This is a genomic window from Streptomyces sp. CB02261 (genome assembly GCF_001905665.1).
In the GTDB taxonomy this organism is placed as follows: domain Bacteria; phylum Actinomycetota; class Actinomycetes; order Streptomycetales; family Streptomycetaceae; genus Streptomyces.
The window spans coordinates 625,066-682,328 of sequence record NZ_LIVX01000001.1 but is presented as its reverse complement, the minus strand read 5'-3'; the positions used below and the strand labels follow the sequence as shown (position 1 = coordinate 682,328).

Sequence of the window (57,263 nt, the reverse complement as noted above, 5' to 3'; positions counted from 1 at the left end):
GGCCCGCCTCAAGGACGCCACCAGCCAGCTCATCGGCCGCTTCTGCCTCGCCGCCGAGGGCGCCACCCGCCAGGGGTACGGCTCCGGCCGCCTCACCCGGTACGCGGCCGCGTTGATCGTCCCCCGCGCCGCCCGGAACGAGTGCGCCGTCCTCAAGGCCGTCGCCGACCGGTACGTGATGCAGCGCGCCGAACAGGAGGCCCTCCGCGCCGACCAGCGCGTCGTCGTCGCCGAACTCGCCGAGGCCCTCGTCGCCCGCGCCCCCGACGGCCTCGAACCGCAGTTCCGGTCCCTGTTCGACGCCGCCCGCGACGACCGCGCCCGCAAGCGCGTGATCGTCGACCAGATCGCCTCCCTCACCGACGCCTCCGCCCGCGCCCTCCACTCCCGCCTCCGCCCCCACCACGCCTGAGGGCCCTCTTCCGCCCCACCCCTCCGTGCGGGACGCTCGCATGCACGCCCCGGGGCGGTACGGCCGGACGGTCGCCCGGGGGCGTAGGTTGGAAACGGTCGCAACGAGGAGGAAACGACGTGGTCGACGCGGATCAGACCTTTGTCATCGTCGGAGGGGGCCTGGCCGGGGCCAAGGCGGCGGAGACACTCCGCTCCGAGGGGTTCAACGGCCGGGTGATCCTCATCGGCGACGAGCGCGACCACCCCTACGAGCGCCCACCCCTCTCCAAGGGCTACCTCACGGGCGCCAAGGAACGCGACAGCGCCTTCGTGCACGACGCCGCCTGGTACGCGGCGAACGACATCGAGCTGCACCTCGGGCAGCCCGTCACCGCAGTCGACCGCGAGGCCCGCACGGTCCTCCTCGGCGACAACACGGTCATCCGCTACGACAAGCTGCTCCTGGCCACCGGCTCCGAGCCGCGCCGCCTCGACGTCCCCGGCACCGAACTCGCCGGCGTCCACCACCTGCGCCGGCTCGCCCACGCCGACCGGCTCCGCCAGGTCCTCTCCGGCCTCGGCCGCGACAACGGCCACCTGGTGATCGCGGGCGCCGGCTGGATCGGCCTCGAAGTCGCCGCCGCCGCCCGCGGCTACGGCGCCGAAGTCACCGTCGTCGAATCCGACCCCACCCCGCTCCACCGGGTCCTCGGCCCCGAGCTCGGCCAGCTCTTCGCCGACCTCCACACCGACCACGGCGTCCGCTTCCACTTCGGCGTCCGGCTCACCGAGATCGTCGGCCAGGACGGCATGGTCCTCGCCGTCCGCACCGACGACGGCGAGGAGCACCCCGCGCACGCCGTGCTCGCCGCGATCGGCGCCGCCCCCCGTACCGCCCTCGCCGAGAACTCCGGGCTCGCCCTCGTCGACCGCGCCGACGGCGGCGGCGTCGCCGTCGACGAGTCACTGCGCACCTCCGACCCCGACATCTACGCCGCCGGGGACATCGCCGCCGCCCACCACCCGCTGCTCCACACCCGGCTCCGCGTCGAGCACTGGGCCAACGCCCTCAACGGCGGCCCCGCCGCCGCCCGCGCCATGCTCGGACAGCCCGTCTCCTACGACCGCGTCCCCTACTTCTTCTCCGACCAGTACGACCTGGGCATGGAGTACTCCGGCTGGGCGCCCCCGGGCACGTACGACCAGGTCGTCGTCCGCGGCGACACCGGCAAGCGCGAGTTCATCGCCTTCTGGCTCAAGGAGGGCCGGGTCCTCGCCGGGATGAACGTGAACGTGTGGGACGTCACAGACCCCATCCAGCGGATCATCCGTTCCAAGGCGGCCGTCCACCCCGACGCCCTCGCCGACCCGTCCGTCCCGCTGGACAGCCTGATCCCGTAGGGTCCGCGTCCCCGTAGACTTCACGCGTGGCAGGCAGGATCAACGATGACGACGTGAAGGCGGTCCGGGACGCGGTCCCGATCGACGCCGTCGTGTCCGAGTACCTCCAGCTCCGCAACGCGGGCGGCGGGAACCTCAAGGGCCTCTGTCCCTTCCACGACGAGAAGTCGCCCTCCTTCCAGGTCAGCCCCAGCAAGGGACTCTTCCACTGCTTCGGCTGCCAGGAGGGCGGCGACACCATCGCCTTCGTGATGAAGATCGACCACCTCTCCTTCTCGGAGACGGTCGAGCGCCTCGCCGCCAAGGCGGGCATCACGCTGCGGTACGAGGAAGGAGGCTACAACCCCGGCCACCAGCGCGGAGAGCGCATCCGCCTGGTCGAGGCGCACAAGGTCGCCGCCCAGTTCTACATCGACCAACTGGACTCGCCCGAGGCCGAGATCGGCCGGAAGTTCCTCGCCGAGCGCGGCTTCGACCAGGCCGCCGCCGGCCACTTCGGCGTCGGCTACTCACCGGCCGGCTGGGACCACCTCACCCGCTACCTGCGCGGCAAGGGCTTCTCCGACAAGGAACTGATCCTCTCCGGCCTCTCCCAGGACGGCCGCCGCGGCCCCATCGACCGCTTCCGCGGCCGCCTCATGTGGCCGATCAAGGACGTCGGCGGCGAGATCGTCGGCTTCGGCGCGCGCAAGCTCCGCGACGACGACAACGGGCCCAAGTACCTCAACACCCCCGAGACCCCGATCTACAAGAAGTCCCAGGTCCTGTACGGCATCGACCTGGCCAAGAAGGACATCGCCAAGGTCAGCCGGGCCGTCGTCGTCGAGGGCTACACCGACGTCATGGCCTGCCACCTCGCCGGGGTCACCACCGCCATCGCCACCTGCGGCACCGCGTTCGGCGGCGACCACATCAAGATCCTCCGCCGCCTCCTCATGGACAACGGCTCGGCCCGGGTCATCTTCACCTTCGACGGCGACGCCGCCGGCCAGAAGGCCGCCCTGCGGGCCTTCGAGGACGACCAGAAGTTCGCCGCCGAGACGTACATCGCCATCGCCCCCGACGGCATGGACCCCTGCGAACTGCGCCTCGCCAAGGGCGACGAGGCCGTCGCCGACCTCGTCCAGCCCCGCACCCCGCTCTTCGAGTTCGCGCTCCGCCAGATCGTGAAGCGCTACGACCTGGAGACCCCCGCCGGCCGGGCCGCCGCCCTCGACGAGGCCGCCCCCGTCGTCGCCCGCATCAAGAACATCGGCGCCCAGCACGAGGTCGCCGTCCAGCTCGCCGGCATGCTCGGCATCCTCGACACCCAGTTCGTCGTCAAGCGGGTCGCCCAGCTCGCCCGCTGGGCCCGCGACCGCGGCGGCAAGGGCCCCGCGCAGCAGAACCCCCAGCGCGGCTACGACACCCCCGCCCCGGCCACGGTGGCCTCGGGCCCCGCGCTCAACCTGCGCAGCCCCGCCCACCGCACCGAGCGCGAACTCCTCAAGCTCGCCCTCCAGCGGCCCGAGCTCGTCTCCCCGGCCTTCGACGCGTACGGGGCCGACGAGTTCACCGCCCCGCCGTACGCGGCCGTCCGCCAGTGCGTCCAGGACGCGGGCGGCGCCACCGGAGCCCCCTCCGACTACCTCGACGCCGTCCGCGAGGCCGCTCCCAACGACACCGTCCGCGCCCTCGTCACCGAACTCGCCGTCGAGACGATCTTCGCCAAGACCGTCGACGAGGCCTACGCCGGCGACCAGCTCGTCACCGTCCGGCTCCGCGCCGTCGACCGGCGCATCCGCGACGTGCAGGGCACCCTCGCCCGGCTCGGCCCGAATGGCGACCCGGAGCGGCTCGCGGCCGTCCAGAACGAACTGTGGGTCCTCACCCAGTACGGGCAGTCCCTGCGGAACAACGGCGCCGCCGCGCTCTGACGTACGTTCCGTCACGCCCCGGTCTCAAAAAGTCACCGCACGCCCCTCGTGGCCGCGATGTGTCGTACCCCACACTGGAGGACGGTGTCGTTCCGTCCCGCCTGGAGGTCGCCCGTCGTGCAGACCGAGACCCGGACCGTGTCGCAGGAGCAATCCCTCGACGCACCGAACGAACCGAACGAACCGAACGAACCGAACGAGCCGGATGAAGCGGACGAGCCGGCGGATCCCCCCGTGCAGCGCCGCCCCGACCCCGGCGGCAACGGACCCTCCTCCGACCTCTTCCGCCAGTACCTCCGCGAGATCGGCCGCATCCCACTGCTCACCGCCGAGGAGGAGGTCGAACTCGCCCGCCGCGTCGAGGCCGGGCTCTTCGCCGAGGAGAAACTCGCCCGCACCCCCGACCTGGACTCCCGGCTCGCGGGCGACCTGGACCGGATCGTCGTCCAGGGCCGGATCGCCAAGCGCAGGCTCATCGAGGCCAACCTCCGCCTCGTCGTCTCCGTCGCCAAGCGGTACGTGGGCCGTGGCCTCACCATGCTGGACCTCGTCCAGGAGGGGAACCTCGGCCTCATCCGCGCCGTCGAGAAGTTCGACTACGCGCGCGGCTACAAGTTCTCCACGTACGCCACCTGGTGGATCCGCCAGGCGATGTCCCGGGCCCTCGCCGACCAGGCCCGGACCATCCGCGTCCCCGTACACGTCGTCGAACTCATCAACCGGGTCATCCGCGTCCAGCGCCGCATGCTCCAGGAACGCGGTTACGAACCCACCGCGGAGGAGGTCGCCGCCGAACTGGACCTGGCCCCCGAGCGGGTGGGCGAGGTCCTCCGCCTCGCCCAGGAACCGGTCTCCCTGCACACCCCCGTCGGCGAGGAGGACGACGTCGCCCTCGGCGACCTGATCGAGGACGGCGACGCCGCCTCACCCGTCGAGTCCGCCGCCTTCCTGCTGCTCCGCCGCCACCTGGAGGACGTGCTCTCCACCCTGGGTGAACGCGAACGCAAGGTCGTCCAGCTCCGCTACGGCCTCGACGACGGCAGGCCCCGCACCCTGGAGGAGATAGGACGTCTCTTCGGCGTGACACGCGAGCGCATCCGCCAGATCGAGTCCAAGACCCTCTCCAAACTGCGGGACCACGCCTACGCGGACCAGCTCAGGGGATACCTGGACTGAACCGCGCCGACCGGGGTCAGTCGACCTCCGCCACCGCCTGCGCGAACTGCGCCGCGTACAGCCGGGCGTACGCCCCGGCGGACGCCAGCAGCTCCTCGTGGGTGCCCTGCTCGACGATCGACCCGTTCTCCATCACCAGGATCACGTCCGCGTCCCGGATCGTGGAGAGCCGGTGCGCGATCACGAACGAGGTGCGCCCGTGGGCCAGCCGCGCCATCGCCTTCTGGATCAGGACCTCCGTGCGGGTGTCGACCGAGCTGGTGGCCTCGTCGAGGACGAGGATCACCGGGTCGGACAGGAACGCCCGCGCGATGGTGATCAGCTGCTTCTCGCCCGCGCTGACCCCCGCCCCGTCGTCGTCGATGACCGTGTCGTACCCCTCGGGCAGGGTGCGGACGAACCGGTCGGCGTGCGCGGCCCGCGCCGCCTCCTCGATCTCCGCCCGGGTCACCTCGCGGGTCGCGCCGTACGCGATGTTGTCCGCGATGGTGCCGCCGAACAGCCACGTGTCCTGGAGGACCATGCCGACCCCGGCCCGCAGGTCCTCGCGGGGCATCTTCGCGATGTCCGCCCCGTCCAGGGTGATCCGGCCGCCCGTCACCTCGTAGAAGCGCATGAGCAGGTTCACCAGGGTCGTCTTGCCGGCGCCCGTCGGGCCGACGATCGCGACCGTCTGACCCGGCTCCACCGTGAGCGACAGGTCCTCGATCAGCGGCTTGTCCGCCTCGTAGCGGAAGGACACACCCTCCAGGGCCACCCTGCCCTTGAGGTCGGCCGGCGTCTCGCTCTCGCTCTTCGGGGCGTCCGGCCCCTGCTCCTCGGCGTCGAGCAGCTCGAAGATCCGCTCGGCCGAGGCGACACCCGACTGCACCAGGTTCGCCATCGACGCGACCTGCGTCAGCGGCATGGAGAACTGGCGCGAGTACTGGATGAAGGCCTGCACGTCACCGATGGACAGCGTGCCGCTCGCGACCCGCAGACCACCGACCACGGCCACCAGGACGTAGTTGATGTTCGACAGGAAGAACATCACCGGCTGCATCACACCGCTGTTGAACTGCGCTTTGAACCCGGCCTCGTAGAGGGCCTCGTTCTGCTCGCGGAAGTCCGCCGCGGACTCCGCCTGCCGGCCGAAGACCTTCACCAGGGCGTGCCCGCTGTACATCTCCTCCACGTGCGCGTTGAGCGTGCCCGTGGACTTCCACTGCTGGACGAAGTGCGGCTGCGAGCGCTTGCCGATCCTCGCCGCGACGAAGACCGACACCGGCACGGTGATCAGCGCCACGAGCGCGAGCAGCGGCGAGATCCAGAACATCATCGCGAGCACGCCGACGATCGTGAGCAGCGAGTTGATCAGCTGCCCCATCGACTGCTGGAGCGTCTGCGAGATGTTGTCGATGTCGTTGGTCGCCCGGGAGAGCACCTCGCCGCGCTTCGCCCGGTCGAAGTACGACAGGGGGAGCCGCGCCAGCTTCGTCTGGACGTCCTCCCGCATCCGGTAGACCGTCCGGTTGATCACCCTGATCGACATGCGGGTGGAGACCAGCATGAGCAGGCCCGCCGCCACGTAGACGCCGAGGACCACCAGCAGCACCTCGCCGACGGCGGAGAAGTCGATCCCCTGCCCCGGTGTGAAGTCGACGCCGGTCAGCATGTCCGCCATGCCGGAGTCACCCGCGGCGCGCAGCCCCGCGATCGCCTCCGCCTTCGTCCCGCCCTCGATCTGGTTCCCGATCACGCCCGCGAAGACGAGGTCGGTCGCCTTGCCGAGGATCTTCGGGCCGACCACGGAGGCCGCCACCGACAGCACACCGGCGATCAGCATCACCCAGAGCGCGCCACGCTCGGGAGTCAGCTGCTTCAGCAGCCGCTTTCCCGAGCCCTTGAAGTCCATCGACCGCTGGTCGGGGCCGCCACCGGCCATCATGCGTCCGCCAGGACCGGCCATCAGGCTGCCTCCGCCTCGGTGAGCTGGGAGAGGACGATCTCCCGGTACGTCTCGTTGTCCTCCATCAGGTCCCGGTGCCGTCCGGTGCCGACGACCCGGCCCGCGTCGAGGACGATGATCCGGTCGGCCTCCCGGATGGTGGAGACCCGCTGGGCGACGATGACGACGGTCGAGTCGGCCGTCTCCCGGGCGAGCGCGGCCCGGAGCAGGGCGTCCGTCTCGTAGTCGAGGGCGGAGAACGAATCGTCGAAGAGATAGATCTCCGGCCGCTGCACCAGCGTCCGCGCGATGGCGAGCCGCTGCCGCTGCCCACCGGAGACATTGGTGCCGCCCTGCGCGATGGGCGCGTTCAGACCGGCTTCCAGCTTCCGTACGAAGTCGGCGGCCTGGGCGACCTCCAGGGCGTGCCAGAGTTCCTCGTCGGTGGCGTCGGGCTTGCCGTAGCGGAGGTTGGTGGCGACGGTCCCGGAGAAGAGGTAGGGCTTCTGGGGGACGAGTCCGACGGTCTTCGCCATGAGGTCCGGGTCGAGTCGGCGGACGTCGACGCCGTCCACGAGGACCTCGCCGCCGGTGGCGTCGAAGAGCCGGGGCACGAGTCCTAGGAGGGTCGACTTGCCGCTGCCGGTGGAGCCGATGATCGCGGTGGTCTCACCGGGCCGTGCGACGAGCCCGACGTCCTTGAGCACGGACTCCTCCGCACCGGGGTAACGGAATTCGGCGGCGCGTACCTCCAGATGTCCGCGCCGGGACAGTGTCCGCACCGGGTCCACCGGCGGCACCACGCTCGACTCGGTCGCCAGGACCTCCTCGATGCGCTCCGCGCATACCTCGGCCCGCGGCACCATCATGAACATGAAGGTGGCCATCATGACCGCCATCACGATCTGCATCAGATAGGCGAGGAACGCGGTCAGCGCGCCGATCTGCATCTCGCCGCTGTCGATCCGGTGCGCCCCGAACCAGACGACGGCGACGCTGGAGACGTTCACGACCGTCATCACCGTCGGGAACATCAGCGCCATCAGCCGGCCGGTCGCCATCGACACGTCGGTCAGCTCGGCGTTGGCCCCGCGGAACCGCTCCTCCTCGTAGGAGTCCTTCACGAACGCCCGGATCACCCGGTTGCCGGTGATCTGCTCGCGCAGCACCCGGTTCACCGTGTCGAGACGTTCCTGCATCGTCCGGAAGAGCGGCCGCATCCTCCGCACGATCAGCGAGACCGCGATCCCGAGGATCGGCACCACGGCGAGCAGCACGGCCGAGAGCGGCACGTCCTGGCCGAGGGCCATCACGATGCCGCCGACACACATGATGGGCGCGGAGACCATCAGGGTGAACGCCATCAGGACCAGCATCTGGATCTGCTGCACGTCATTGGTCGTACGGGTGATCAGCGAGGGCGCGCCGAAGTGCCCCAGCTCCCGCGCGGAGAACGACTGCACCCGGTCGAAGACCGCGCCGCGCACGTCCCGGCCCAGGGCGGACGCCGTCCGGGCGCCGTAGAACACGGCACCGATGTTGCAGACGACCTGGACGACGGAGACGCCGACCATCAGGGCGCCGAACTGCAGGATGTAGCCCGTGTCCCCCTTGACGACACCGTCGTCGATGATGTCCGCGTTCAGGGTGGGCAGGTAGAGGCTCGCGCAGGTCTGCAGGAACTGCAGCAGCACGAGCAGGGCGATGGGTTTTCGATAGGGCCCGAGATGGGTTCGGAGAAGTCTTATGAGCACGGCTCCTACTATCGCCCGCGCCACCGAGACGTTACGACTCGTTTCCGGGGCGCGGCGAGCCCTGGTGAAGACTTTACGAAGCGAACGCACCCGGATGGATCTGCTCCCGCGTGGCCACGTACTGCTGCCGCACGGCCTGACCCGCGGACAGGTCCTCGCCGGGCTCCAGGATCTGCGCGGCGGCGCCCTGCCAGGCCGGGGGAGTGGACGGCGACAGCGTGCCCCGCGCCACCCCGAGGGCCCAGGCGGCCTGCCGGGCCGCACCGAGGGCGGCGTAGTCCGCCGGCTGGGGGACGACGACCTGCGCGCCGAACAGCGCGGGGGCGAGCGCCTGCACGGCCGGCAGCGCGGCGGCCGCGCCGAGCAGGAAGACCCGCCGCACCTCGACCCCCCGCCCGCGCAGCACGTCCATGGCGTCGGTGAGCGCGCAGAGCATCCCCTCGAACGCGGCGCGCGCCAGGTGCTCGGGCTTCATCGACTCGCGCCGCAGCCCGGTGAGCGTGCCCGCGGAGTGCGGCAGGCTCGGAGTCCGCTCGCCCTCCAGATAGGGCAGCAGGACGAGCCCGGAGGCGCCCGGCGTCGACTTCAGGGCGACCGCGGACAGCTCGTCGAGCGACTCCAGGCCCAGCATCTCGGCGGTGCCGCGCAGCGCCCGTACCGCGTTCGAGGTGTGGACGACGGGCAGGTGCATGCCGGTGGCGTCGGCGAAGGAGGTGATCATGCCGCCGGGGTCGGCGAGCGCCTCGTGGTGGACGGCCATCACGGAGCCGGAGGCGCCGAGCGAGACCACGGCGTCGCCGGGACCGAGACCGAGGCCGAGCGCGGCGGCCATCGTCTCGCCGGTGCCGGCGGAGATCAGGAGGCCCTCGGGCGTGGTGCCGGCGGCCTCCGCGGGCCCGAGGACCTCGGGCAGCACGGCCTGGTGGCCGAGGGCCAGCTCGACCAGGTCGGGACGGTACGTGCCGGTGCGGGCCGACCAGTAGCCGGTGCCGGAGGCGGCGCCGCGGTCGGTCGTCCGCCGGGCCGGGCGGCCGAGGAGCTGCCAGACCAGCCAGTCGTGCGGCTGGAGGACCATCGCGATCCGCCGGGCGTGCTCGGGCTCGGTGCGGGCCAGCCAGCGCAGCTTGGCGACCGGCTGCCCGGCGCCGGGCACGGAGCCGACGGCCTCGGCCCAGGCCTGGCGTCCGCCCAGCGACTCCACGAGGTCGGCGGCGGCCACCTGGGCCCGCTTGTCGTTGCGGACGAGCGCGGGCCGCACCAGGCCGCCCTGCGCGTCGAGGGGAACCAGCCCGTGCTGCTGCGCGGACACGCCGATGGCCTGCACGCCCTCCAGGAGACCGCCGGTAGCGGCCTCCCCGAGGGAGAGCAGCCAGGTCTGCGGGTCGACGTCGACGGCCTTGGGTTCGCCCGGATGAGGGGCGTATCCCTGCCGCAGTACGGCACCCGTGTCCGTGTCACAGACGACGATGCGTGTGAACTCCGCTGAGCTGTCGAGTCCGGCGACTATCCCCATGACACTTGATTCTGCCGCACGCGGGGCGGATCAGGTGTTACTGGTGCCCCACTCGTCCTCCTCGACCTTCCCGTTGCCCATGCTCCGCTCGCGCAGCGCGTGGACCCGGTCGGTCACGGAGGACGGCAGGCGGTCGCCCACCTTGTCCCCCACGAGGTGCGCGGCCTTGCCCGCGACCTGCCGCCCGGTCTGGGCGGCGGACTCGGCGGCGTTCCGCACGGCCGGGTTCTGGGCGATGCCCTTGGCGGACTTCCTCAACTGCTCGTAGCGCTCGCGACCCGCACGTGTGCCGACCACGTAACCGAGGGCGAGTCCCATGACGAACGTCAGCTTGTATCGCATGGCCATCACCTTCCCTGGAGAGCTTCTCTGATGCATCGCTGGTGCCCAGGCGATACCGATTGGCGGAGCACCCCCCTGCTTGCGCTAATGTATGTGTCGCAGCGAGCAACCGCCCGCCCGGAGCATCCGGAGTGGGTACGTTCGGTGCAACGCAGCAATCCCCTGTAGCTCAATTGGCAGAGCAGCCGGCTGTTAACCGGCAGGTTACTGGTTCGAGTCCAGTCGGGGGAGCGCGATCCCCTGTAGCTCAATTGGCAGAGCATTCGGCTGTTAACCGGAGGGTTGCTGGTTCGAGTCCAGCCGGGGGAGCGGAACGGAAGAGGACCCTTCGGGGTCCTTTTTCGCGTCTGCGGGAACCAAGCGGAGCGCACCGCGGTCTTCATGGTCAGCAGAGCCGATCTTCCGGAGCAGGAGATCGTATGAGCGGCTATGCTGCGGCAGACGGCGCGCACACATGTACGCGCCTCACCGATCGGGGCGGTAGCTCAGCCGGTTAGAGCAGCGGACTCATAATCCGTCGGCCGTGGGTTCGAGTCCCACCCGCCCCACCACAGCCCGTGGCCGCAGGAAGGTTTCTCCGCGACCGCGGGCTTCTTACTCCCACGGTGCACCTGTCGTGACGCGCACCACGGCAGCGACACGCCCGGAGTCACCCGGACGTCCCAGTCCGCGCGGAAGCCGACGCGGACCGCGTCGCCCGCCGGGATCACGAACACGCCGCCGCCCGTCTCGGACCACCTCTCGGGGCCCCCTCGCCCAGGCGACTCAGCCGAGTCCACCGGCCTCGCCGGTGCCTCTGTCGGCGGTCTCGCCGGTGGCCGTATCCCCGGTCGTACCCCCGGTGGTCTCGCCGGTGGGTTTCAGCTGAACGGTGAGCGCGTCCTTGTCCTCGCCCCTGACCCCGCCCTCGTCCCGAAGGGTCACGCAGATCATGCGCGGCTCGTTGGAGGTCACGTCTCCCTGCTCCCGGGGGAAACGGAAGGACGCCTTGAAGTCCACCCCCTCCGAGTTCGGCGGCACGGTGACGGTCTGGCTCGGTGGGCTCATGGGTCGGGGCTTCCCGTCCGGCGAGCAGTCCACGACCGCGATCGTGCCCACGTAGGGTTCGGACGACGGGTTCTCCATGCAATTCTCGTAGGCATACGGAAAGGTGCCGCCGAACTCGTCCGAGAGCCGGCCCGCGCGACTGAAGCTCCGCTGTCCTGGGTGGCCCGCGCGCGGTGTCCCAGGCGCCGGGTGAGCGGGGCCTGGGCGGTCGTCGGGTACGTCAGGATCGCCGTGTCGGACTGGCTCGCAGAACTCGTCTCCACCCGGACGCGGTCCGTGCTCGCGGAGGACGCGACGGTGACGTCGTGCCGGTGGGCAGGTACCCGTTGAAGGTCATGCGGTTGCCCGGGACGACCGTGGCCCGGGGCACGAGGGTCGGGTCGTTCCTCACGACACGGACGGCCTTCCCGTAGGACGTGGCGGCCTTGAGGAACGCCTTCCCGGCGGCGTCGGCGCGGCCGCTGGTCTCGACCGTCACAGTGTCGGCGGCCAGGTCCACCGACCACGCGGACACGCCCGCGGGCAGCCGCTCGGCGGCCCGCGGTCCAGCGCGGCCTTGATGTGCTCGCGCCGTGCTGCGGCACACGCACCTTGAACCGGGCCTCCTCCGCCTTCTCGGCGGACACGGCGTCCTGGACGTTCACTGTCAGCCGGCTCGAACGGTCGAAGAACGCGCCGTCCCTGCGGACGCCCTCCCGCGCAAGCGTGGTGAACCGCTGCTGCTGGGGGGCCTGCTCGTCGAGGTGGCGCACCGCCGCGGGCGCGCTCACGCTCACCGAGTCGGCCAGCGCCGCGACCATCTCGGCGGCGGCCAGCAAGTTTCCGTGCAACGCTCATGATGTGGTTCCTCCGGTTGCAGAACAGGCAGGCTCGCTGGGGGGTGGGTGCGCGCGGAGCACGCACCGCGGTGGGTGCCGTTCCGGAGCCCGGTGGGAATCCACCGGCGCGCTCGCACCTCTCGTGCGAGGGGCCTTAGTTGAACAAGAAGCCGGTACCCAGGGATTTTTGACAGAACGTCGCCACTCTGTGGAACGCCGACGTCGTACGGATCAGGGCGTTGAAAAGGTCCGCACCCCCTCGGGGGTGCGGACCTTCGGTCAGGCTGCTCGGTCTGGGGCTGCCGGCTCAGGGCAGCTCAGTCAGGGGCTGCCCGCTCAGGCGTTCTTCCGCGTGGGCCGCTCCGTCCGGGCTTCGTCGGCGCGCTCTTCTTTCTCCGGGCGGGCCTCGCCGTCTCCGTCGAGCCCTGCGAGGCGGCCTTCCGAGCCGACGACGCGGTCGGCCAGGTGAACTCGATCTCCAGCTCGACCTCACCGTTGCCGATCTCGACCTCGACCTCACCGCGGATGTCGTCGGGAATCTGCAGGCTCAGCGTCCCGAGGCCGAACTCCATCTCGACCTCGCCGCCCTCCCGCAGCGCCGCCGCGAGTGCCGCGAGCTGGTCAGCCGCCTCAAGGCGTGACATCGAGCGCTTCTGCTCAAACTTGAGATCCTTCATGGGCCGCTTCCGATCCGGTAGGAACAGCAGATACCGCCTATTCTGACCGGATCCACGCAAACGGGCTCGTCAGGCCTGCTCCGTCCGCTCCGCGGGCAGCCGCCCCGCCGCCACGGCGTCGACCAGGGACTGGTGGTCGCGCTCGTTCTGGTCGGCGTACGCCTCCGCGAACGTGACGAGGGCGCGGTCGAACGAGTCGCCCTTGCCCAGGTACGAGGCGATCGCGATCCGGTCGCCGGACCGGGCGTGCGCACGCGCCAGCGTGACGCCGCACAGCTCGCCGAACGCCTCCATGCCCCGCGGCACCATCGTCTCCGGCGCGGCGATGCCCTTCCAGTCGCGCAACTGGCGGACGTAGAAGTCGCGCCGCCTGCCGTCGATCCCGTCGACGCGCTCCCAGCCGAGGAAGATGTCGCTGGTGGCCTGCATCAGCCGCTGGCCGGAGACGACGCGCTCGCCCTGGTTGCGGTACGCGCTCGCCCCCACGTGCGCGGCGAGCACGGAGGAGTCCGCCTCCTTGGCCTGGAGGAAGAGCGGGTCCCGGTCGTCCCGGCCGAGGAGCAGGAAGATCCAGCAACGGGTGCCGACGCTGCCGACGCCGACCACCTTGCGGGCGACGTCCACCAGGCGGTACTCCGACAGGAGCGCGCGCCGGTCGGACTGCAGGGTGCGGCCGTACCGTTCGATCAGCTCGCGGAACCGGCTTTCGAGGGCCCGGTGCTCGGCGTCGGGCAGCAGGTCGCCCGCCGGAACGAGCAGCGGCGGATCCGCGGCGATGACGGGCCGGCCGTCGACCGTCTCGGTGAGCTTGTCGAAGGCCTGCAGGCTGTCCCGGGTGCGGGCCTTCGCCATGGCGCGGGACAGGTTCCGCCGTCCGCGTCCGGCGAGCCGTTCCGTGGCCAGGGCTTCGAGCTGGGTCGCGTCCACCTTCGCGTACCAGACGTCGAGGGTGCGCATGCCCGCGAAGCGGATCATCGCCTCGCGGTAGGAACGGACCGTGTGCCTGACGATGTGGGCGCGCTCGGCGTCGTCGTAGCCGTTCGCGCGGGCGGCGATGACGAAGCTCGCCGACAGCCGTTTGACGTCCCACTCCCAGGGGCCCGGCAGCGTCTCGTCGAAGTCGTTGATGTCGAACATCAGCCGGCGTTCCGGCGAGGCGAGCAGGCGGAAGTTCAGCATGTGGGCGTCCCCGCACAGCTGGGCCGTGAGTCCCGAGCGGGGGGTGGCGGCCAGGTCCGAGGCCATGATCGCGGCGGCGCCGCGGTAGAAGCGGAACGGCGATTCCGTCATGCGGCCGTAGCGGATCGGGACGAGCTCGGCGACGCGGGTCGACGACTGCGCCTCCAGGATCGTCAGCGGGTCGGGCCGGTCGGCGGACGGCTGGTACTCGGCGTGGCCCGAGCGCGGCGAACGGCGCCGGGCCTTCTTGCCGAGCGCCGCACGTTCCTTCGGCGTGGCATGGCGCGGCGCGCGCGCCGTGCTGGTCGTCTTCCGGGGCATCGCAACCCCTCCTGCCTGGCCCTGCCGGCCGTCGGAACCCGCCCGCCCCTTCGAGTATCCCGGCCCTCGGGGCGGCGTGCTCGGCGACGGCGCGGCCGCCCCTGGCCTGGGGCCGTCGCGTACCCCGGCACCGGTGGCCGCCCCTGGCCTGGGCCGTCGCGTACCCCGGCAGCGGTGGCCGCCCCCGGCCCGGGCCGACTTCTGCCTCGGCGGCGGGACAGGGGCGGCGGACGGGTCAGTACGTCAGGATGCCCGGGTCCGAGACGCCCGGGGTGCCGGTCTCCACGTGGCCGGCGAGGCGGCGGAGGAAGTCGGGGGCGGCGGGGGTCGTGATCGTCACGTCGTACCAGCGGGCGGAGGCGCTCAGCGGCACGGTGTGGGCGACCGTCGCGCCCTTCGGGACCGACACCGTCTGGGGGGTGCCCGCGTAGGCGTTCGTCACGGTCAGGGTGACGGCGGCCGTGCCCGCGTTGGTGAAGGTGAGGTCCAGGTTGCCCGTGGTGGCGTTGTGGCGGGCCTTGACTTCGGGCGTCGCCGTCCTGCCGGGGGAGCGGAAGCGGCGCAGGAAGCCGTTCGGGCCGTGGACCGTGAGGTCGGTGAGGTCCTTCGAGTACTTCGTGTTCCAGGTGTCCGTGAGGGACTTGTTCGCCTCCGTCGTGTACGTCCACGGCGCGTCCGTGCGGTTCGCGGAGGTCACGTAGAACTGGGCGCCGGCCGACGGGCCGCCGCTGAAGGTGAGGCGGTAGGTGCCGGCCGTGGTGTCCGCGGCGCCGTCCACGTACGGGGCGTACTTCAGCGGACGGGTGGGCTTGCCGCCCGCTTCCTGGCGCGGCATCGTGCCGACGGCCGGGGCGGTGGCGAGGAAGTCGGGGTGGCGGTCGCGGTCCGGCGGGTAGTAGCCGGCGGTCGGCGGGAGCGGGGTGGGCTGGATGTTCGCCTGCGTGAAGTCGAAGGCCGAGGTCAGGTCGCCGCAGACGGCCCGCCGCCAGGGTGAGATCTGGGGCTCCTGGACGCCGAAGCGGCGCTCCATGAAGCGGATGACCGAGGTGTGGTCGAAGGTCTCGGAGCAGGTGTAGCCGCCCTTCGACCAGGGCGAGACGACGATCATCGGGACGCGCGGCCCGAGGCCGTACGGGCCGGCGACGTACCCGGTCTTGCCGGGGAAGTGGTCGAGCGCGGTGGGCGTCGTCGAGAGGCCCTGGGCGGCGGACGCGGGGGCGTACGGCGGGACGACGTGGTCGAAGAAGCCGTCGTTCTCGTCGTAGGTGATGAACAGGGCGGTACGGGCCCACACGTCCGGGTTCGACGTCAGGGCGTCCAGGACCTGCGCGATGTACCAGGCGCCGTAGTTCGAGGGCCAGTTGGAGTGCTCGGAGAACGCCTCCGGGGCCGCTATCCAGGAGATCCGGGGCAGCCGGCCGGCCTGGACGTCGGCGCGGAGGTCCGCGAGGTAGCCGTCGCCCTTCGAGACGTCCGTGCCGGTGCGGGCCTTGTCGTACAGCGGGTTGCCGGGCTGGGCGTTCCGGTAGGTGTTGAAGTAGAGGAGGGAGTTGTCGCCGTAGTTGCCCCGGTAGGCGTCGTTGATCCAGCCCCAGTGGCCGGCCGCGTCCAGTCCGTCGCCGACGTCCTGGTACACCCGCCAGGAGACCCCCGCCGCTTCGAGGCGCTCCGGGTACGTCTTCCAGCCGTACCCCGCCTCGGCGTTGTTGAGGACGGGGCCGCCGCCCGTGCCGTCGTTGCCGGTGTGGCCGGTCCACAGGTAGTAGCGGTTCGGGTCGGTCGAGCCGATGAACGAGCAGTGGTACGCGTCGCAGACCGTGAAGGCGTCGGCGAGGGCGTAGTGGAAGGGGATGTCCTCACGGGTGAGGTACGCCATCGTGGCGGGGGTCTTCGCCGGGATCCACTGGTCGTACCTGCCCTTGTTGAAGGCCTTCTGCCCGCCGGCCCAGTCGTGGTTCAGGCCCTGGAGGAACTCCATGCCGAGGTCGTCGCTCGGCGGACGGAAGGGCAGGGTGACCTTTCCGGCGTTCGCCTGGTTCCAGACCGACTTCCCGCTGGGGAGGGTGACCGGTCGGGGGTCGCCGAAGCCCCGTACGCCCTTCATCGCCCCGAAGTAGTGGTCGAAGGAACGATTCTCCTGCATGAGGACGACGATGTGCTCGATGTCCTGGATCGTGCCGGTGGAGCCTTGCGCCGGGATGGCGGCTGCGCGCGCGATGCTCTCGGAGAGCATCGCGAACGCGGCGGTACCGCCGGCGAGTTGAAGGAACCGGCGACGGTCGAGGTCGGCCATGGGGGAGTTCTCCTCCGGTGAGACGGGCACGGGTGGGGGTGCGCGTGCGTGGCCGGGTTCCTACCCGGCGAGCGCCCCAAGGACAGCGCCCGCGGGTCACCGCCCGGCGGCCGTTCCATGGCTGCCCGCGGTACGGCGGACGAACCCCCCGTGCCGCTGTGTGAAAGCCCCGGTGCGCGCGGGGGCACCGGGGCTTTCACACAGGAGGAGGCCGGAGTCTGTTCGACGACTCGGCGACTCGACTATTCGGCGACTCGACTCTTCGGCGACTCGACCGAATGCTCGACAACTCGGTTACTCGACGACGAGCTCGACCTCGATGTTGCCGCGGGTCGCCTTGGAGTAGGGGCAGAAGGCGTGGGTCTTCTTCAGGAGGACGGCGCCCGCCTCGCCCTGGAGGTGGTCCGGGAACTCGGCGCGCATGACGACCGAGAGGCCGAAGCCGCCGTCCGCGGGGTCCTTGCCGATGGAGACCTCGGCGGTGATCGAGGCGTCGGAGATGTCGATCTTCTCCTGGCGGGCGACCACACCCATCGCGCTGGCGAAGCAGGCCGCGTACCCGGCGGCGAAGAGCTGCTCGGGGTTGGTGCCCTGCCCGTTGCCGCCGAGGGCCTGGGGGTGGGCGAGGGGGAGGTCGATGTGGCCGTCGGAGCTGACGGCGCGGCCCTCGCGGCCGTTGGCGGTGGCGACTGCGGTGTAGATCGCGTCCATGGTTCTTCCGTTCCTGTCCTCGGGGAGCCCGGTGCTGTGATGGCTGCCCTCTATTGATAGCGCACTATTCAGTTGTGCACAACTTAATCGTGTGTGAGTCGTCCTCGCGTATCCTGAGGGCATGGAGACGCTCGACACGGTCCCGGACGAGGAGTTCCTCCGGCTCGACCACCAGATCTGCTTCTCGCTGCACGCGGCGACCCGGGCGTTCAACGGTGTCTACCGCGACGCGCTCAAGGACCTGGGGCTCACGTACCCCCAGTACCTCGTCATGCTCGTCCTCTGGGAGCACGGCGAGCTGCCCGTGAAGGGCATCGGTGAACGCCTCCGGCTCGACTCCGGCACCCTGTCGCCGCTGCTCAAGCGCCTGGAGGCGGCCGGATACGTCGAGCGGCGCCGCAGCCCCGAGGACGAGCGGTCCGTCACCGTGCGGCCCACCGCCGACGGGGCCGCGCTCAAGGCGAAGGCCCGCGCCGTCCCGCGCCGGATCGCCGCCGCCACGGGCCTCGACCTGGAGGAGATCGTCGAGCTGAGGCAACGGCTCGACGCCCTGGCCGCCCGGCTCGACGGCGTCGACCCGGACGACCTGACGTCCTGCGTGTAGGGGCTCTCGGGAGCGGGCCGCCTCGCCGGGGGCGCCGGTCCGCACCATCCGACCGCCGGGTGGCCGGCAAAAAACGTAAGGATCACCGACCCATCCCGCCCCTATACTCTCCCCATGCCCGACATCACCATCCGGCGCGCCACCGCCGACGACTCCAAGCGGCTCAGCCGGCTCGTCCGGACCTCGCGGGCCTATCGGGGTGACTACGCCGCCATGGTCGACGGGTACCAGGTCGGCGGTTCGTACATCGAGCACCACCCCGTCTTCGCCGCCGTCGACGGGGACGACCGCGTGCTCGGGTTCTACGCGCTCCTCGTCGACGAGGCCGAACTCGACCTCGCCTTCGTCGCCGACAGCGCCCAGGGCCTCGGCATCGGGCGGCGGCTCATCGCGCACATGACCGGGCAGGCCAGGGCCGCCGGACTGCGGGCCGTGCGGGTCGTCTCGCATCCGCCGGCCGAGGAGTTCTACGTGCGGACCGGAGCCGTCCGCACCGGGACCGTGCCGCCCACCGGGCACATCCACTGGGCGCGCCCCGAGCTGCGGTACGACGTCGCGTGACCGCCACCCAGGAAGAGCGCGAGGAGCAGGGCCGCCGCAGGCTCTTCGCCGATCTCACCCCGCTGCGGACCTCCGCGCACTACCGCCGCCTCTGGTTCGGGAGCACCGTCTCCTGGGTCGGGCAGGGCATGACGGCGCTCGCCGTCTCCCTCCAGGTGTACGACATCACCGGCTCGCCCTTCTCCGTCGGGCTCGTCGGCCTGTTCTCCCTGGTCCCGCTCGTCGTCTTCGGCCTGTACGGCGGAGCCATCGCCGACACCGTCGACCGCCGCAAGCTCGGTCTCGTCAGCGCCGGCGGTTCCGCCGTGCTGTCGGTCGCGCTGGCCGCCGCCGCCTTCGCCGGCTTCCACCGGGTCTGGTTCCTGTACGGGATCGTCGCCCTCCAGGCGGTGTGCGCCGCGCTCAACGCGCCCGCCCGCTCCTCGATGATCCCCCGGCTCCTGCCGCCCGAGCAGCTGCGCGCCGCGAACGCCCTCAACTCGATGGTCACGACGTTCGGCATGCTCGTCGGACCCGGCCTCGGCGGCCTGATCGTCGGACTCGCCGGCTACCAGACCGCGTACCTGATCGACGCCCTCGCCTTCTCCGCGAGCCTCTACGCGATGTGGCGCCTCCCGTCGATGCTCCCGGACCGGAAGGGAGGCAAGAGGGCCTCGGTGCTCGACGGGCTGCGGTTCCTCGCCACCCGCCCCAACCTGCGCATGACGTTCCTCTCGGACTTCTGCGCGATGATCCTGGCCCACCCCCGGGCCCTGTTCCCGGCCGTCGCCGTCCTCTGGTACGGCGGGGACGCGAAGACCGCCGGACTCCTCGTGGCGGCGCCCGCGTGCGGGGCGCTCCTCGGCGGGATCCTCTCCGGCTGGCAGGGCCGTATCCGCCACCACGGGCAGGCGATCCTCGTCGCCGTCGCCTGCTGGGGCACCGCCATCGCCGTCTTCGGACTGACCCGGCACCTGTGGCTCGGGCTGCTCCTGCTCGCCCTCGCGGGCTACTCCGACACCGTCTCGATGATCTTCCGCAACACGATGATGCAGGTCGCCGCACCGGACGAGATGCGCGGCCGGCTCCAGGGCGTGTTCATCGTGGTCGTCGCGGGCGGGCCCCGGCTCGGGGACTTCCTCGCCGGGTCGGTCGCCGACCTGACCTCGCCGGCCGTCGCCGTCACGGGCGGCGGCATCGCCTGCGTCCTCGCGGTCGGCGCGCTCGCCCTGTACGGGCGCGGTTTCCGCCGGTACGACGCGCTCGACCCGACTCCGTGAGCAATTCTCCCCGAACGGCACGACCTGGGCTGGCGGTTGGCCGCCACGGCACATAACCGCCAGGAGTGACCGGCGTCAACTCCCCTCTCCACGGCCGAGACTCCTCGCGGCACCCGGAAAACACCCCCGACCCCGGGTCCGCGAGGAGTTCGAACGATGACGTCGAGGATCACACCCTTCGACAGAGGGAGGGCCACGCTGGTCGCCGCGGGCGTCTCCCTCGTGCTGCTCTCGGCGGGGCAGACCGCCGCCGCCGGGACCGCCACCGCCTCCGCCGTGCCGGACACCTTCAAGGCGGCGGCGACGAGCGCCACCGTCACCCTGATCACCGGCGACCGGGTGACCCTCACCGAACTCGGCGGCGGACAGCGGACCGTCACCGTCGACCGGGCCGAGGGTGCGACCGGTGCGATACGCAGCCGGATCAGCGACGGCCGGGTCACGGTCGTCCCCGACGAGGCCCGCCCCTACCTGGCCTCCGGCGCGCTCGACCCGCGCCTCTTCGACGTCACCGGCCTCGTCGAACAGGGCGTCACCGGCGAACTCCCGCTCATCGTCACGTACGGCGGCAGGAACGCGCGGGCCGCCGTCCCCGCCCCGCGTGGTGCCGAGACCGTCCGCGCCCTGCCCAGCATCGGCGGCGCCGCCGTCACGGCCACCGACCCCGCCGCCTTCTGGCGCGGATTCACGGCGGCCCCGCACGCCCGTGCCGCCGCCACGCCCGCCAAGGTCTGGCTCGACGGCCGGGTCCAGGCCGCCATGGCCGAGTCCAACGCCCAGATCGGCACCCCGAAGGCCTGGGAGGCCGGGCTCACCGGCAAGGGCGTCAAGGTCGCCGTCCTCGACACCGGCGCCGACCTCGGCCACCCCGACCTCGCCGGCCGGGTCATCGAGTCCAGGTCCTTCATCGAGGGCCAGGAGGTCGCCGACCGCGACGGCCACGGCACCCACGTCGCCTCCACCGTCGGCGGCAGCGGCGCCGGCTCCGGCGGCGCGGAGAAGGGCGTCGCCCCCGGCGCCGCCCTCGCCGTCGGCAAGGTCCTCAGCGACGAGGGCTCCGGCAGCGAGTCGCAGATCATCGCCGGCATGGAGTGGGCCGCCAAGGACATCGACGCGAAGATCGTCTCGATGAGCCTCGGCTCCCGCGAACCGAGCGACGGCACCGACCCGATGGCCCAGGCCGTGAACACGCTCTCCGCCGAGACCGGGGCCCTCTTCGTCATCGCTGCCGGCAACTCCGGCGCCCCCGGCTCCATCGGCTCGCCCGGCGCCGCCGACTCCGCGCTCACCGTCGGCGCCGTCGACTCCGCCGACCAGGCCGCGTACTTCACCAGCCAGGGCCCCCGCCACGGCGACCAGGCCCTCAAGCCCGACCTGTCCGCCCCCGGCGTCGACATCCTCGCGGCCCGCTCCCAGCTCGCCGCCGGCAGCGGCCTCTACACCTCCCTGAGCGGTACGTCGATGGCGACCCCGCACATCGCCGGCGTCGCCGCCCTGCTCGCCGAGAAGCACCCCGACTGGACCGGCGCCCAGCTCAAGGACGCCCTGATGTCGTCCTCGAAGACGCTCGACGCCTCGCCGTACGCGCTCGGCTCCGGCCGGGTCGACGTGGCCGCCGCGATCTCCGCGAACGTCACCGCGACCGGCTCCGCCGACCTCGGCTTCGTCGCCTGGCCGTACGAGACGGACAAGCCGGTCACCAGGACCGTCACGTACACCAACTCCTCCGACACGGCCGTCGAGTTGGACCTCGCCGTGGAGGGCATGCCCGCCGGGGTCGCCGCCCTCGCCGACACCACCCTCACCGTCCCCGCCCACGGCTCCGCGTCCACCACCGTCACCGGTGACGGCTCCGAGGCGCCCGTCGGCCGGTCGTCCGGCCGGATCACCGCGACCGCCGGCGGCGCGCCCGTCGCGCACACCGCGCTCGGCATGGTGAAGGAGGAGGAGCGCTACACCCTCACCGTCCACGTCAAGGACCGCGACGGCGCCCCCGCCCCCGCCTTCCTCGGCGTCCAGAAGCTGGCGCAGGGCGAGGCCCCCTTCCCCGCCACGGTCGGCGAGTCCGGCACCCTCGAACTGCGCCTCAAGCCGGGCACGTACACCGTCGACACCTTCCTCGACGTACGCGGCTCCCACGGCGCGGACTCCCTCGGCCTCGGCTTCCTCACCGAGCCCGAGATCACCCTCGACCGCGACCGCGAGATCACCCTCGACGGACGGCAGCTGCGCGAGATCCGCGCCGAGGTCGAGCGGCGCACCGAGACCCGGCAGCTCCTCATGGAGTTCGACCGGGACGCGAACGGCGCCTCCTACGGCGGAGCCGTCCAGGTCCCGCCGCTGTACGACTCGATCTTCGCGGCGCCCACCCGCAAGCCCGCCACCGGCACCTTCGAGTACCGGACCGTCTGGCGGCTCGGCAAGCCGATGCTGGAGACGACCGTCGACGGCGCCCGGCTCTCCGGCGCCACCCCGCAGGCCGGCACCGCCCTCCTGGAGGGCCGCCACCGCCTCGGCCTCGTCGACGCGGGCACCGGCACCCCCGCCGAGTACACGGGAAAGAACGTCACCGGCAGGGCCGTCCTCGTCCGCCTGACCGAAGGCGCCGACCCGACGCAGCTCGCGCAGACCGCCCAGGACGCCGGAGCCAAGGCCCTGTTCGTCACCGACGACCGGCCCGGGCGGCTGATGAAGTGGTTCGGCACCGCCGACTACCAGGACCGGCCGCTCGCCGTCGCCACCGTCGACGCCGCCGACGCCCGGCGGCTCGCGGCCGGCGCGGCCCGCGGCAAGCGCGTCGAACTGACCGGCACCCGCTTCACGCCGTTCACCTACGACCTCTCCGAAGGGCACCCCGGTGCCATCGGCAAGGACCTGGTCTTCCGGCCCGGCAAGGACGAACTGGCCACGATCAGCTCCACCTTCCGCGCGCCCACGAAGCGCACGGAACCGGGCGGCGAGTTCCGCTACTCGATCACCGACACCTTCCCCGTCGGCTTCGGCTTCAAGGAGCACATCTCCTTCCCGGCCGAGCGCACCGAGTACGTCTCCACCGGCACCGGCCAGCGCTGGCACGAGTCCGTCGACCTCGGGGACTCCCTGGAGCAGCGCGGCGGTACCCCGTCCTACCGGGGCGGCAGCCGGGTCGACCTCGACTGGTTCGGCCCCGTCTGGCACCCGTGGCTGGGCACCGGCCTCGGCTGGGGCCAGCAGCGCGTCGGCAACGACCTGCGCTTCAACACCCCGGGCTGGGGCGACTCCGGCACCGACCACACCGGCTTCGGCAACGTGTGGAACGACGACTCGATGACCCAGTTCACCGAGGTGTACGTCGACGGCGTCCGCGTCGACCGGAAGATGAGCTCCGGCGCCTACGCCTGGGACGCCCCGGCGGCGGAGGCCACGTACAAGGTCGTCACCGAGACCGCGCTCGACGCGGACCGCTGGCGCCTGGCGACCGAGGGCCGCAGCGAGTGGACCTTCCGCTCCGCCGAGACCCCGCAGGACCGGATCACGTACCTCCCTCTGCTCAACCTCGGCTTCGACGTGGACACCGACCTCCACGGTGACGTCCGCGCCGGAAGCCGGCTGCCCGTCGGGATCTTCGCCGAGTACATCGAGGGCGCGACCGGCACCGGCACCATCGGCGGCGGCACCCTGGAGGTCTCCTACGACGAGGGCGTGACCTGGACGAAGGTCGCCCTCAAGAAGTCGTGGCGCGGCGCCGCCTGGAGCGGTGAGCTGCGGATCCCGTCCGGCGCGGACTCCGTCTCGCTGCGGGCCGGCGCGAGTGACGACCGGGGCGGCTCGGTGAAGCAGGAGCTGATCCGCGCGGTCGGCGTGAAGTAGCAGGCGGCAGGCGGGCGCCAGGGCGCGCGCCTCCTTACGAGGCCCGGCCCTCGGCGCGGGGCCGGGTCCCTCCGAGGCCGGGCCTCCGCGCGGGGCCGGGTCCCTCCGAGGCCGGGCCCCCCGGTCGGGGCCAGGTCCCTCCCGGGCCGGGCGCATCCCTCCGGGGAGGCGCCCGGTCTTCGCGCGCTCAACCGGCTTCCGGCAGCGCCTTCTTCAGGACCTTGCCCATGTCGTTACGGGGGAGCGCGTCGAGGTAGCGCACCACCCGGGGCCGCTTGTGCGGGGCGAGGAGCCGCGCCACATGGTCGGCGAGCTCCGCCGCCGCCGGAGGCCGCTCCGCGTCGGCGGGCACCACCCAGGCGACGATCCGTTCGCCCAGGTCGGGATCGGGCTCGCCGGTGACGGCCGCCTCGCGTATCCCGGGGTGGTCGAGCAGGGCGTTCTCTATCTCGCCCGCCCCGATCTTGTACCCGCCGCTCTTGATCAGGTCGGTCGCCTTGCGGCCCACCAGACGCACCGCGCCGTCCGCCTCACGGACCGCCATGTCGCCGGTGCGGAACCAGTCGCCGTCGAAGGCCGCCGCCGTCGCGTCCGGGCGTCCGAGATAGCCGGAGAACAGGTTCGGGCCGCGCACCTGCACCTCGCCGACACCCTCCCCGTCCTGCTCCGCGAGCACCGAGCCGTCCTCGTCCACCAGCCGCAGCTCCACCCCCGCGAGCGGCACCCCGACGGTCCCCGGGCGGGGCCCGGCGCCCGGCCGCACGCTGGTGTTCATCAGCGTCTCCGTCATCCCGTACCGCTCCACGACCGTGCGGCCCGTCGCCGCCGCGATCCGCTCGTGGTCGTGGACCGGCAGCGCCGCCGACCCCGAGACGAGGAGCCGCGCGCCCGCCATCGCCGCGACGAGCGCCGGATCGTGGGCGAGCGCGTCCGCGAGCCGGTGGTACATGGTCGGTACGCCGAACAGCATGGTGCCGCCCCCGGCGCCCAGCTCCCGCGCCACGCCCTCCACCGAGAACGCGCCCAGGTGCCGGACCTCGCCGCCCCGCCGCAGCGGTCCCAGGATGCCCAGGATCAGCCCGTGGACGTGGAACAGCGGCAGCGCGTGCACGAGGACGTCGTCCGCAGTCCAGGACCAGGCCTCGGCGAGCGCGTCGAGCGAGGCGGCGACGGCCCGCCGGGACAGGACGACGCCCTTCGGCGGTCCCGTGGTGCCGGAGGTGTAGACGATCAGGGCGGGGGCCTCGGGGTCGAAGGCGTCTACGAGGCCCGCGTCGAGCCCCCGGCCCGTCGCCGCTCCGGCGTCTCCCGGGCCCGCGTCGAGCCCCCGGCCCCTCGGCGCGAGGTCCACGTCGATCCGTGGGAGCCCCGCGAGACCGGCCGGCAGCTCGTCCCCGGGTCCCGCCAGGACCGCGCCGGGCGCGCTGTCGCCCAGGATGTGCGCCAGCTCCCGCTCGCCCGTCCGCGGATTGAGCGGTACGGCGGGCACACCGGCCAGCAGGGCTCCGACCACCGCGACCGCCGTGTGCGCGGTCGGCGCGGCCCAGACCGCGACCCGCCCCGCGCCCGCGAGCCGGGCCGCGAGGGCCCCGGCGGCCCGCGCCAGTTCCTCGTACGTCAGGCTGTCCGCGCCGCAGCGCAGCGCGGGCCGGTCGGAAGGGGCCGCAAGGGCCGGGAAGAGCGCACTCACCGGTCGTACTCCTCGGGTCGGGGTCGAGGGTTGCCGGAGGCATTCTGCCGGGGAGTCAGGGTCTGCCGGCCGTGACCTTGGTCGCCTCCGGCGTCGGCTCCCCGCCCTCGGGCCGGATCCCGCGCATCCGCCCGTACGCGTACACACAGCCCGCGAGCGCCAGGTCGGAGAGGAGCATGAACCCGATGGAGTACGAGTCCTTGGCGCTGTAGATCGCGCCCATCACCAGGGGCGGCAGGAAGCCGCCGAGTCCGCCCATCGCGCCGACGATGCCGGTCACGCTGCCGACCTTGGCCTGAGGGGTGACCTGGGAGACCAGGGCGAAGACGGAACCGCTCGCCGTGCCGAGCCCGGCCGCCATGACGAGGAGGGCGATCGTGCCGCCCGGGTACAGCGGCGGGTCGAAGGCCTGGACGATGGCGAAGAGGGCGGCCGTGCCGAGTGCGGCGGCCGTGACGAGCGCCGGGTGGAACCGGTCCGAGAGCCAGCCGCCGATCGGCCGGAAGATGACGGTGACCAGGGCGAACCCGGCGGCCTTGGTGCCCGCGTCCGTCGGGTCGAGCTCGTACCAGGTCTTCAGGTACGTCGGCAGGTAGACGCCGAACGCGACGATGCCGCCGAAGCCGATCGCGTACAGCGCCGACAGCTCCCACGTCACCCGCAGCCGCGCCGCCGAGCCCAGCCGGGTCGCGAGGGAGGCGGTGGGCACCGGCCGGTCGGGACGGTCGGTGATGAGGAAGAAGGCGAGCACCGCGAACGCGGCGAGCGCGATCGCCACCACGAGGAACGGCAGGTTCTCGCCGTGCTTCGCGATCCGGGGCGTGAAGTAGCCGGAGAGCGCCACACCGCCCATGCCCATGCCGAACACCCCGAGCGCCAGACCGCGCTTGGCGGGCGGGAACCAGGAGTTGACCAGCGGGATGCCGATCGCGAACGTGGTGCCGCCCAGGCCCAGGAGGAAGCCGACGACCAGGAGGAGACCGTAGTTGTCCTTGACCACCATGAGGAGCAGCACCGGGACGATCGTCAGCGCGGAGACCAGAGGGAACATCACCTTCGCCCCGTACCGGTCCGTCAGCGCGCCCGCCGGGACACGGCCGATCGAGCCGACGAGCACCGGCACCGCCACCAGCAGCGACTGCTGGAACGAGCTGAGGCCGAGCCGGTCTCCGTACCAGCTCGCGAGCGGCGCGATCAGGTTCCACGCCCAGAAGGTGAGCGTGAAGCCGATGGTGGCCATCGCCAGGTTGCGGTAGGCGGCCGCTGTCTGCGGCTCTGTCTCGGTGGTCACCCCTCCAGTGAAGATCGGCGCGGGAGGCGCGGCGCGCCGGACTGCTCCGTACGGGGTCGGTCGCCGTCCGGCTACGGCCAGGTCACGACGGTCGGCGGGGTGCCGTCGTCCTCCACCCGCAGCCGGGCGCCCTCGTCCCCGGCCGACACCTCGACCGTGATCGCGCCGATCCCCGCCCGCCGGTGCGCCGCCGCGAGCGCCCCGCGCAGTGCGGCGAGGAGCCGCCCCGCCGTCTCCTCGTCCACCAGGGTGTCGACCGCGCCGGCGAAGTGCACGGACGGCTGGAAGCCGAGCAGGACCGCGGCCCCGCCGGTCTCGCGCAGCACCTTCCCGCGGAAGGAGGTCGGGGCGTCGGCGGGCGGCTGCTGGAGCGCGAAGATGGTCGTCCGGACCTCCTGGATCGTCGAGTCCAGTTCGTCCACCGCCCGTTCGAGCAGCGCGTTCTCGTCGGAGGTGCCCGCCGCCCGCCGCCGGGTGGACTCCAGCATCATCTCGGTGGCGAACAGGCGCTGGACGACCAGGTCGTGCAGGTCCCGCGCGATCCGGTCCCGGTCCTCGTACACCGCGAGCCGCTCCCGGTCGTGCCGGGCGTCCGCGAGGACCAGCGCGAGCGCCGCCTGCGACGCGAACTGCGAGGCGAGCAGCCGGTCGACGGCGCTGTACGGCTCCGCGCCGCGGCGCCGGGGGAGGGCGAGGGTGCCGATGAGCCTCCCTCCGCTCTGCAGCGGCAGCAGCATCGACGGGCCGAACCGGGACCGGACATGCGTGGTCATCCGCGGATCGGTCGCCGAGTCCTCGACGAACACGGGCTCCCCGCCCAGCAGCTGCACCAGGACGGGGGAGCCGGGCGCGATCACGGTGCCGACCAGATCGCCCGGGTCGTCCGTGGTCGACGCGGCGACGATCTCCATCCCGCCCTCGGCGGTCGGCTGGAGGACCACCCCGGCCGAGGCGCCGGCGAGGATGCGGGCCCGCTCGGCGACGGTCGTCAGGGCGTTCTCGGCGGACGCGCCGGTGAGCAGGGCCGTGGTCACCGCCGCCGCGCCCTCGATCCAGCGCTCCCGTTGGCGCGCGGTCTCGTACAGCCGGGCGTTGCCGATGGCGATCCCGGCCTGCGAGGCGAGGACGCGGAGCAGGGCGAGATCCTCCTCGCCGAAGGGCCCTTGGCGCTTCTCGGTGAGGTACAGGTTGCCGAAGACCTCGGTGTGGACCCGGATGGGGACACCGAGGAACGTACGCGTCTCAGGGTGCCCCGCGGGCACTCCGGAGAAGCGCGGATCGGCCGTCAGGTCGTCGAGCCGCAGCGGCTGCGGGTCCTGCGCCAGGACGCCGATCAGCCCGGTGTGGCCGTCGGGGAGACGGCCGATCCGCTGCTGGTCCTCGTCGGTCATGCCGGAGGTGAAGAGCTCGGTGATCCGGCCGCGCTCGGGGTCGACGACCCCGAGCGCGCCGTAGCGGGCGCCGGTCAGCTCGGTGGCGGAGTCCACGATGTGCTGGAGGGTGGTGCGGAGTTCGAGAGCGGTGCCGACGCTGAGGACCGCTTCGAGCAGCATGGGCAGCCGGGGCGCGTCCGCGTCCTCGTCCGTGTCCTCATCCATGATCGTCATGGTCTCATTGTCGTACGAATCATGCGGTTTCGTCGGTTTGCGTCCCGTGCCCGCCCCGCCGCTCAGTCGTCGTCGGCGAGCGGATCCCGCTCCGCCAGCGGGTCGAGGACCATCGGCTGGACCTTCCCCTCCAGCATGGCGCCGAGGCCCAGGACCGCGCAGATGTCCGGGCGTTCGGCGATGTGCACCGGCATCCCGGTCGCGGCGCGCAGCATCTGGTCGAGCCCCGGCAGCAGCGCGCTGCCGCCCACCATCATGATCCCGCGGTCCGCGAGGTCGGCCACCAGATCCGGCGGGCAGTCCCGCAGCACCTTGCCGATGCCGTCGAGGACCGCCGTCAGCGGGGTGTGGATCGCCTCCCGCACGGCGGCGGTGTCGACGGTCACCGAACGGGCCAGGCCCGTGGCGACGTCCCGGCCGTGGATCTCGGTCCAGGCCGGACCGTGGGGCGTCAGGCCGTTCCCGCTGAGGGCCAGCTGCAGCGGGCGCACCGACTGGCTCGGCAGCATCAGCTCGTGGTGGTGGCGCAGGTGCTGGATGACGGCGTGGTCGATGGCGTCTCCGCCGACCGGCATCCGCTCGGCCGTGACGATCGCGCCGAGCGAGAGGACCGCGACCTGTGTGGTCGCCGCCCCGCACACCATGATCATCGTCGCGGTCGGCTGCTCGACCGGCAGGCCGCAGCCGACGGCCGCCGCGATCAGTGTGTCGACCAGCTCGACCCGGCGCGCCCCGAGACCGACCAGGGTCTCCACGGCTGCCCGCTGCGCGAGCGGGTCGCTGTCGTGCGGGGTGCAGGCGGCGGCGCGCAGCCGGGGCTTGCGGCGCAGCTGGCGGCGCAGCTTCTCGCCGAGGAGGTGACGGAGCATCCGCTGCGCCATCTCGATGTCGACGACCGTGCCGCCCGAGACGGGTCTGACGACCCGGATGTAGTCGGGGGTGCGGCCCGTCATCTTCTCGGCCAGCGCGCCGACGGCGATCAGCGCTCCGGTACGGGTGTTGACGGCGGCGACGCTGGGCTCATCGACGACGAGTCCGGCGCCCTTGACGAAGACCCGGGTGCGGGCGGCACCCAGGTCGACGGCGACATGGCAACGACGCAGCTGCTCAAGGCTGACGGTCACGGCGGATCCTCCGGGGTGCGGTGCTGGCACGGGCGAGGTGTTTTTCGCGGTCCTGTTGGAATCGTCCGGCCGTCCGCGGCGCGGCGCGCGCTGGGATGCGCCGCCCGGGGCCCGGGCCCGCGGGGCCCCGGGGTCGTACCGAAGCGGGAGAATCGCGACGCACCGCCGCCGACCTGCGGCTTCCTCACAGGATCCTCACTTCCGCGCCTACCTGTGGCCGCACCTGGCCGCATAGCCTGCGGGGCCCATGGACTACTGCCACGCGTGCCGGCGGCATCTCAACGGGGCCCTCGCCTGTGCCGGGTGCGGGACTCCCGTCGAGGAACTGCGGTACGAGACCCCCCACATACCCGCCCAGCGGACCCCTCCGGTCGAGCCGGCCAGGGCGGTGCCGCCGGGTGAGCCGACGTGGCCGGGCGAACCGGTGCAGCCGTCGCGTCCGGCCGATCACGCCGGGTCCGCCGGCTCCGAGTACGTCTACGAGCTCGACGTCGTCGAGCCGCCGCGTCCCGCCGGCGGCCGCCGTGCCGCCAGGGGCCGCTCCGGTGAGCCGGGCCGGCGCGGGGCAGGTGGGCGTTCTCCCGCGCGCGGGAACAGACGGGCGAAGGCCCGCAGGGGACGTTCGGTCCTGGTCGGGACGCTGGGGCTGGTGCTGGCCGCCGGGTCGCTGACCCTGGCGCGCATGGCCCTGGAGGAGCCGACGGCGCTGGGCGCCGCCACGGCGGTCGAGGAGCAGGAGGTCCCCGAGGTCACGGTCTCCCCGGAAGCCGTGGAGAGCGCCGAGCTCCCGGACGGCTCGGGCCCGTCCCCGGTCTCGCAGGCGCCGACGACGCGCCCCCGTCAGGTGAGCGCGGAGTCGGGCCCCGGGGCGGGCGCGGGCGACGGCTCGGTCTCCGACGCGGATACGGGGTCGGGGTCCGGCACGGGTGCGGGCTCCGGAGCCGGCACGGGAGCCGGTACGGGCTCGGGCACGGGGACCGGATCCGGTACGGGAACCGGGGGCGAGGGCGCTCCCGAGGAGCCGTCGGCGCCGACCGCCACCGACCCGGTGTCCCCGTCGTCCACGCCCACGGCGACGGCGTCCGCCCCGGACGGAGGCGGGGCCCCGCCCCCCACGGCGACGAGCGGCACGCCCGCCCCGTCGACGACCCCTCCGACGCCGACCGTCACCCCCACGCCGGAGCCGACCTGCAGCTACTTCCTCTGGTGGTGCGTCTAGCGGGTGTCTCGGCCGGCGGGGCCCCGGGCTCGCCGGTCCGGCCGTCAGGCCTCGCCCAGCATGCGCTTCAGCAGGTCCCGGAGGAGGGTGCGCTCGACCTCGGTCAGCTCGCCCAACGGCTCGCGGGCGAAGTCGAGGGACTCGCGCAGCCGGCGGGCCGTGTCGCGGCCCTGCTCCGTGGGGACGGCCAGCTTCACGCGGCGGTCGGCCGGGTCCGGACGCCGCTCCACCAGGCCCCTGGCCTCCAGACGGTCCACTATCCCGGTGATGTTGGACGGCTCGCACTTCAGCTTCTGGGCGATGCGGCGCATCGGCAGCGGGTCGAGCGAGAGCAGGCCGAGTACCCGGGCCTGGGCGCCGGTCAGCGAGTGCTGCGCGGCGGCCTGCTCGTACTCCTCGTAGTAGCGCGCCACGACCGAGCCGATCAGCTCGACGACTTCGACGGTCAGCGGGTCCGTGCGTGAGGGGGCCATGGGACACATCCTACCCAGATACTTGACAACATGAAATATCGAGGCGCATGGTTGTTTCAGGTAGTGAATCTTTTGTGATCTCAAGCTTTCCTGGAGGCCGTGCTCATGTCCGTTCTTCCCGCGTCCAGCCGTGAGTGGCACCTCGTCGCCCGTCCGCACGGCTGGCCCGCCCCCACGGACTTCGCGCTGCGCGAGACCCCGGTCGCCGAGCCCGCCGAGGGCCGCGTCCTCGTGCGCAACCTGCACTTCTCGGTCGACCCGTACATGCGCGGCCGGATGAACGACGTGAAGTCGTACATACCGCCGTTCAAGCTCGACCACCCCATGGACGGCGGCGCGGTCGGCGAGGTCATCGCGTCGAACGCGGAGGGCTTCGCCGTCGGCGACCACGTCCTGCACGGTCTCGGCTGGCGCGAGTACGCCGACGTCCCGGCGCAGCACGCGACCAAGGTCGACCCGGAGCTCGCCCCCCTCTCCGCCTACCTCGGCGTGCTCGGCATGACCGGCCTCACGGCCTACGCGGGCCTCTTCGACGTGGCCTCCTTCAAGGAGGGCGACGCGGTCTTCGTCTCCGGCGCCGCCGGCGCCGTCGGCAGCCAGGTCGGCCAGATGGCGCGGCTCAAGGGCGCCTCCCGGGTCATCGGCTCCGCCGGCTCCGACGAGAAGGTCAAGTGGCTCGTCGAGGAGCTCGGCTTCGACGCCGCCTTCAACTACAAGAACGGCCCGGTCAAGGACCAGCTCCGCGAGGCCGCCCCGGACGGCATCGACGTCTACTTCGACAACGTCGGCGGGGACCACCTCGAAGCCGCGATCTCCTCGCTCAACGTGCACGGCCGCGCCACCATCTGCGGCATGATCGCCCAGTACAACGACACCGAGCCGGTCCCCGGCCCGCGCAACATGGCGATGATCATCGGCAAGCGGCTGCGGCTCCAGGGCGTCCTCGTCGGCGACCACTACGGCCTGCAGCAGCAGTTCGTCCAGGAGGTCGGCGGCTGGCTCGCGTCCGGCGAGCTGAAGCACCGCGAGACCTTCGTCGACGGCATCGAGAACGGCGTGGAGGCGTTCCTCGGACTGCTGCGCGGTGACAACACCGGAAAGATGATCGTCTCGGTGACGCGTTAGTCTTCCCTCAGCCGTCGCGATCGTGGGCGCGAGTCGCGGCGAACCCATGAAGGAAGTACCTCGCATGTCGATCCAGCACTCCGACGTCGTCTACACCGCTGTCGCCACCGCCGAGGGCGGGCGTGACGGCCGGGTCGCCACCGACGACGGCCAGCTCGACCTCGTCGTGAACCCGCCCAAGGCCATGGGCGGCTCCGGCGCGGGCACCAACCCCGAGCAGCTCTTCGCGGCGGGCTACAGCGCCTGCTTCCAGGGCGCCCTCGGTGTCGTCGCCCGCAACGAGAAGGCCGACATCTCCGGCTCGACGGTCACCGCCGAGGTGGGCATCGGCAAGAACGACGACGGCTTCGGCATCATCGTCAAGATCTCGGCCTCCATCCCGAACGTGGACGCCGAGACCGCGAAGAGCCTGATCGAGAAGGCCCACCAGGTCTGCCCGTACTCCAAGGCGACCCGCGGCAACATCACGGTCGAGCTCACCGCCTGAGTCCGGACCCGCGAAACCGCACGAGGACCGCACCCCGCCGGGGTGCGGTCCTCGTCGCGTACCCGGGCGCGGACGCCCGGCGGCCGACCTGCCTGGCACCGATAAAGTGAGCCCCATGCGTGGATTCGGGGCGGGATTCGGATACCTGGTACAGGGCCAGAAGTGGGTGGGCCGGCACGGACGGTGGTTCGGATTCGGGCTGCTGCCCGGTCTCGTGACCCTCGTGCTCTACGCGGGCGCGCTCGTCGGCCTCGGCTACGGCGCCGACGACCTGGCCGCCTGGGCGACCCCGTTCGCCGACGACTGGTCCTCGCCCTGGTTCGGTGCCCTCCGCGGCACCCTGACCGCGCTGGTCTTCGTCTTCGGGCTCTTCCTCGCGGTCGTCACCTTCACCGCCGTCACCCTGCTCATCGGCCAGCCCTTCTACGAGTCCCTCTCGGAGGCGGTCGACCGCAGCGAGGGCGGCGAGGTGCCCGAGTCGGGGCTGCCGCTCTGGCGCGAGCTGTGGATCTCGGCCCGGGACAGCCTGCGGGTCCTGGTGCGGGTCGCGTTCTTCGGCATCCTGCTCTTCGTCTGCGGGTTCATCCCGGTGGTCGGCCAGACCGTCGTCCCCGCCCTCGGCTTCTGCGTGTCCGGCTTCTTCCTCACCCAGGAGTTGACGTCCGTCGCGCTCCAGCGCCGGGGCGTCGAGTTCAAGGAGCGCCTCGGGCTGCTGCGCGGGCGCCGGACGGTCGTGCTCGGCTTCGGCGTCCCGCTGACCCTCTCGTTCCTGGTGCCCTTCGTCGCCGTCCTCCTGATGCCGGGAGCCGTCGCGGGCGCCACCCTGATGGCCCGGGACCTGCTGGGCGAGACGCCCGGCGACGACCGGGACGACCCGTTCAGGAAAAACGATCAAGCGGGCGGCAACCTTCCTTCCTCCGGTGGCGACCAGGGGGTGCACCACCTCCCCCACTGAAGGAAGAAGCACCCATGACGTCACACAAGCGGAAGACGGGCCGCCGGCGCGCGGTCATCGGCGGCCTGAGCGCCCTCGGCATCACCGGGGCCGCCGTCGTCACCACGACCCTGCTCGCCCCGGCGGGCGCCGCGAGCGCCGTGGCCGCCTGGCCGCAGGCGAAGGGCAGCAAGCCGGTCCCCGTGACCATCGAGTTCTCCGGCACGTACGACGGCAAGCTCCAGCGCCACTACGGCACCGGTGAGCTCGGTTCCGACGGCCAGGACGAGAGCCAGAAGCCCGTCTTCGTCCTCAAGGACGGCGCGGTCCTCAAGAACGTGATCATCGGCTCCCCGGCCGCCGACGGGGTCCACTGCCTCGGCAGTTGCACCCTGCAGAACGTCTGGTGGGAGAACGTCGGCGAGGACGCCGCCACCTTCAAGGGCACCTCGGCGTCCGCCGTGTACGCGGTCCACGGCGGCGGCGCCAGGAGCGCGTCCGACAAGGTCTTCCAGTTCAACGGCGCGGGCAAGCTGGTCGTGAACAAGTTCCAGGTCTCCGACTTCGGAAAGCTGGTCCGCTCCTGCGGCAACTGCAAGAAGCAGTACCCGCGCACGATCCTGCTCAACGACATCGACATCACCACACCCGGCACGTCGATCGTCGGCGTCAACGCCAACTACGGCGACACCGCCACCCTGCGGAACATCAGGATCCACGGCGACAGCAAGAAGAAGATCAAGCCGTGCACCCGCTTCACCGGCAACAACACCGGCAAGGAGCCCAAGGAGATCGGCTCCGGCCCCGACGGCACCACCTGCCGCTACTCGGCCGGAGACCTCTCCTACGACTGACGGGCACCCCTACGGCCGTGGGGAACCCGCGCGACTGACGGGTGCCCCGCGGCCGCGTCCGGCCCTCTCCGGGCCGGGCGTCGCGCTCAGCCGACCTCGGCGAGCACGAAGCCCGGCCCGTCGGCTCCCGCGTCCGCGACGCGCTCGCCGTCGGGGCCCCAGGCCCCGGCACCGCCGCAGCCGATCCCGTCCTCGTTCCGCCCCAGGACGTTGCCGAGCACCACGGAGAGCCCGAAGTCCCGGGCCCGCACCGGATACACCTTCTCGAACGAGTCGTTGTCGGCGGAGAGCACCGAACTCGCCAGGTAGACCGCGCAGCCGTCGGCGGCCGCACGCTCGGCGAGTTCGGGGAAGCGGTTGTCGTAACAGGTCGCCAGGGCGAACCGGACCCCGTCGAGCGCGAACCGTCCCTCGGCGGTGCCCGGCGCGAACACCTCCCGCTCGATCCCGTACAGATGCCGCTTGTCGTAGCGGGTGAGCAGCGAGCCGTCCGGGCCGATCACCAGGGTGGCGAGCCCCGGGCGCGAACCGGCCGTGCGCATAGGTCCGTTGACCACGGCGACCGCCGAGACCGCGCGGCAGGCCTCCCGTACGGGTTCGAGGCGCGGATCGTCCTCGGTGAGCACGAGGCCCGGGGTGTCCCGGATCAGGGTCGGCTCGTACCCGGTGAGGCAGAGCTCGGCGAAGACGACCACGCGGGCGCCCTCGGCCCCGGCGGCCCGGACCAGACCGGCGACGGTCCGCACGTTGGCGTCGATGTCCCCCGCGACCGGGGCGAACTGGGTGGCTGCGACGATCATGACCCCCATCATCCCGCCCGGCCGTCGCGGGGGAACCCCCGGGGCCCCACCGTCTCCCGTGGGCCCGGGCCGCCCGCTAGCCCTCGGACGTGTCCCGGCCCCCGGCGCCGTGCAGCAGGCGCAGGAAGTCCCGGAAGGCGGTCGGCATGTCCACCGCCGCCGGGTCCAGGAGCCACTGGTACTGGAGGCCGTCCATCACGGCCGTCAGGAGCGGGGCGGCCCGCTCGGGGGTGAGGCCGCCGGGCAGCCGCTCGCCGAACTCCAGGCGCAGCACCCGCGCCATGTTCTCCCGCACCTGCGCGTACCGCTCGGTGAAGAAGGCGCGCGCCGGGTGTTCGTCCGTGACGCTCTCGCCGAGCAGTGCGGAGAAGGTCTGGACGATGCCGGGCCGCATCGCGTTGTACTCGACGAGGGAGTCCAGCAGGTCGAGCCGCCAGCCCTCCGGGTCCCGGCCGCCGCTCGTGTCCCAGCGGTCGCGCTCCTCCAGGACGGCGACGAGGAGCGCCTCCTTCGTCGGGAAGTAGTGCAGGAGGCCCTGCTGGGTCAGCCCGACCCGCTCGGCGACCGATCCCAGGGTGGCGCCCCGGTAGCCGCGCTCGGCGATCACTTCGAGGGCCGCGCGCAGGATGTCCGCGCGTCGCTCCTCACTCCTGGCCCGCACCATCGCCGTGGCCCCCTTTCCGGGTCCTCGCTTCCGACAGGACCGTACCCCCTCCGTAAAATAACAAGCCGATAACGTTGCCTACCGATCTACAGGTAGGTGGGTGCACGATGGGCGCATCGGGGTCACCAGTACGTCAACGAGGAGGTACGGCCATGACGGACACCGGCGCGGACACGGCACGGGAGTCGGCACGGGAGTCGGCACGGGACGAGGCCGTCGAGGCGGCGCTCGCCGCGCTCGACCTGGACACCAAGGCCCGGCTGCTCGGCGGACAGGACATGTGGTCCCTGCCCGCCCTGCCCGAGATCGGCCTGAGGTCCCTCGTCATGTCCGACGGACCCATCGGCGTCCGCGGCGTCCGCTGGACCGCCGACGACCCGTCCGTCGCCCTGCCGTCCCCGACCGCGCTGGCCGCCTCCTGGGACCCCGCCCTCGCCCGCCGCGCCGGCCGGCTCCTCGCCCAGGAGGCCCGCCGCAAGGGCGTCCACGTCCTGCTCGCGCCCACCGTCAACCTGCACCGCACCCCGCTCGGCGGACGCCACTTCGAGGCGTACAGCGAGGACCCCCACCTCACCGGAGAGATCGGCACGGCCTACGTCCAGGGCGTCCAGGACGGCGGCGTCGGCACCGCCGTCAAGCACTTCGTCGCCAACGACGCCGAGACCGACCGCTTCACCGTCGACAACAGGATCGCCCCCCGCCCGCTCCGCGAGCTCTACCTCGCCCCCTTCGAGGCCATCGTCAGGAACGCCCACCCGTGGGGCATCATGACCGCCTACAACCAGGTCAACGGCGTGACCATGACCGAGCACCGCCACCTGGTGAACGGGGTCCTGCGCGGCGAGTGGGGCTTCGACGGCTTCAACGTCTCCGACTGGATGGCCGCCCGCTCCACCACCGGCGACATCGAGGGCGGCCTCGACGTCGCCATGCCCGGCCCCGTCACCGTCTACGGCGAGGCCCTCGCCGCCGCCGTCCGCGCCGGGGACGTCGAGGAGTCCGCCGTCGACACCGCCGTGCGCAACGTCCTGCGGCTCGCCGCCCGTGTCGGCGCCCTCGAAGGCGCCCCTCCGGTCGTCACCGAGCCCCCGGCCGCCCTCGACGGCGACGCCCTCGCCCGCGAGATCGCCCGCCGCGGCTTCGTCCTGCTACGCAACGAGAACGGCGCCCTGCCGATGCGGCCCGGCACCGTCGCCCTCTCCGGCGCCGCCGCCCGCGACGCCCGCGTCCTCGGCGGCGGCTCCGCCCAGGTCTTCCCCGAGCACGTCGTGTCCCCGCTCGACGGCCTCGCCGCCGCCCTCCCCGACGGCGCGCTCACCTTCCACGTCGGCGCCGACCCCAGCGACGAACTCGCCCCCGCGGACCAGGGCTTCACCCTCCGCGCCCGCTGCCGCGACGCCGAGGGCAGGCTCCTCGGCGAGGGCTCCCTGCCCAACGGGCAGGTCCAGTGGATCGGCGACGACCTGCCGGCCGGCGTCACCCACGAGACCCTCGCCTCCGTCGAGGTCGTCGGCACCTTCACACCGCGCGAGACGGGCACCCACTCCTTCGGCACCCGCGGCCTCGGCGCCTACGTCCTCACCGTGGCCGGCGAGACCGTCTTCGACGGCGTCCAGACCATGGGCCCCGAGACCGACCCCTTCGAGGCCTTCTTCGGCTCCCCGGTCGAGCGCGCCCGGGTCGCGCTCACCGCCGGCGAGACCGTCGAGGTGTCCCTGCTCCACACCCTGGACAAGGAGTTCGCGGCCCCGCTGCCGGCCGTCATGTTCTCCTTCGTCCACCTCGGTCCGCGCCGTGACCCCGACGAACTGATCGCCGAGGCCGTCGAGGCCGCCCGCGCCGCCGACACCGCCGTCGTGGTCGTCGCCACCACCGAACGCGTCGAGTCCGAGGGCTTCGACCGCACGGACCTCGCCCTCCCCGGACGCCAGGACGACCTCGTACGGGCCGTGGCCGCCGCCAACCCGAACACCGTCGTCGTCGTCAACGCCGGCTCGCCGGTCGAACTGCCCTGGCGCGAGGACGTCGCCGCCGTCCTGCTCGGCTGGTTCCCCGGCCAGGAGGGCGGCGCCGCCCTCGCCGACGTCCTCACCGGCGCCGAGGAACCCGGCGGCCGCCTGCCCACCACCTGGCCCGTCGCCCTGGCCGACGTCCCCGTCACCGACGTCACCCCCGTCGAGGGCGAACTCGACTACAGCGAGGGTCTCTTCATCGGCTACCGCGCCTGGGACCGGATCCAGGAGGCCCCCGCGTACGTCTTCGGCCACGGCCTCGGCTACACCACCTGGTCGTACGACTCCCTCGTCGCGGGACCGGACGCCGCCACCGTGCGGATCACCAACACCGGCGACCGGCCCGGCCGCGAGGTCGTCCAGATCTACCTGGCGCCGCGCACCCACGGCCCCGACCGCCCCGATCGCTGGCTGGCCGGCTTCGGGTCCGTCGAGGCCGGGCCCGGCGAGACCGTGGAGACGCGGATCGCGCTGCCCCGCCGCGCCTTCGAGATCTGGGACGAGGAGAAGGGCGACTGGACCCTCGTCCCCGGCGCCTACGAGGTGCGGGCCGCCCGCTCCCTCACCGACACCCGGCTGACCGCGACCCTGGAGGTCTGACCTCCCGACGGCCCCCGTGACCGGCCCCGGGGCGGCACCTGACAACCGCCCCGGGGTCCCTCACTCCTTCGTGATCCGCCGGTACGCGAGCTCCGCGAGCCGCGCCTGCCCGTCCTTGCTCGGATGGAACCAGTCCCAGGGGCTCAACTGCCCGCCGTCGAAGCGGAAACGGAAGACCGCCCCGCCGTCGTACCGGCACCGCGCGTCCTGCGCGCAGACGTCCCTCAGGGCCGTGTTGTACGCGACCACCCGCTCATGGACCGTCGCCCGCCGCCGCTCGGCCGCCGGACCCAGGTCCGTGGCGTCCGCCAGCATCGAGCCGCAGATCCCCAGCTTCCACACCTCAAGCCCCTCCGGGATCAGCCGCCCCGTCGACCACAGGTGCTTGAGGTCCGGCACGCTCGCCACGTACACCTGCGCCTTCGGGGCGCCCTTCCGCAGCCGGGCCAGCGCCGCCGCGAAGGAGGCGCGGAAGTCGGCGACCGGGGTCATCAGCTCCGGAGTGGGCCGGCAGGCGTCGTTCGCGCCCATCATCACCGTCACCAGCGCGGGCTTCTCGGCCGCCGCCGCGGCCATCTGCTCCGGGAGTTCCGCCATCCGCGCACCCGTCCGTGCCAGGTTCCAGCTGCGGGTGGCGACCTTCGCCGGGCCGAGGAGACGCAGCGCCAGGCTGTTCACGTCGGCGTCGGTGCCGGTCGCCCAGGACACCTCGGGGCAGTCCGCGAGGACGTCACAGGCGTCGAAGGCCCGGGTCACGGAGTCGCCGACGGCGGCGACGGAGGCGGGGGAGACGTCCCACAGGGGCTCCCGCGACGGTGCCGGCGCGGGCGTCGGGCGCGTCGTGGCGGCCTTGGGCGCGGGCTCCGCCGAGGTGCAGCCGGACAGCGCGCCACCGCACAGCAGAGCGGCCGTCGCGGCGGCGACGGCGGTACGGAAACTGGGTCGGCCGCGCATCCCCGGCCCCTCCTTCGGCGTCCTGGCGGGTGAAAGCTTGGTGTCCACCCGGCCCCGGACCGACCGTACGTCACACCGATGACGGCGTGGCACGGTAGCTTTTCCCCCGTCGAACCAGAGGCACCTTTGCCGACCGGCTCCGGTAAATTACATCACGTCACATGCTGTCCCCTTTTCGAGGGTTTGCGATGTTCTGATCCTGATGATGTTTACTGAGGCCGCTGGGAAAGGCGAACCTCGTCCCACACTGGAGGTCCCGGTGACGACACGTGGAGTCCTGTACGTACACTCCGCCCCGCGCGCGCTGTGCCCGCACGTCGAATGGGCGGTCGCGGGTGTCCTCGGTGCGAGGGTCCAGCTCGACTGGATCCGCCAGCCGGCGTCCCCCGGCACCTGGAGAGCCGAGTTCTCCTGGCAGGGCCGCACCGGCACCGCCTCCGAACTCGCCTCCGCCCTGCGCGGCTGGCAGATGCTCCGCTTCGAGGTCACCGCGGAGCCCTGCCCGACCGCCGAGGGCGAGCGCTACAGCGCCACCCCCGACCTGGGCATCTTCCATGCCGTCACCGGCATGCACGGCGACATCCTGATCCCCGAGGACCGGCTGCGGGCCGCCCTCGCGCGCTCCGCGCAGGGCGAGACCCAGCTGGAGGCGGAGATCGCCCGGCTCCTCGGAAAGCCCTGGGACGACGAGCTGGAGCCCTTCCGGTACGCGGGCGAGGGCGCGCCCGTCCGCTGGCTCCACCAGGTCGTCTGACGGGCGTCACGGGCACGCCGGGGACTTCCTGACCGCACGGGCGGGGGACGCCGGGCGGGGAGACGTGACACGCGCGACGCGCCGAGCCCACACGAAAGGCCCACCCCCGGTGCGGGGGTGGGCCTTCGTCAGGTCGTGCCGGGTGCCGGCTCCGCGTGGCGTCAGACCGTGCGGAACGCCAGGACCACGTTGTGGCCGCCGAAGCCGAAGCTGTTGTTGATCGCGGCGATCGTGCCCTGCGGGAGTTCGCGGGGCTCGTCACGGACGATGTCCGCGTCGACGTCCGGGTCCAGGTCGTCGATGTTGATCGTCGGCGGGGCCAGGCGGTGGTGCAGCGCCAGGACCGTCGCGACGGTCTCGATGCCGCCCGCGCCGCCGAGGAGGTGACCGGTCATCGACTTCGTCGCGGAGATCGCGACGTGGTCGAGGTCGTCGCCCAGGACCTTCCGCAGCGCCTTGATCTCGGCGACGTCACCCTGCGGCGTCGACGTGGCGTGCGCGTTCAGGTGGACGACCTCCGACGGCTTGAGGTCCGTCGAGTCGAGCAGGTTCTGCATCGCGGCGGCGATGCCCCGGCCGGTCGGCTCGGGCTGCGCGATGTGGTGGCTGTCGGCCGACAGGCCCTGGCCGAGGACCTCGCAGTAGACGCGCGCGCCGCGCGCCTTCGCGTGCTCCTCGGACTCCAGGATCACGACGCCCGCGCCCTCGCCGAGGACGAAGCCGTCACGGCCGGTGTCGTAGGGGCGCGAGGCCTTCGTCGGCTCGTCGTTGCTCTTGGACATCGCCATCATGTTGGCGAAGGCGGCGATCGGCAGCGGGTGGATCGCGGCCTCGGTACCGCCGGCGACGACCACGTCGGCGCGGCCGGTACGGATCATCTCGACGGCGTAACCGATCGCCTCGGCACCCGACGCGCACGCGGAGACCGGGGTGTGGACGCCCGCCCGGGCGTTCACCTCCAGGCCCACGTTGGCGGAGGGGCTGTTCGGCATGAGCATGGGCACGGTGTGCGGGGACACGCGGCGGACGCCCTTGTCCTTCAGCACGTCGTACTGGTCGAGCAGCGTGGTGACGCCGCCGATGCCGGAGGCGATGACCGAGCCGAGCCGCTCGGGAACGATCGTTTCGTCATCACCGGCCGGGGCGGTGTAGCCCGCGTCCGCCCACGCCTCGCGGGCCGCGATCACGGCGAACTGCGCCGAGCGGTCCAGCTTGCGGGCGAGGGGGCGGGGCAGCACGTCGCCGGGGTCGACGGCGGCCGTCGCGGCGATCTGTACGGGCAGTTCGGCGAAGCGCTCGCCCTCCAGGGGCCTGACGCCGGAGCGTCCCGCGATCAGACCTTCCCAGGTCGATGCGGAGTCGCCACCCAGCGGTGTCGTTGCGCCGATACCGGTGACGACCACGGTGCGATTGGTCGAGCTCACAGGAATTCGTTCTCCATGTGTGTGATGGTCGGAATACGGCGCCACCGCCGGGTGGCGGACCGAGTCAGCGAGGGCCGAATCAGGCCTGGTGCTTCAGGATGTAGTCGGCAGCGTCGCCAACCGTCTTGAGGTTCTTGACGTCCTCGTCCGGGATCTTGACGTCGAAGCGCTCTTCGGCGGCGACGACGACCTCGACCATGGACAGCGAGTCGACGTCCAGGTCGTCGGTGAAGGACTTGTCCAGCTGGACGTCCTCGACCGGGATGCCGGCGATCTCGTTGACGATCTCGGCGAGGCCTTCGACGATCTGGTCCTGGGTGGCGGCCATGGTGGCGCTCCTTCTTGTGATTGCTTGGGTAAGGGCTTCCGGAAGAACCGGAGTGCCTAGGGGAGGGTAACGACCGTCGCGGCGAAGACGAGACCCGCCCCGAAGCCGATGATGAGCGCCGTGTCGCCGCTCTTCGCCTGGCCTGTCGCCAGGAGGCGTTCCATCGCGAGCGGAATCGAGGCCGCCGACGTGTTGCCGGTGGTCTCGACGTCGCGGGCGACCGTGACGTGCTCCGGCAGCTTCAGCGTCTTCACCATCGAGTCGATGATCCGCATGTTCGCCTGGTGCGGGATGAAGACGTCCAGGTCGTCCGCCGAGATGCCGGCGGCGTCCAGGGCCTGCTGGGCGACCTTCGCCATCTCGAAGACGGCCCAGCGGAAGACCGCCTGGCCCTCCTGCGTGATGGCGGGGAACTTGATCTCACCGCGCTCGTTGAGCGGCAGCTTCGAGACGTCGCCGGTGGGCGTCCCCCCTGCTCGAGCGGAGCCGAGAGCTTGGGGGAGGAACTCGTTCCACGGGACGGTCTGCTTGATCGTCTCGGACTTGTCGCCCTCGGAGCCCCAGACGGTGGGGCCGATGTGCGGCTCGTCGGACGGACCGACGACCACGGCGCCGGCGCCGTCACCGAACAGGAAGGCCGTCGCGCGGTCCTCCAGATCCGTCAGGTCGCTGAGCCGCTCGACACCGATGACCAGGACGTACTCGGCGGAACCCTCGACGATCATGCCCTTGGCGAGGGTCAGGCCGTAGCCGAAGCCCGCGCAGCCGGCGGAGATGTCGAACGCGGCCGGCTTCCCGGCGCCGATCTTGTCGGCGATCTCGGTGGCGACGGCCGGGGTCTGCTTGAAGTGCGAGACCGTGGACACGATCACGGCGCCGATCTGCTCCGGGTCGATCCCGGCGTCGGCGATGGCCTTGCCCGAGGCTTCCACCGACATGGCGGCGACGGTCTCCTCGGGAGAGGCCCAGTGGCGGGTGGCGATACCGGAGCGCGAGCGGATCCACTCGTCGGACGAGTCGATCGTCTCGAGGATCACCTCGTTCGGCACGACCCGGGTGGGGCGGTAGCCGCCCACACCGAGGATCCGTGCGAACGGGGCGCCCTTGCTGGGCTTGATCTTCGACATGCTTCTCGACACTCCTTGTCAGACGGCCGCGTGCTCAGCGATGAGCGTACGGGCCGCGTCGAGGTCGTCCGGCGTCTTGAGGGCGACCGTGGCGACGCCCTTCAGAGCGCGCTTGGCGATGCCGGTGAGGGTGCCGCCGGGGCACACCTCGATCAGCGCGGTCGCGCCCAGCTCCTGGAAGGTCTCCATGCACAGGTCCCAGCGGACCGGGTTGGCGACCTGGCCCACGAGACGGGCCACGACCTCGGCGCCGTCGGTGACGACCTGGCCGTCCTTGTTGGAGACGTACCGGATGGTGGGGTCGGCCGGGGACAGCTCCTTCGCCGCCGCCTCCAGCTTCGCCACGGCCGGGGCCATGTGGTGGGTGTGGAAGGCGCCCGCGACCTGCAGCGCCACGACCCGGCGGACGCCCTCGGGCTTGTCGGCCTCGAGCGCGGCCAGCTGCTCCAGCGTGCCGGCGGCCACGATCTGGCCCGCGCCGTTCACGTTGGCCGGGGTCAGGCCCAGCTTCTCCAGGTGGGCGACGGTCACGTCGGGGTCGCCGCCGAGCAGCGCCGACATACCGGTCGGGGTGATCGCCGCGGCCTCGGCCATGGCGAGCCCGCGGGTCCGTACGAGACGCAGCGCGGCGGTGTCGTCGAGGACGCCGGCGAGCGCGGCGGCGGTGAACTCGCCGACGCTGTGGCCGGCGACGACGCCGGGCGTGCCGGCCGCGTCGGCGGCCGACGTGCCCGCACCGAGCGCGGCGGCGGACAGCAGACCGGCGGCGACGAGCAGCGGCTGGGCCACGGCGGTGTCACGGATCTCGTCCGCGTCCGCCTTCGTGCCGTAGTGGGCGAGGTCGAGCCCGATGGCGTCGGACCAGGCCGCGACGCGGTCGGCGGCACCGGGGAGTTCGAGCCAGGGAGTCAGGAAGCCGGGCGTCTGGGCGCCTTGGCCGGGAGCGACGAGTACGAGCACCCTCACACTCTCTCTTGGGGACGGCTTCGAGCGCCCGTGGGGACAGGGACGAAGAACCGTCGGGGTAATTGTTGGTGTTCGACAAAAGTCTAGGACTGGGGATCTCCGTCGGCCAAGCGTCCCAGGATGAGTGCGATCCGCAGGGTGAATGCGGAGCGGACGTCGGAGGGTGACCATCCGGTGACGTCGGTCACACGTCGAAGCCGGTAGCGCACGGTGTTCGGGTGGACGAAGAGCATCCGGGCCGCGCCTTCCAGGCTGCTGGCCTGCTCCAGGTAGACACTGAGAGTTTCGAGAAGCGCCGAGCCCGCTTCCTCCAGCGGTCTGTAGATCTCCTCCACCAACTGCTCGCGCGCCGAAGGGTCGGAGGCGATGGCGCGCTCCGGGAGGAGATCGTCCGCGAGGACGGGCCGGGGGGCGTCCTGCCAGGCCGTGCACGCCTTGAGGCCGGCCGCCGCCGCCTGGGCGGAGCGGGTCGCGGCGAGCAGGTCGGGGACGACGGGCCCCGCGACGACCGGGCCCGCCGCGTACGGGCCGATCAGGGACTTCGCCACGGCCAGCGGGTTGTCGTTGCCGCCCGCGATCACGACGAGACGGTCGCCGAGCACACCGGTGAGGACCTGGAGCTTGGCGTGCCGGGCCGCCCGCCGGATCGCCTCCACCGTCAGCTCGCTGTCACCGTCGGGGGCCGTGCCGAGGATCACGCACACATGGTCCGGGGAGTTCCAGCCGAGCGCCGCCGCGCGGGAGACGGCGCCCTCGTCGGCCTCGCCGGAGAGGACCGCGTTCACCACGAGCGATTCGAGGCGCGCGTCCCAGGCGCCCCGGGCCTCGGCGGCCTGCGCGTACACCTGGGCCGTCGCGAACGCGATCTCCCGGGCGTAGACCAGCAGCGCCTCACGGAGCAGCGACTCGTCGCCGGGGGCGGCGACCTCCTCGATCGCCGACTCCATGACCTCGATCGTGGTGCGGACCATCTCCACGGTCTGGCGCAGGGTGATCGCCCGGGTCAGCTCGCGGGGCGCCGTGCCGAAGACGTCCGTCGAGATCGCCTGCGGGGTCTCGGGGTGCCGGAACCACTCCGTGAACGCGGCGATACCGGCCTGGGCGACCAGACCGATCCACGACCGGTTCTCTGGCGGCATCGCCCGGTACCACGGAAGCGTCTCGTCCATGCGGGCGATGGCACCGGCGGCGAGCCGCCCGGAGGACTGCTCGAGGCGCTTCAGGGTCGCTGCGTGCGGGTGAGGGACGTTCGTGGGTTCTGGCACGGGGACAAGACTGCCTTATCGGGACGGCGGCGTGCGGGGTCGGGGCGGCTTCGCCCCCGGAGGCGGCCCCGCCGTGGGACTACCGTGGGGCCGTGACACGTATCCAGCGCGCCGCCGAGCGGTATCCGGGGGGCGACCCCGCGGCCGGGATCGAGACCCGGCACGCCCTGTCCTTCGGGCCGCACTACGACCCCGACAACCTCCGCTTCGGCGCGCTCCTCGCCTGCAACGAGGAGCGGCTCGCGCCCGGTGCCGGCTTCGACGAGCACCCGCACAGCCACACCGAGATCGTGACCTGGGTCGTCGAGGGCGAACTGACCCACCACGACACCGCGGGCCACACCACGGTCGTGCGCCCGGGCGACCTCCAGCGGCTCAGCGCCGCCGACGGCGTCCGGCACGTGGAACGCAACGACGCCGGGGTACCGCTGGTCTTCGTGCAGATGTGGCTCGCGCCGCTGTCACCGGGCGGGGAGCCGTCCTACGAGGTGGTGCGGGGCGTCGGGGACACGTACGACCTCCCGGCCGCGGGGTCGGTGCTGCACGTCCGCCGGCTGCCCGCGGGCGCCCGCACCGCCCTGCCGGAGGCCGACCTCGCCTACGTCCACGTGGTCCGCGGCACGGTCCGCGTCGGCGACGAGACCCTCGACCCCGGCGACGCGGCCAGGCTCACCGGCACCGATGCGCCGGGGCTGGTCGCGACGACCGACGCGGAGGTCCTGATCTGGGCGATGCCGGACCCGCGCAGGGCCCTCGGCTGACCCTTCAGCCGAGCGCGCTCTTCGTCTTCCACCGCTCCCAGCTCAGGTTCCACGCGCCGTAGCCGTTGCCCTCGTCGACCGTGCCCTTGGTGTCCCGGCCGGTGATCTCGAAGGGGTCGCCGACGTTCACCAGGGCGTAGAAGGACGCGGCGTCGGCGTCGCTCATGCCGATGCAGCCGGAGCTCCTGTTGGCCTTGCCGAAGTGGGCCGCGTTCCAGGGCGCCGCGTGCGCGTACATCCCCGACCACGTCAGCCGCATCGAGTGGTCGACCATCTTGTCGTACGCGTCCCCGAGGCCCACCGTCTCCGAGTTCATGTTGATGGTGCCCTCCTTCGCCATCAGGACGGCCGTGCCCCGCCAGGACCGCTTGTCGCCGCCCGGGGTGCCCCCGGAGACCGGGATCGTACGGACGGTGCGGCCGTCCCGCCTCACCGTCAGCGTGTGCCGGTCCAGGTCGACCCTCACGATCTGCGCGGCGCCGACCGTGAAGCCGGTGCGGTAGTCCCGTACGAACCAGCCGCCGCCCGAGTCCGTGCCGTTCAGGTCCGCCTCCAGGGTGACCTTCGTGCCGGGCTTCCAGTACTCCCGGGGCCGCCAGTCCGCCCTGTCCCGGCCCGAGTAGTCCTTGACCCAGCCCCAGGAACCCTCGGTGGCGTTCGACGTGGTCACCTTCAACTGCCGTTCCACGTCCGCCTTCCGGGTCACCGGCAGGTCGAAGACGATCGACAGCGGATGCCCGACGCCCACCGTGGTGTTCTTGCCGGGCGCGAGGGTCAGCTTGTTCACCCGCTCCGGTTCCGGGGTGGTGAAGGAGGACCGGGTCGTCGACTCCTTGCCGTCGGCCGCACGGGAGGTCACCTCCACCGTGTACGTGGAGCCCGGTGCCGCCTTGCGGTCCGACACCCAGCGTGCGCCGCCCGCGCCCGTACGGCCGGTGAGGGCCCCGCCGTCCGCGTCGACCACCTTCACCGTGGCGATCGTGCCGCCCGACGCGGTCACCGTCACCGGCCGGCCCGCCGTCGGGTCCACGACCGTGACCTTCGCCGGCGGAGCCTTCGACGCCGGCTCCGCGTCCCGCGTCGGCCCGTCCGCCGCCTGCGCCGAACAGGCCGTGAGGGACACGCTCAGCGCTACTGCCGCGAGAACGGGACGAGGGGTGCGTATGCGCGTGCTCGGCACGGAGGACCTCCGCAGGAGTGAGGAGTGGGAGTGGGATGTTTCGGACTGTAGGGCGGCGACGACGTCCTGCGGCCGCGTGTGAGCCCTTATGACGAGGGCTGCGACGGAACGGTCATGGTCCGGTCACATTCGACGCGCGCACCCGTCGAATTCGGCTGTGAGCCTGCTGTGCGCCCCACCACCGAGGGGCGGAACCAGGAGGCTCCCGTTGTGTCAGCGCTGCTCGTGACGGCCGCACCCGCCGACCACCGCGCCCTGCGGCTCGGCCCCGTGACCCCCGAGGCCTACCGCGCCTTCCTCGCCACCCGCACCGGAGCCGACGGCGCCAGCTTCCTCCAGGTCCCCTCCTGGGCCCAGGTGAAGGACGGCTGGAGCCACCGACTCGTCGGCTGGGGGCCCGCGTCCGGCGGGCTGACCGGGGTCGCCCTGGTGCTGCTCCGGCCCTTCCCCGGCACCCGCAAGTACTTCGCCTACCTGCCCGAAGGGCCCGTCGCCGACTGGTCCGACCCCGACATCGACGGCTGGCTCGACCCGCTGCTCGGGCATCTGCGCTCCTCCGGCGCCTTCGCCGTACGCATCGGCCCCGGCCCCGCCCACCGGCGGTGGAACGCCGCCACCGTCAAGGCCGGCACCGGTCCCCGCCGCCGCCTCGCCGACGTCCTCGCCGACGAGGTCGACCCGCTCGGCACCGCCGTCGCCGAACGCCTCCGGGCCCGCGGCTGGCGGCGCTGCGGCGGAGACTCCGAGGACGGCGCCGACGCCCAGCCGCGGCACGTCTTCCAGGTCCCGCTCACCGGCCGCACCCCCGACGACCTGTGGAGCGGCCTCAACCAGGAATGGCGGCGCAACGTCCGCAAGGCCCGGAAGTCCGGCGTCGAGATCACCGTCGGCTCCGCCGCCGACCTGCCCGAGTTCTACCGGCTGCTCCGCGTCACCGAGGAACGCGACGGCTTCCGGCTCGGCCGCTCCCTCGCCTACTACGAGCGCCAGTACGCCGTCCTCAACGCTGAACAGCCCGGCCGCATGAAGCTCTACCTGGCCCGCCACGAGGGCGAGATCCTCGCCGCCCACACCATGGTCACCGTGGGCGGCCGCGTCTGGTACCAGACCGGCGCCTCCGCCGACCACCGCCGCGAGGTACGCCCCTCCAACGCCCTCCAGTGGCGCATGCTGCTCGACGCCCACGCCCTCGGCGCCGCCGTCTACGACCTGCGCGGGGTACCCTCCACCCTCGATCCGGACGACCGCGCCCACGGGCTCCTGCGCTGGAAGCTCGGCACGGGCGGACAGGTCGTCGAGACGCTGGGGGAGTGGGAGACACCGATGCGGGGCACGACCAACCACGCGCTGTACCGCGCCTTCCAGGCGTACCTGGCCCGCCGATGACCGCCACGCTCACCGCCGGACGCCCCCGGGCGAAGGGCGCGCCGTCCGTCCTCCGCAGCGGTGCGCTCATGGCCGCCGGGTCGCTCGTCTCCCGCGCCACCGGCTTCGTCCGGGCCGCCGTCGTCGCCGCCGCCCTCGGCGCGGGCTACGTCGCCGACGGCTACGCGGTCGGCAACTCCGTCCCCACCATCGTCTACATGCTGCTCCTCGGCGGCGCCCTCAACGCCGTCTTCGTCCCCGAACTGGTCAAGGCCGCCAAGGAACACGAGGACGGCGGCGTCGCCTACACCGACCGGCTCCTCACCCTCTGCGCGCTCGCCCTCACCGTGATCACCGCCGGCGCGGTCCTCGCCGCGCCCCTGATCGTCGACACGTACACCGACTACGCCGGCGCCCAACGGGAGATGACGGTCGCCTTCACGCGCGCGTGCCTGCCGCAGATCCTCTTCCTCGGGCTCTTCACCCTCCTCGGCCAGGTCCTCAACGCCCGCGGCCGGTTCGGCGCCATGATGTGGACCCCGGTCCTCAACAACGTGGTCGTCGTCTCCGTCTTCGCCCTCTTCCTCGTCGTCGGCGACGGCGGGGAACTCACCTCCGGCGAGACCGCGCTCCTCGGCTGGGGCACCACCGCCGGCATCGCCCTCCAGGCCCTCGCCCTCGTCCCCTCGCTGCGCACCGCCGGTTTCCGCTGGCGGCCCCGCTTCGACTGGCGCGGCAGCGGCCTCTCCGCGGCGCTGCGCTCGGCCGGCTGGCTGGTGCTGCTCGTCCTCACCAACCAGGGCGCGTACTGGGTGACCACCCTGCTCGCCACCTCGGCGGGCGAGCAGGTCAGCGGCGGCGGCCTCGCCGCGTACAACAACGCCTACCTCCTGTGGACCGTCCCGCACGGCATCATCACCGTCTCCCTCGTCACCGCGCTGCTGCCCCGGATGAGCGGCGCGGCCGCCGACGGCGACCTCACGGCGGTCCGGCGGGACGTCTCGTACGCCCTGCGGACCAGCGCGGCGGCGGTCGTCCCCGCGGCCTGTGCCCTCCTCGCGCTCGCCGTGCCGCTGATGACGGTGGTCTTCCGGTACGGGGCGACCACCGGCGACGACATCCGCGCGATGGCCTGGATCCTGATGGCCTTCGCGCCCGGCCTCGTCGCCCTGTCCGGGCAGTACGTGTGCACCCGCGCCTTCTACGCCCTGCGCGACACCCGCACCCCGTTCCTGCTCAACCTGGTGATCGCCGGCCTGAACGCGGCGCTCTCGTTCGCCGCCCACCGGTACCTGCCCACCCAGTGGGCCGTCGCGGGCATGGCGGCCGGGTACTCGCTGGCCCTGTGGGCGGGCTGGGGCCTCACGGCGTACGTGCTGCGGCGCCGGCTGGGCGGGACCTCGACGGGCGGCACCGGCCCCGCGCTCGTACGGCTGCTGCTCGCGGCCGTGCCCGCCGCCGGGTACGGGCTGCTCGTCGCCGACCTCACCGGGCCGGCGGGGGCGGTGCCGGCGGGGCTGGCGGGGGCGCTGACGGTCCTCGCCACCTTCGCGACCCTGGCCCACCCCCTCCACCTCACGGAGATCCAGAACCTCCTGACCACGGGCAGGACCCGCCTACGCGCCCGCTGAACCATGGGCGTTCACCGCACCGAGCCCCCGCCGTGGGCGCTCACCCCACCGGTCCGGCCCCCGCCGTTGTGGGCAGGCGTTCCTCCCCCAGACTCCGTCCGGGGGGACCCCAGGGCGGAACAGTTGCCCACAACGCGGTAGCGGCGGCACCGCCGTGGGCCCCGCCCCCACAACGCGGTAGCGGCGGCACCGCCGTGGGCCCCGCCCCCACAACGCGGCCGCAGCGGCACCGCCGTGGGCCGTGCCCCCCCACGACGCGGCTGCCCGCCGCACCCCCTCCCCCCTCGGGAAGGGGCCCGTCAAGCTTGGGATACTCCACGACATGCCCCGCGTGCTCCTCATAGAAGACGACCCCTCCGTCCGCGAAGGCGTCGAGCTCGGTCTCCGGCGCCGCGGGCACGAGGTGCGCACCGCGCCCACCGGGGAAGCCGGGCTCGACGTGCTCGGCGAGTTCCGCCCCGACCTGCTGCTGCTCGACCTGATGCTGCCCGGAATGAACGGCGTCCAGGTCTGCCGCCGCGTCCGCGAGAGCAGCCAGCTGCCGATCATCATGCTGACCGCCCGCGGCGACGACTTCGACGTCGTCATCGGCCTGGAGGCCGGCGCCGACGACTACATCGTCAAGCCCGCCCGTACCGAGGTCATCGAGGCCCGCATACGGGCCGTGCTCCGGCGCATCGAGGAACCCGCCGGCAGCCGTTCGGCCGTCGAGTTCCACGGGGAGCTGGCCATCGACCGCGCCGGCCTCACCGTCGCCAAGGCGGGCGAACGCGTCGCCCTCGCCCCCTCCGAGCTGAAACTGCTGCTGCACCTGACGGCCGCGCCCGAGCAGGTCTTCAGCCGTCAGCAGCTCCTCGAACACGTCTGGGAGCACAGCTACCACGGCGACGCCCGGCTGGTCGACGCCTGTGTCCGGCGCCTGCGGAACAAGATCGAGGACACCCCGGGCGAGCCCCGCTACATCCAGACCCTGCGTGGCTTCGGCTACCGCTTCGGACCGCTGTGAGGGCCTGCGTGAGCCCGGAGCCGGACACCGGCCACCGGCACCAGAGCCAGAGCCAGGCCGAGGACGCCGGAGGGCCCGGCCGGGCCCTCCGGCGGAAGGCACGTGCCCCGCGCCTCCGCCCGCACCCCTTCGGCCTCCGTACCCGTCTCGTCCTCGCGTTCCTGCTCGTCGCCGCCGTCGGCTGCGGCACCACCGCCGCCCTCACCTACCGGGCCGCCCGCAACGCCATCCTGGAGCAGACCCAGGACACCGCCGTCTCGGCCTTCCGCGAGCAGGTCGACAGCCTCGGCATCGCGCTGCCCGTCGAAGCGGAGCAGCTGCGGACCTCGCTCCTCCACATCGCCCGCCAGGGCAAGCCCCGCCCCTGGCGCGTCTACGCCGAGTACGGCACCCTCCGCGTCTCCTCCACCGACCGCCCCACCTCCTCCGTCATCACCCCGGAGCTGCGGGACCGGGCCACCGACCAGACCACCCCGCACGGCAGCTTCCAGCGGGTCGTCAAGGGCGGCACCCCGTACCTCACGATCGCCGTGCCCGCGGTCTTCCACGCCCGTTCGGCCGCGGGCGCCCCCCAGCGCACCGGTCTCGTCCTCTACGCGGTCATGGACCTCACCGAGGAGGAGGCGAACATCGAGGCCATGGTCACCGCCGCCCGCGACGGCGCCCTCCCGGCCCTCGCCATCGCGCTGATCCCCGCCCTGATCGCCGCGCGCGGCGTGCTCCGCCCCGTTCGGGAGCTGCGGCACGCGGCCCACAGCATGGGGCGCGGCCGCCTCGACACCCGTATCCACGCCAAGGGCAGCGACGAACTCGCCGACCTCGCCCGGACGTTCAACGAGTCCGCGGCCGCGCTGGAACGTTCCGTCGCGGAGCTCCGCAGCGCCGAGGCCCGCGCCCGCCGCTTCGCCTCCGACGTCTCGCACGAACTCCGCACCCCGCTCGCCGGGATGCTCGCCGTCACCGAGGTCCTCGACGAGGACGCCGGGACCCTCGACAGCGACACCGCCCGCGCGGTCCGTCTGATCAGCGCCGAGACCGGGAAGCTCGCCGTGCTCGTCGAGGACCTCATGGAGATCTCCCGGTTCGACGCGCGGGCCGCCGAGCTCCACACGGACGAGGTCGACGCCGCCGACTGCGTCCGGAAGACCCTGCAGCACCGGTACTGGACCGATCCGGAGCAGGTCGTCCCGTACCTCACCGAGGGCATCCGGGCCCGGCTCGACCCGCGCCGCTTCGACGTGGTCGTCGCCAACCTCGTCGGCAACGCCCTGAAGCACGGCGGCGCGCCGGTGACGGTCCGGCTGTACGTGGAGGGCGACGAGCTGGTCACGGAGGTCGCCGACCGGGGCCCCGGCATCCACCCGGACGTCCTGCCGCACGTCTTCGACCGCTTCTACAAGGCGGACCAGGCCCGGACCCGCTCGGCGGGCAGCGGCCTGGGCCTCGCGATCACCCGGGAGAACGTCCGGCTGCACGGAGGCACCGTCACGGCCGCCAACCACCCCGAGGGCGGGGCGGTCTTCACCGTACGGATGCCCCTGTGAGGCGCCGGGCGGCCGGCGCGGCCCTGCTCGGCCTGTTGGCGCTCGCCGGCTGCGGCATACGGAAGAGCGACGTCGTCGAGGCGGGCGGGGCCGCGACCGTCGTGATCCACCCGATCCCCGAGGAACGGATGGTGCTCTTCTTCCTCGGCCCCGAGGGCCTGCCGATGCCGGTGGTCCGCGAGGTCGGCCCCAGGGAACCGCAGCCCACCCCCACGCCCGGCGGCCCCGGCGACACGCTGGTCCCGTACGACGGATTCGGCCCGGGGTACGAGGTGGCCGCCGACGCCCTGACCGTCCGGGGGCTCCCCACCGACAAGGTCCTCGCCGCCCTCCTCGCCGGCCCGAGGCCCGACGAGGCCGGCGTCGGCATCACCACCGCCCTGCCGAGGAGCGCGCGGGCGCCGCACGTCGAGGCGGTCGGGACCGGCCGGAAGGGGACGGTGGTGGAGGGCCGCGTGCTGCTCCGGCTCCGGGCCCCGTTCCCCGTGCGGAAGCTCTCGGAGGCGGCCGTCCGCCAGCTGGTGTGCACGACCGCCTTCGCGGCCCACCCGGCCGGCGTGGTCGAGGTGTCCGTCATCGGCCTGGACGGGGAGCTGCCGGGCACCCGCTGCGACGGCTGACGGCGGACGGCTGACGGCGGACCGGACAGCGGTCCCTCGGCTCAGTGCCCCCGCAGCTCCGCGAGCACCGCGTCCGTGAACGGCGGCCAGGCCTCGATCGCCCAGGGCCCGAAGGGCCGGTCGGTGAGCGCCACGCACGCGGCCCGCGCGTCCGGGTCGATCCACAGGAACGTGCCGGACTGCCCGAAGTGCCCGAAGGTGCGCGGCGAGGAGGTGGCGCCCGTCCAGTGGGGGGACTTGCCGTCGCGGATCTCGAAGCCGAGGCCCCAGTCGTTCGGCCGCTGGTGCCCGTATCCGGGCAGGATCCCGGTCAGCCCGGGGTGCGTCACGCTCATCGCGTCCAGGACGGTCCGCGGGTCGAGCAGCCTCGGCGCCTGCACCTCGGCGGCGAACCGCACCAGGTCGTCCACGGTCGACACGCCGTCCTTGGCGGGGGAGCCCTCCAGGGACGTGGAGGTCATGGCGAGGGGCTCCAGGACCGCCTGGCGCAGGTACTCGGCGAAGGGGATGTCGGTCGCCTTGGCGACGTGGTCGCCGAGCGCCTCGAAGCCGGTGTTGGAGTAGATGCGGCGGGTGCCGGGCGCGGCCATGACCCGGTTCTCGTCGAAGGCCAGCCCCGAGGTGTGGGCGAGGAGGTGACGGACGGTCGCGCCCTCGGGCCCGGCCGGCTCGTCGAGGTCGATCGCCCCCTCCTCGTACGCGACGAGAACGGCGTACGCCGCGAGCGGCTTGGTGACCGAGGCGAGCGGGAACCGCTGCCCGGTGGGGCCGTGGGACCCGGCCAGGGTGCCGTCCGCGCGGACGACGGCGGCCGCCGCGGTGGGGACGGGCCAGTTCTCTATCGACGCCAGGCTCGGCACGCTGCTCTGCATGCGACCGAGCGTACTTGCTTCGAGTGCACTCCAACGTTTTAGCGTGGGGTCATGAGCGTGATGGCGAGCACGAGCACGAGCATGACCGCGAGCACGACGACAGGGGGCGCGACCGCCGGCACGACGGGCGGCGCGGGCCGCACCGGCGGGAGCGGCACGAGGGCGCACTACACGATCAGCGAGGTCGCCGCCCTGACCGGCCTCTCGGCGCACACCCTGCGCTGGTACGAGCGGATCGGTCTGATGCCGCACGTCGACCGCTCGCACACGGGCCAGCGCCGCTTCACGGACCGGGACCTGGGCTGGCTGGGCTTCGTCGGCAAGCTGCGGCTGACCGGGATGCCGGTCGCCGACATGGTGCGGTACGCCGAGCTGGTCCGCGAGGGCGACCACACCCGTGACGCCCGCCGGGAGCTCCTGGAGACGACAAGGCGCGACGTGCTCTCCCGGATCACCGAACTCCAGGACACCCTCGCCGTGCTCGACATCAAGATCAGCCATTACGGGACCGCATGCGGAGGCATTTCTTCATGACCAGCGCGACCAGGATCGACACCGTACGTCTCGGCGGCCAGGACGGGCCCGAGATCGGCGTCCAGGGCTTCGGGGCCATGGGCATCAGCGAGTTCTACGGCGACACCGACGAGGCGGCCGCCCGTGACACCCTCGACGCGGCCCTGGAGGCCGGCGTCACCCTGATCGACACCGCCGACCTCTACGGCAGCGGCGCCAACGAGGAGTTCCTCGCGCCCTTCCTCGCCGCCCACCGGGACGAGGTCGTCCTCGCCACCAAGTTCGCCATCGAGCGGCGCGCCGACGACCCGGCCTACCGGGCCGTCCGCAACGACCCCGCCTACATCAAGAAGGCCGCCGAGGCCAGCCTGCGCCGCCTCGGCATCGAGACCATCGACCTCTACTACATGCACCGCCGCGACCCCGAGGTCCCGTTCGCCGAGTCCGTCGGCGCGATGGCCGAACTCGTCAAGGAGGGCAAGGTCCGCCACCTCGGCCTCAGCGAGGTCACCGGGCCGGAACTGCGCGAGGCGCACGCCGTGCACCCGATCGCCGCCCTCCAGTCGGAGTGGTCGCTCTTCTCCCGGGACGTGGAGCGCAGCGCCGTCGGCGCCGCCGCCGAACTCGGCGTCACCTTCGTGCCGTACTCGCCGCTCGGCCGGGGCTTTCTCACCGGTACGTTCGCGGACGCCGCCAAGGAGTTGTCGGGCGGCGACTTCCGCCGGCACCAGCCCCGGTTCACCGGCGAGAACGCGGAGCGGAACGCCGCCCTGCTCGACCCGATCCGCGCCATAGCCGCCGCGCACGACGCGACCCCGGCGCAGATCGCCCTCGCCTGGGTCCACCAGCGGGCCTCCGTCCACGGCCTGACGGTCGTCCCCGTCCCGGGCACCCGCAAGCGCTCCCGCCTGGAACAGAACGCGGCCGCCACCCGCATCACCCTCACCGCGTCCGAACTCGCCGCCCTGGAACCGATCGCCGCCCAGGTGGCGGGCGACCGCTACCCGGACATGCGGTTCACGTCGGCGGCGCGCGAGGTCGGAGACGCGCCCGGGACACCTGCGCCGGATGCTTCGTGACGGCTGCGGGGTAACGGGCATGTGCAGTAGGTAATGTGCGAAGAAGTCCCCTTCCCGTGCGCGCGGGAAGGGGATGACGCGTTGATCGCCCCCCGCCTCCCGTGACACAGTGTTCCCGCTTTCGTCATGCGAACGCCTTTGCGCGCGGGGGGATTTCAGATTATGGCTGTCACGGTGCCGGACTGGGCGGACACGCTGCTGGACCTGGTGGGGGTGAACTGGCCGAACGTCGACGAGGACGCCTACCGGGAGATGGCGGACGCGCTCCGGGAGTTCGCGGACGACCTCGCCGACGACGGCCAGCTCGCCAACAACCAGATGGAGCGCCTGCTGTCGTCCGGGCACGGCGAGGCGATCGACGCGCTGAACGCGCACTGGGGCAAGGTCAAGGGCAAACACCTCAAGGACACGGTGTCCGCGGCCCGGACCATCGCGGGTGCCCTGGACATGGCGGCAGGCGCGATCGAGGCCATGAAGTGGAAGGCGGTCGCCGAGCTCGGGATCCTGGCCGGCCAGACCGGACTCGCCATGGCGCTGATCCCGGTAACCGGTGGCCTGTCCGCACTGCTCGGCGCGGGGGCGATCGCGCTCACCAAGAAGCAGTTGCTGAAGCTCATCACGAACGCCATGCAGGAGGCGGTCGGGCACATCGTGTCGGTCATGACCGAGCCGGCCGTCGCCGCCCTTGAGGGCATGGCGGCCGACCTCGTCGTCCAGGTGGGCATGGACGCCCTGGGCGTGCAGGACGGTGTGAACCTCGACCAGACGAAGCAGGCCGGCAAGGACGGCTTCGACGGGGGCGTGCAGAGCGCCAGGGACGGCCTGAACCTCGCCTCCGCCGGCGGTAGCGGCAGCGGGGGCAAGGGCAAGGGCAAGGGCTTCCACATCGAACACGACGAGCACGATCAGGCCAGTACCCGGCTGAACGGCGTGAGCGTCGGCATCCACGGCAAGACCTCCGGCAGGCTGACCAAGGCGAAGACGGCCCAGGGCCGCAACAAGGGCAGGGACGACATCGCCGACGCCCTGGATCCGGTCATCGAGAAGGCCATGGGCGCGCTGACGAAGTCCGCCAAGACCATCGGCGACCACATCGGCGAGACCCTGCCCAAGGCCGTCAAGCAGATCTCGACCACCCACAAGAACAACGACGACGACATCCGCGTGCGCCTCGCCCGCCAGCGCAAGGACGACGCGGGCGACGGCAGGGGCGGCGCGGGCGGAACCGGCGGCAAGCCGCCGACAGGCACGGG

Annotated in this window: 48 protein-coding genes, 3 tRNA genes and 1 pseudogene (2 of these 52 only partly in view); 27 read left to right on the top strand and 25 right to left on the bottom strand. The window is 72.5% G+C overall.

The window, feature by feature from the left end:
• The 4 genes from AMK29_RS03130 to AMK29_RS03115 all read left to right on the top strand — a co-directional run.
• Window positions 1-412, top strand: partial view of a deoxyguanosinetriphosphate triphosphohydrolase gene (locus AMK29_RS03130; protein WP_241845079.1) — the final stretch only. 917 nt of this gene lie to the left of the window's left edge; 412 of the gene's 1,329 nt are visible here — the last part of the coding sequence; the start codon falls outside the window, past its left edge; the stop codon is at window positions 410-412.
• A 119-nt stretch (window positions 413-531) separates the two neighbouring features.
• Complete coding sequence (locus AMK29_RS03125) at window positions 532-1,794, top strand: NAD(P)/FAD-dependent oxidoreductase (protein ID WP_073807084.1); 1,263 nt, start codon at window positions 532-534, stop codon at window positions 1,792-1,794.
• Window positions 1,795-1,820: 26 nt separating this feature from the next.
• Complete coding sequence (gene dnaG / locus AMK29_RS03120) at window positions 1,821-3,710, top strand: DNA primase (protein ID WP_073807082.1); 1,890 nt, start codon at window positions 1,821-1,823, stop codon at window positions 3,708-3,710.
• Window positions 3,711-3,767: 57 nt separating this feature from the next.
• Window positions 3,768-4,886: an RNA polymerase sigma factor gene (locus AMK29_RS03115; protein WP_443334045.1), complete on the top strand. Its 1,119-nt coding sequence runs from the start codon at window positions 3,768-3,770 to the stop codon at window positions 4,884-4,886.
• 16 nt (window positions 4,887-4,902) lie between these two features.
• On the opposite strand, the gene AMK29_RS03110 is transcribed toward AMK29_RS03115, so the two are convergent.
• The 4 genes from AMK29_RS03110 to AMK29_RS03095 form a co-directional block, all read right to left on the bottom strand.
• Window positions 4,903-6,834, bottom strand: coding sequence for an ABC transporter ATP-binding protein (locus AMK29_RS03110; RefSeq protein WP_073807080.1), 1,932 nt, complete (start codon window positions 6,832-6,834; stop codon window positions 4,903-4,905).
• Window positions 6,834-8,567: an ABC transporter ATP-binding protein gene (locus tag AMK29_RS03105; RefSeq protein ID WP_073807077.1), complete on the bottom strand. Its 1,734-nt coding sequence runs from the start codon at window positions 8,565-8,567 to the stop codon at window positions 6,834-6,836. Before AMK29_RS03105 ends, AMK29_RS03110 begins: the two co-directional genes overlap by 1 nt.
• Window positions 8,568-8,640: 73 nt before the next feature.
• Window positions 8,641-10,080: an FGGY family carbohydrate kinase gene (locus AMK29_RS03100; RefSeq protein WP_073807075.1), complete on the bottom strand. Its 1,440-nt coding sequence runs from the start codon at window positions 10,078-10,080 to the stop codon at window positions 8,641-8,643.
• 30 nt (window positions 10,081-10,110) lie between these two features.
• Entirely contained in the window at window positions 10,111-10,422 is a 312-nt protein-coding gene (locus AMK29_RS03095) for a hypothetical protein (RefSeq protein WP_073808229.1), read from the bottom strand.
• 158 nt (window positions 10,423-10,580) lie between these two features.
• On the opposite strand from AMK29_RS03095, the gene AMK29_RS03090 reads away from it, so the two are divergent.
• From AMK29_RS03090 to AMK29_RS03080, 3 genes are all read left to right on the top strand, one after another.
• A tRNA-Asn gene (locus AMK29_RS03090) sits at window positions 10,581-10,653 on the top strand.
• Between the two features lie 5 nt (window positions 10,654-10,658).
• A tRNA-Asn gene (locus AMK29_RS03085) sits at window positions 10,659-10,731 on the top strand.
• Window positions 10,732-10,896: 165 nt separating this feature from the next.
• Window positions 10,897-10,973, top strand: a tRNA-Ile gene (locus tag AMK29_RS03080).
• A 214-nt stretch (window positions 10,974-11,187) separates the two neighbouring features.
• On the opposite strand, the gene AMK29_RS03075 is transcribed toward AMK29_RS03080, so the two are convergent.
• The 6 genes from AMK29_RS03075 to AMK29_RS03050 all read right to left on the bottom strand — a co-directional run bounded on the left by AMK29_RS03075 (window position 11,188) and on the right by AMK29_RS03050 (window position 17,468).
• Window positions 11,188-11,547 carry a hypothetical protein gene (locus AMK29_RS03075; protein WP_073807072.1) on the bottom strand — a complete coding sequence of 120 codons (360 nt, stop codon included), beginning with the start codon at window positions 11,545-11,547 and terminating at the stop codon, window positions 11,188-11,190.
• A gap of 142 nt (window positions 11,548-11,689) precedes the next feature.
• The gene (locus AMK29_RS37860; RefSeq protein WP_073807070.1) at window positions 11,690-12,055 is read right to left on the bottom strand and encodes a S1 family peptidase; all 366 of its coding nucleotides are present in this window, start codon (window positions 12,053-12,055) and stop codon (window positions 11,690-11,692) included.
• 549 nt (window positions 12,056-12,604) lie between these two features.
• On the bottom strand, window positions 12,605-12,964 hold the full coding sequence (locus tag AMK29_RS03065) for an amphi-Trp domain-containing protein (protein WP_073807067.1): 360 nt from the start codon (window positions 12,962-12,964) through the stop codon (window positions 12,605-12,607).
• A gap of 69 nt (window positions 12,965-13,033) precedes the next feature.
• Window positions 13,034-14,464, bottom strand: a complete 1,431-nt coding sequence (locus AMK29_RS03060; RefSeq protein WP_073807065.1) for a DUF2252 domain-containing protein — start codon at window positions 14,462-14,464, stop codon at window positions 13,034-13,036.
• Window positions 14,465-14,699: 235 nt separating this feature from the next.
• Window positions 14,700-16,757 carry a phosphocholine-specific phospholipase C gene (locus tag AMK29_RS03055; RefSeq protein WP_073807062.1) on the bottom strand — a complete coding sequence of 686 codons (2,058 nt, stop codon included), beginning with the start codon at window positions 16,755-16,757 and terminating at the stop codon, window positions 14,700-14,702.
• A 294-nt stretch (window positions 16,758-17,051) separates the two neighbouring features.
• Window positions 17,052-17,468, bottom strand: a complete 417-nt coding sequence (locus tag AMK29_RS03050; RefSeq protein WP_073807060.1) for an organic hydroperoxide resistance protein — start codon at window positions 17,466-17,468, stop codon at window positions 17,052-17,054.
• Between the two features lie 121 nt (window positions 17,469-17,589).
• Here AMK29_RS03050 and AMK29_RS03045 point away from each other — a divergent pair, with 121 nt between their 5' ends.
• The 4 genes from AMK29_RS03045 to AMK29_RS03030 all read left to right on the top strand — a co-directional run bounded on the left by AMK29_RS03045 (window position 17,590) and on the right by AMK29_RS03030 (window position 23,741).
• Complete coding sequence (locus tag AMK29_RS03045) at window positions 17,590-18,072, top strand: MarR family winged helix-turn-helix transcriptional regulator (protein ID WP_073807058.1); 483 nt, start codon at window positions 17,590-17,592, stop codon at window positions 18,070-18,072.
• Between the two features lie 114 nt (window positions 18,073-18,186).
• Window positions 18,187-18,633: a GNAT family N-acetyltransferase gene (locus tag AMK29_RS03040; RefSeq protein WP_073807055.1), complete on the top strand. Its 447-nt coding sequence runs from the start codon at window positions 18,187-18,189 to the stop codon at window positions 18,631-18,633.
• Window positions 18,630-19,892, top strand: a complete 1,263-nt coding sequence (locus AMK29_RS03035) for an MFS transporter (RefSeq protein WP_073807053.1) — start codon at window positions 18,630-18,632, stop codon at window positions 19,890-19,892. Before AMK29_RS03040 ends, AMK29_RS03035 begins: the two co-directional genes overlap by 4 nt.
• Before the next feature lie 156 nt (window positions 19,893-20,048).
• On the top strand, window positions 20,049-23,741 hold the full coding sequence (locus tag AMK29_RS03030; RefSeq protein ID WP_073807050.1) for a S8 family serine peptidase: 3,693 nt from the start codon (window positions 20,049-20,051) through the stop codon (window positions 23,739-23,741).
• A 187-nt stretch (window positions 23,742-23,928) separates the two neighbouring features.
• Here the strand turns inward: AMK29_RS03030 and AMK29_RS03025 are convergent, their stop codons facing one another.
• From AMK29_RS03025 to AMK29_RS03010, 4 genes are all read right to left on the bottom strand, one after another.
• A complete protein-coding gene (locus AMK29_RS03025; protein WP_073807047.1) occupies window positions 23,929-25,431 on the bottom strand; it encodes an acyl-CoA synthetase in 1,503 nt (500 codons plus the stop codon).
• Between the two features lie 55 nt (window positions 25,432-25,486).
• On the bottom strand, window positions 25,487-26,671 hold the full coding sequence (locus AMK29_RS03020; protein ID WP_073808228.1) for an MFS transporter: 1,185 nt from the start codon (window positions 26,669-26,671) through the stop codon (window positions 25,487-25,489).
• A 122-nt stretch (window positions 26,672-26,793) separates the two neighbouring features.
• Window positions 26,794-28,329 carry a GAF domain-containing protein gene (locus AMK29_RS03015; protein WP_073807044.1) on the bottom strand — a complete coding sequence of 512 codons (1,536 nt, stop codon included), beginning with the start codon at window positions 28,327-28,329 and terminating at the stop codon, window positions 26,794-26,796.
• Between the two features lie 62 nt (window positions 28,330-28,391).
• Window positions 28,392-29,453 (bottom strand): rod shape-determining protein, encoded by a 1,062-nt coding sequence (locus AMK29_RS03010; RefSeq protein WP_073807041.1) that lies wholly within the window; start codon window positions 29,451-29,453, stop codon window positions 28,392-28,394.
• A 247-nt stretch (window positions 29,454-29,700) separates the two neighbouring features.
• Between AMK29_RS03010 and AMK29_RS03005 the strand changes: the two genes are divergently transcribed.
• Window positions 29,701-30,672 (top strand): SCO2400 family protein, encoded by a 972-nt coding sequence (locus AMK29_RS03005; protein ID WP_073807038.1) that lies wholly within the window; start codon window positions 29,701-29,703, stop codon window positions 30,670-30,672.
• 44 nt (window positions 30,673-30,716) lie between these two features.
• Here the strand turns inward: AMK29_RS03005 and AMK29_RS03000 are convergent, their stop codons facing one another.
• Entirely contained in the window at window positions 30,717-31,145 is a 429-nt protein-coding gene (locus tag AMK29_RS03000; protein ID WP_073807036.1) for a MarR family winged helix-turn-helix transcriptional regulator, read from the bottom strand.
• A 105-nt stretch (window positions 31,146-31,250) separates the two neighbouring features.
• Here AMK29_RS03000 and AMK29_RS02995 point away from each other — a divergent pair, with 105 nt between their 5' ends.
• From AMK29_RS02995 to AMK29_RS02980, 4 genes are all read left to right on the top strand, one after another.
• The gene (locus tag AMK29_RS02995) at window positions 31,251-32,270 is read left to right on the top strand and encodes an NADP-dependent oxidoreductase (RefSeq protein ID WP_073807034.1); all 1,020 of its coding nucleotides are present in this window, start codon (window positions 31,251-31,253) and stop codon (window positions 32,268-32,270) included.
• 64 nt (window positions 32,271-32,334) lie between these two features.
• Complete coding sequence (locus tag AMK29_RS02990; protein WP_073807031.1) at window positions 32,335-32,757, top strand: organic hydroperoxide resistance protein; 423 nt, start codon at window positions 32,335-32,337, stop codon at window positions 32,755-32,757.
• Window positions 32,758-32,872: 115 nt separating this feature from the next.
• Window positions 32,873-33,712, top strand: coding sequence for an EI24 domain-containing protein (locus tag AMK29_RS02985; RefSeq protein WP_073807028.1), 840 nt, complete (start codon window positions 32,873-32,875; stop codon window positions 33,710-33,712).
• 14 nt (window positions 33,713-33,726) lie between these two features.
• Window positions 33,727-34,545, top strand: a complete 819-nt coding sequence (locus tag AMK29_RS02980; protein ID WP_107422507.1) for a pectate lyase — start codon at window positions 33,727-33,729, stop codon at window positions 34,543-34,545.
• A gap of 86 nt (window positions 34,546-34,631) precedes the next feature.
• Here the strand turns inward: AMK29_RS02980 and AMK29_RS02975 are convergent, their stop codons facing one another.
• A complete protein-coding gene (locus AMK29_RS02975; protein WP_073807027.1) occupies window positions 34,632-35,345 on the bottom strand; it encodes a carbon-nitrogen hydrolase family protein in 714 nt (237 codons plus the stop codon).
• Between the two features lie 76 nt (window positions 35,346-35,421).
• Window positions 35,422-36,009, bottom strand: coding sequence for a TetR/AcrR family transcriptional regulator (locus AMK29_RS02970; RefSeq protein ID WP_073807026.1), 588 nt, complete (start codon window positions 36,007-36,009; stop codon window positions 35,422-35,424).
• A 152-nt stretch (window positions 36,010-36,161) separates the two neighbouring features.
• Here AMK29_RS02970 and AMK29_RS02965 point away from each other — a divergent pair, with 152 nt between their 5' ends.
• Entirely contained in the window at window positions 36,162-38,621 is a 2,460-nt protein-coding gene (locus AMK29_RS02965; RefSeq protein WP_073807025.1) for a glycoside hydrolase family 3 protein, read from the top strand.
• A gap of 60 nt (window positions 38,622-38,681) precedes the next feature.
• Here the strand turns inward: AMK29_RS02965 and AMK29_RS02960 are convergent, their stop codons facing one another.
• Complete coding sequence (locus tag AMK29_RS02960) at window positions 38,682-39,575, bottom strand: SGNH/GDSL hydrolase family protein (RefSeq protein ID WP_073807024.1); 894 nt, start codon at window positions 39,573-39,575, stop codon at window positions 38,682-38,684.
• A gap of 259 nt (window positions 39,576-39,834) precedes the next feature.
• On the opposite strand from AMK29_RS02960, the gene AMK29_RS02955 reads away from it, so the two are divergent.
• The gene (locus tag AMK29_RS02955) at window positions 39,835-40,329 is read left to right on the top strand and encodes a DUF3145 domain-containing protein (RefSeq protein WP_073807023.1); all 495 of its coding nucleotides are present in this window, start codon (window positions 39,835-39,837) and stop codon (window positions 40,327-40,329) included.
• A gap of 161 nt (window positions 40,330-40,490) precedes the next feature.
• Here AMK29_RS02955 and fabF read toward each other — a convergent pair whose 3' ends face one another.
• From fabF to fasR, 5 genes are all read right to left on the bottom strand, one after another.
• Complete coding sequence (gene fabF / locus AMK29_RS02950) at window positions 40,491-41,753, bottom strand: beta-ketoacyl-ACP synthase II (protein WP_073807022.1); 1,263 nt, start codon at window positions 41,751-41,753, stop codon at window positions 40,491-40,493.
• 79 nt (window positions 41,754-41,832) lie between these two features.
• On the bottom strand, window positions 41,833-42,081 hold the full coding sequence (locus AMK29_RS02945) for an acyl carrier protein (RefSeq protein WP_015033413.1): 249 nt from the start codon (window positions 42,079-42,081) through the stop codon (window positions 41,833-41,835).
• A gap of 56 nt (window positions 42,082-42,137) precedes the next feature.
• On the bottom strand, window positions 42,138-43,208 hold the full coding sequence (locus AMK29_RS02940) for a ketoacyl-ACP synthase III (RefSeq protein WP_073807021.1): 1,071 nt from the start codon (window positions 43,206-43,208) through the stop codon (window positions 42,138-42,140).
• A gap of 18 nt (window positions 43,209-43,226) precedes the next feature.
• Window positions 43,227-44,168 (bottom strand): ACP S-malonyltransferase, encoded by a 942-nt coding sequence (locus tag AMK29_RS02935; RefSeq protein ID WP_073807020.1) that lies wholly within the window; start codon window positions 44,166-44,168, stop codon window positions 43,227-43,229.
• Window positions 44,169-44,257: 89 nt separating this feature from the next.
• Window positions 44,258-45,439, bottom strand: coding sequence for a fatty acid biosynthesis transcriptional regulator FasR (fasR, locus tag AMK29_RS02930; protein WP_073807019.1), 1,182 nt, complete (start codon window positions 45,437-45,439; stop codon window positions 44,258-44,260).
• 92 nt (window positions 45,440-45,531) lie between these two features.
• On the opposite strand from fasR, the gene AMK29_RS02925 reads away from it, so the two are divergent.
• A complete protein-coding gene (locus AMK29_RS02925) occupies window positions 45,532-46,200 on the top strand; it encodes a pirin family protein (RefSeq protein ID WP_073807018.1) in 669 nt (222 codons plus the stop codon).
• Between the two features lie 4 nt (window positions 46,201-46,204).
• On the opposite strand, the gene AMK29_RS02920 is transcribed toward AMK29_RS02925, so the two are convergent.
• Window positions 46,205-47,395 (bottom strand): Ig-like domain-containing protein, encoded by a 1,191-nt coding sequence (locus AMK29_RS02920; protein WP_073807017.1) that lies wholly within the window; start codon window positions 47,393-47,395, stop codon window positions 46,205-46,207.
• 195 nt (window positions 47,396-47,590) lie between these two features.
• Here AMK29_RS02920 and AMK29_RS02915 point away from each other — a divergent pair, with 195 nt between their 5' ends.
• The 5 genes from AMK29_RS02915 to AMK29_RS02895 all read left to right on the top strand — a co-directional run bounded on the left by AMK29_RS02915 (window position 47,591) and on the right by AMK29_RS02895 (window position 53,546).
• Window positions 47,591-48,766, top strand: a complete 1,176-nt coding sequence (locus AMK29_RS02915; protein WP_073807016.1) for a lipid II:glycine glycyltransferase FemX — start codon at window positions 47,591-47,593, stop codon at window positions 48,764-48,766.
• A complete protein-coding gene (murJ, locus tag AMK29_RS02910; RefSeq protein WP_073807015.1) occupies window positions 48,763-50,376 on the top strand; it encodes a murein biosynthesis integral membrane protein MurJ in 1,614 nt (537 codons plus the stop codon). The genes AMK29_RS02915 and murJ overlap by 4 nt, the downstream gene beginning before the upstream one ends.
• A gap of 322 nt (window positions 50,377-50,698) precedes the next feature.
• Window positions 50,699-51,382: a response regulator transcription factor gene (locus AMK29_RS02905; protein WP_073807014.1), complete on the top strand. Its 684-nt coding sequence runs from the start codon at window positions 50,699-50,701 to the stop codon at window positions 51,380-51,382.
• 8 nt (window positions 51,383-51,390) lie between these two features.
• Window positions 51,391-52,926 (top strand): sensor histidine kinase, encoded by a 1,536-nt coding sequence (locus AMK29_RS02900; protein WP_443334044.1) that lies wholly within the window; start codon window positions 51,391-51,393, stop codon window positions 52,924-52,926.
• A complete protein-coding gene (locus tag AMK29_RS02895) occupies window positions 52,923-53,546 on the top strand; it encodes a hypothetical protein (RefSeq protein ID WP_073807012.1) in 624 nt (207 codons plus the stop codon). Before AMK29_RS02900 ends, AMK29_RS02895 begins: the two co-directional genes overlap by 4 nt.
• A gap of 41 nt (window positions 53,547-53,587) precedes the next feature.
• Here the strand turns inward: AMK29_RS02895 and AMK29_RS02890 are convergent, their stop codons facing one another.
• Window positions 53,588-54,418, bottom strand: a complete 831-nt coding sequence (locus AMK29_RS02890; protein ID WP_073807011.1) for a serine hydrolase domain-containing protein — start codon at window positions 54,416-54,418, stop codon at window positions 53,588-53,590.
• Window positions 54,419-54,469: 51 nt separating this feature from the next.
• Here AMK29_RS02890 and AMK29_RS02885 point away from each other — a divergent pair, with 51 nt between their 5' ends.
• The 3 genes and pseudogenes from AMK29_RS02885 to AMK29_RS37735 form a co-directional block, all read left to right on the top strand.
• Window positions 54,470-54,952, top strand: a complete 483-nt coding sequence (locus AMK29_RS02885; protein ID WP_079196723.1) for a MerR family transcriptional regulator — start codon at window positions 54,470-54,472, stop codon at window positions 54,950-54,952.
• Window positions 54,949-56,010, top strand: coding sequence for an aldo/keto reductase (locus AMK29_RS02880; protein ID WP_073807010.1), 1,062 nt, complete (start codon window positions 54,949-54,951; stop codon window positions 56,008-56,010). The genes AMK29_RS02885 and AMK29_RS02880 overlap by 4 nt, the downstream gene beginning before the upstream one ends.
• Before the next feature lie 162 nt (window positions 56,011-56,172).
• Window positions 56,173-57,263 (top strand): annotated as a pseudogene (locus AMK29_RS37735) (YwqJ-related putative deaminase); its annotated part runs 628 nt beyond the window's last position; the annotation flags it as partial.

Coding starts and splice junctions, on each gene's coding strand:
- AMK29_RS03115 (WP_443334045.1), top strand. CDS start 3,768: ATGTGTCGTACCCCACACTGGAGGACGGTGTCGTTCCGTCCCGCCTGG.
- AMK29_RS03110 (WP_073807080.1), bottom strand. CDS start 6,834: ATGGCCGGTCCTGGCGGACGCATGATGGCCGGTGGCGGCCCCGACCAG.
- AMK29_RS03100 (WP_073807075.1), bottom strand. CDS start 10,080: ATGGGGATAGTCGCCGGACTCGACAGCTCAGCGGAGTTCACACGCATC.
- AMK29_RS03095 (WP_073808229.1), bottom strand. CDS start 10,422: ATGCGATACAAGCTGACGTTCGTCATGGGACTCGCCCTCGGTTACGTG.
- AMK29_RS03075 (WP_073807072.1), bottom strand. CDS start 11,547: ATGGAGAACCCGTCGTCCGAACCCTACGTGGGCACGATCGCGGTCGTG.
- AMK29_RS03065 (WP_073807067.1), bottom strand. CDS start 12,964: ATGAAGGATCTCAAGTTTGAGCAGAAGCGCTCGATGTCACGCCTTGAG.
- AMK29_RS03060 (WP_073807065.1), bottom strand. CDS start 14,464: ATGCCCCGGAAGACGACCAGCACGGCGCGCGCGCCGCGCCATGCCACG.
- AMK29_RS03055 (WP_073807062.1), bottom strand. CDS start 16,757: ATGGCCGACCTCGACCGTCGCCGGTTCCTTCAACTCGCCGGCGGTACC.
- AMK29_RS03050 (WP_073807060.1), bottom strand. CDS start 17,468: ATGGACGCGATCTACACCGCAGTCGCCACCGCCAACGGCCGCGAGGGC.
- AMK29_RS03045 (WP_073807058.1), top strand. CDS start 17,590: ATGGAGACGCTCGACACGGTCCCGGACGAGGAGTTCCTCCGGCTCGAC.
- AMK29_RS03040 (WP_073807055.1), top strand. CDS start 18,187: ATGCCCGACATCACCATCCGGCGCGCCACCGCCGACGACTCCAAGCGG.
- AMK29_RS03030 (WP_073807050.1), top strand. CDS start 20,049: ATGACGTCGAGGATCACACCCTTCGACAGAGGGAGGGCCACGCTGGTC.
- AMK29_RS03020 (WP_073808228.1), bottom strand. CDS start 26,671: ATGGCCACCATCGGCTTCACGCTCACCTTCTGGGCGTGGAACCTGATC.
- AMK29_RS03015 (WP_073807044.1), bottom strand. CDS start 28,329: ATGACGATCATGGATGAGGACACGGACGAGGACGCGGACGCGCCCCGG.
- AMK29_RS03005 (WP_073807038.1), top strand. CDS start 29,701: ATGGACTACTGCCACGCGTGCCGGCGGCATCTCAACGGGGCCCTCGCC.
- AMK29_RS03000 (WP_073807036.1), bottom strand. CDS start 31,145: ATGGCCCCCTCACGCACGGACCCGCTGACCGTCGAAGTCGTCGAGCTG.
- AMK29_RS02995 (WP_073807034.1), top strand. CDS start 31,251: ATGTCCGTTCTTCCCGCGTCCAGCCGTGAGTGGCACCTCGTCGCCCGT.
- AMK29_RS02990 (WP_073807031.1), top strand. CDS start 32,335: ATGTCGATCCAGCACTCCGACGTCGTCTACACCGCTGTCGCCACCGCC.
- AMK29_RS02985 (WP_073807028.1), top strand. CDS start 32,873: ATGCGTGGATTCGGGGCGGGATTCGGATACCTGGTACAGGGCCAGAAG.
- AMK29_RS02980 (WP_107422507.1), top strand. CDS start 33,727: ATGACGTCACACAAGCGGAAGACGGGCCGCCGGCGCGCGGTCATCGGC.
- AMK29_RS02975 (WP_073807027.1), bottom strand. CDS start 35,345: ATGATCGTCGCAGCCACCCAGTTCGCCCCGGTCGCGGGGGACATCGAC.
- AMK29_RS02970 (WP_073807026.1), bottom strand. CDS start 36,009: ATGGTGCGGGCCAGGAGTGAGGAGCGACGCGCGGACATCCTGCGCGCG.
- AMK29_RS02965 (WP_073807025.1), top strand. CDS start 36,162: ATGACGGACACCGGCGCGGACACGGCACGGGAGTCGGCACGGGAGTCG.
- AMK29_RS02960 (WP_073807024.1), bottom strand. CDS start 39,575: ATGCGCGGCCGACCCAGTTTCCGTACCGCCGTCGCCGCCGCGACGGCC.
- AMK29_RS02945 (WP_015033413.1), bottom strand. CDS start 42,081: ATGGCCGCCACCCAGGACCAGATCGTCGAAGGCCTCGCCGAGATCGTC.
- AMK29_RS02940 (WP_073807021.1), bottom strand. CDS start 43,208: ATGTCGAAGATCAAGCCCAGCAAGGGCGCCCCGTTCGCACGGATCCTC.
- murJ (WP_073807015.1), top strand. CDS start 48,763: ATGACCGCCACGCTCACCGCCGGACGCCCCCGGGCGAAGGGCGCGCCG.
- AMK29_RS02905 (WP_073807014.1), top strand. CDS start 50,699: ATGCCCCGCGTGCTCCTCATAGAAGACGACCCCTCCGTCCGCGAAGGC.
- AMK29_RS02890 (WP_073807011.1), bottom strand. CDS start 54,418: ATGCAGAGCAGCGTGCCGAGCCTGGCGTCGATAGAGAACTGGCCCGTC.
- AMK29_RS02885 (WP_079196723.1), top strand. CDS start 54,470: ATGAGCGTGATGGCGAGCACGAGCACGAGCATGACCGCGAGCACGACG.
- AMK29_RS02880 (WP_073807010.1), top strand. CDS start 54,949: ATGACCAGCGCGACCAGGATCGACACCGTACGTCTCGGCGGCCAGGAC.